Genomic DNA, 57,671 nt, shown 5'->3' with positions numbered 1-57,671 from the left:
ACCGCATCTCTGGATTTCTCAAGCTGTGAAGTAAAGATCGGAATTGCGATCGCTACCAGTACACCGATGATTGCAACTACAATCAGCAGCTCGGCAAGTGTGAAGCCCTTGCGTTCTCTCATTTTCTTTAACATAATCATTTCCTCCTCTTCTCCTCCCGAAGCTTTGCTCCGATTAATAATGAACCCTTTCATGACCGATACTGTACTCTCGGAAAGGCTCCGGATCCCGTCGAATTGGCTCGACAATTATCTCTATCATAAAGTTTGCCAGCTTGCAACAATTATGATTCGCATTTGCTCACGGGAAACCATTGCCTGTGTTCTTTGATATTTATATCGGCGCATTCATAATACTTATTATTGTTTTTCGAAAAAGATTTTTGATTTTTTCGTCTTTTCTCTGATCTTCCTGCTCACATCTGACATCTTATATCTTACTTATCGTGCTCACTTACATCATATCATACATTGTGAACATTGGCATATAAATTGCGATGACGATAAATCCGGCAAACAGTGAGAGAAAGACCAGAATCGTCGGCTCCAGTCTTGCCAGCGCTTTCTTGGTGGCGGTATCGGCCTCGTTCGCATAGAACTCGCCGATGACATCCAGTGTTCCCTCCAGCTCACCGGTCTCCTCGCCGATCGCGCACATCTCCACCAGTGTCGGCGGTAGATCCTCAACCTGCCGGAGACACTCGCCGAGGGGCCGCCCCTCCTCGATGCGTCCGACCACTCTCCCGATCTCTTCCTGATAGAGATAGTTGGTCATCGTCTTCGCCGTGATCGCCAGAGAACGGTTCACGGTCAGACCGGATCTTAAGAGCATCGCCATCGTATTCGCGAATTCCGCCGCGCCGCTCATCTGTGAAATTTTTCCCAGAACCGGCATTTTCAGCTGAACTTTTCCCCGGATCATGCGGCCGCGAAGACTCTTCGTGGTGTACGTTCTCCATCCGATCACCGCCGCCAATATCAGGATCAGAATCAGAATCCAATACCGGTTGCAGAATTCTGACGCCCCCATCAGTACCTGCGTGATAAGCGGAAGATCTCCGCCCAGCTCATGGAACGTGGCGGTGAGGACCGGAATGACGAACGCCATGATGATGGTAACGACGATGATCGCAATGATCAGGACGAACGTCGGATATGCCAGCGCGGATTTGACTTTTGCCACCGTCTTGTAGGCTTTCTCGTAATACTCCGCCATCTGTCCGAAGGTCTGATCGACGTTTCCGGATTCCTCTCCGGCGCGGATCGTCTCGATCAGTGTCGGCGGAAGTCCCGGACCGTGCCGCTCCAGACTGTTGGCGAGCGTCGCGCCGCTGGAGACATCTTCCGCAGACTTTATGAGGATCCGCCGAAGCTTTTTGTCCGTCGTCTGGTTTCCGATCATCTCAAGGCACATGGCCAACGGCATACCGGACTTCAGGGTGATGGAGATCTGCTGGCATACCACCGAAAGATTCTTCAGATTGATCTTGTCGCCACCCAGGTCCATGGTCAGGATATTTCCCGTTTCCCGCACGGTCTTAATCTCCAGGAGAACCGGGCAGGTCTTTTTGATCTTATACGCGGCATCGTATTCATCGATCGCTTCGACGACACCGGATGCCTGAAGACCGTCCGGCGTCAATGCTTTATATCGGTATTGTTTCATCCCTGTCTCCCTATCCAAACACTACGCGATCAATCCCAGTTTCCGCATCACATATTCCCTGTCATTGGCAGCATTCACCGCCGTCTGCGGTTCGATCTTTCCGGAAGCTGCGAGATTGATCAGGCTGTTGTCCATGGTGATGCTTCCGACATTTGCGGAGGAAAGCATACTGGAGTACATCTGCGGCGTCTTCCCCTCGCGGATCAGATTCCGGATCGCATTCGTCGCCACCATACACTCGCAGGCGAGAACCCTGCCTTTTCCTCCCTTCCGCACAAGCAGCTGCTGGGAAATGATCGCCTGGATCGTCATGGAGAGATCCATGCGGATTCGTGGCTGCTTCTCTGCCGGGAACACACCGATGATGCGGTCGACGGATTCCGGTGCGGAGTTCGTGTGAAGCGTCGCAAGCACCAGATGTCCGGTCTGCGCCGCAGTGAGTGCGGTCTCGATGGTCTCGGCGTCGCGCATCTCACCGATCAGGATGACATCCGGATCCTCCCGGAGGATCGCCCGGAGTCCGTTGGCGTAGGACTCTGTGTCATTTCCGATCTCCCGCTGGTTGATCACGCACTGATCCGGCTGATAGATATACTCGATCGGATCCTCCAGTGTGATGATGTGTTCCTGTCTCGTGTGGTTGATCCGGTCCAGGATCGCCGCCATCGTGGTGGACTTGCCGGATCCGGTCTCGCCGGTCACCAGAATGATGCCCTTCTGAATGGTCGGGAAGGTATTGACCACCGGAGGAAGTCCCAGAATTCCGAGTTCGGGGATAATATACGCAAGAATTCGGAGTGCAGCGGACACATGCCCCTGCTGCCGGAAGAGATTGACGCGGACTCTCTCCCCCCCAATCTGAAGAGCGAAGTCCTGTTCTCCTCTCACCGCCATTTTCTGGTATTCCGGTCCCGCCAGTTTCGCGGCAATCGCCTCACAGTCATTGTCTGTCAGCGCTTCCGGAATAATGTTCACTAATTTTCCATCCAGACGCCCCTTTGGCGGAATACCATACACCAGATGAATGTCCGTCATTCCGGCACGAGCGGCAGTCTGAACCAGTTTCTCGACATCAATCATACCATTATGTCCTCATTTTCTTTTGCCAAAAGACGATATGCTGTCTATATTTTTGGAATACTGTCTTCTGCTGATCTGATCCGTTTTCAGTGTTTTTCCATCCGTTTTTTTGATCCGGACAGCGCTGAGTGTATTTCATCAGATCGCCTTTTCACTGATTCGGAACTCAATCCTGAATCATGATGACCCTGCATACTTCCTCAACGGTGGTAATGCCTTCCGCGACGAGCTGGTCGGCATTCTCCAGCATCGGAACATATCCGCTGGTCCGCTGCGCAATCTCGCGGAAGGTCTGCTTGTCGTCGCCTCTGGTGATGCAGCGGCGGAGCTCGTCGTTCATGAGAAGAATCTCGAAAGCTCCGATTCTTCCCTTATATCCGGTGTGGAAGCATTTATCACAGCCGCGGCCGTGATAGTAGATCCTTGCCGGGTCTTCCTCCAGTCCCGCCATCCGGATGTCCTTCGGCTCCGGATGATACTGTTCCCGGCAGTCCGGGCAGACACGGCTGAGAAGTCTCTGGGAGATGATACCGCGAAGTCCGGCGCTGATCAGGTACGGCTCCACGCCCATATCCTTTAATCGGTCGATGGCGCTGACCGCATCCTCGGTATGAATGGTCGTGATAACCAGATGTCCCGTGATGGCCGCACGCATCGCGATCTGTGCGGTCTCACCGTCACGGATCTCACCGACGCAGATAATGTCCGGATCCTGTCGGAGAATCGCGCGGAGTCCGCTGGCAAAGGTAAGGCCGACCTTCTCATTGATCTGAACCTGCGTTGCTCCCGGAATGTTGTACTCCACCGGGTCCTCCAGTGTGACGAGGTTGGTGTTCTCATTCAAAAGCTCTTTGATCAGGGTGAACATGGTGGAGGTCTTTCCGGAACCGGTGGGTCCCACCATCATGATAACGCCGCTGGTGTGCGCGATCAGACGGTCCACCTTCTCATTGTCCCTCTCGCGGATCATACCGATTCCGCTTCGGGTCAGCATCCGGTCATCCTTGCCCAGAATTCGGATAACGATCTTTTCTCCGTAGATCGTCGGCAGCGTGTTCACACGCATGTCGATGTCTTTTCCGCCGATCTTCATCTGAATACGGCCGTCCTGCGGGATCCTTCGCTCGACGATATCCATCTTTGCCATAACCTTCAGTCGGGATACGACCGAATCTTTCAGGTCCGGCGGAATGCTCAGAATTTTGTGAAGTCTTCCGTCGATACGCATTCGGATGATCATATCGCTTCTGGTCGGCTCGATATGGATATCGGAGCAGTTTTCCACGATGGCGCGCTCCATGATGGAGTTTACCAGACGGATGGTCGGGCCTTCCTGCTCGATCGGTGTGCTGTCTTCCGCGGCGGACACTTCGTCGCCGGTGAATCCGGCCTCCGCGCGCATCGCCGCCATCGCCTCGGCGGCATTGACATTTTCGTACAGAACGTTGATCGCATGAATAACCGCCTGACGGTTCGCGATCATCGGAACGATGTTCTTTCTTGAGGTGTCTTTCGCCTGCTCGACCGCCATGAAGTTCAGCGGGTCAGACATGGCAAGAAACAGTGTGTCTTTGACAATACGGACCGGAACGATCTCCGCCGCCTTCGCCAATGCCTTCGGAATGTACTGGGACATTCCCGGATCAATCTCGGTCTTGGTCAGGTCGATGAAGTCGATACCGAGCTGCTGTTTGAGGGCGTCGATCAGCTGATATTCGGTGATGAATCCCTCTTTGATCAGTACGGTTCCGAGTCGTTCCCGGTCTCTCTTCTGAATCTGCAGCGCCTGCGCAAGCTGTGCTTCGGTCAGCACGCCGGCAGTGATCAGCATATCTCCCAATCGAATAATCTTCATAGATTCCCTCTGTCCTTTACGATGCCGTTAATCCAGATTCATATGCTCGACTTCCTCGCGGCGTGTCACCAGCTCATTGACGATATTTTCCGTCTTTGCCTTGGTACTGCCTTTCTCAACCGCCAGTCCGTCGGTTGTCCACGCGTTGTACATGGTCTCGTAGAAGGTCACGGTGAAGGTGCACTTTACCGCGCCCGCCGCCAGATCCTGCTCCTTTTCGCCGTCGATGGTGATATCCCGGATGAGACACCGGTATTTGCAGTGATAGAGCCGTTCCAGCATTCTTCTGGCATCCGCGTAGCTGTTTGCGGTAAATGTTGCCGTTATCGTCCGGCGAACCGCATCATCCACTGCCACCGCCTGTTCAAAACCGAAATTGAAGGAGGATGCATCGGCAAAAATGTCATTCAGCTCGATAATCTCATTCTTGAGGTTGTTATAACTCTCCACGGTACTCTCAGTGTCTTCTTTGCCCTTCTGGATCGCCTCTTTCATCTGCTGCATATGCTTATTCTTTGCAGAATACAGCTGATATTCTTCCTGAAGATTCTCCAGATTATAGTCCGTCCGGGCGTTGTCGAGCGAGCGGTACACCGTCTCATAGTAGAGAAGTCCGGCCAGGATCAGGGCCAGAAGAAAGAGGAGTGCTTTTTCTTTTCGGGTAAATACTCTGTTCAGAATCATCCTGCCGCCCCCTCTCCTTCAGCGGCGCTCTGCGCCTGTTCCGGTACTGCCGGTGTATCCGCATTCTCCGGTGCGGCTGCCGCACCGTTTTCAGACATCTGCGTCTCCGGCGTTCCGTCAGCGGACACCGCGCCTTCTCCCGTCACAGTGACCGGAGCCGCGTCCGTCTCTGCAGTGTCTTCCTTCTGCCGGATATCGACTCCCCGTTCCGCCGCTTCCTGTTCTCTTTCGGCCCGAAGGTCCTCAACTGTCTTCGGCGTGCGGAAATGGATGATCATCTGCGTGGTGACGTCGCCGGCACCGCTCTGCATCATCGGATCCGTTTTTTTCTCCTGCGTTGCGGCATTGGATACACTCACATACTCCACGATATCCTGCCGTTCCAGGTTCTGAACCACTTCGGAGACATTGGCCAGCTTCAGGGTGTTGATTGTGAGAACCGCATCGTTCCCGGAAATCTTGATCTCAATCAGCGCCTCTTTCGGCCGAAGCTCGTTCTCGATCACGTCGAGAATCGCCATGCGGTCCTGCTCGGCCGTCTCCTCCTCGTTCAGATAACCGTTGCCGTACCGGCTGTACTCCGCGCGGACGCGCTCATAATCCGTCGTTGCCTCCCGCATGCGGCTGATTTCGCCGACGCGCTGGTTATAAGCGCTTTCCAGACGGTTGATCTCATTGATATCCTCGTAAATGACGAATTTCGTAAACAGTGCAAGCGCCGTCATAAATGCGGCAAAACACAGAATGGAGATCACATTCTGTCGCTTCCGGTTTTCGACAATATAGAGATTGATGGATGTTTTTTCCGGATACCGTCCGCCCTTTCCCAATTCACGTAAGGGCTTTCGCAGCTTCGTATTCTCTTTTTTCTTTGCCACGTCTCTCACTCCCTTACTCGATAACTGCACCGTATGCCTGCGGGCCCATGATCAGTTCCGGAATCGCCTCGGAACCGTCGATCATCTCAGTGATCGGCCGGACCGGAAGTCCGGTCATCTCGCGAATCCGTTCGTAGAGGTCGTCCATGTTCAGGCCTTTCCCGAAATAGTGCAGGCACTCGATGGTGTTGTTCGGATTGTTGTAGTTATAGAAGTTCATGGTACGCATGACTTCCGTCGCAACGGCGTCCAGACGGTCCTGCACGGATTTTGTCTGCATGATGCCGTCCTGATTCTGTTCCAGAATCAGCCGTGCGATGTGCGGGTCCAGCCCCTGCTCCGACACGATCATATCCAGCAGTTCTTTTGCGCCCCCGACCAGCGTTCGGGTGATCTCGTAGGTGCCGCCTGAGTAAAAATGGATTCTCGTGCCGCCGTGTCCAAGGTCCAGAACGGCAAAGTCCTTCGGCGCATCCTTCTTCTCCGGCAGCGGTTCGGCAGCCGGCTCCGGCTTATCCTCCTCCGGCTCAGAACCGGTGCCGGCCATGACACCTTTCCCAGCGTCTGTCCCGTCCGGACTCAGCGCCGATATCGTCTTCTCCGCCTCGGCGGGATCCGTGTAATACGTGAAAGGATTAAATCCCTGATATTCACGGGTTTCCGTGCTTCCGTCCGCAGTCCCGGATGCCGCCGCGGCCACCGGACCTGCGAATACGGACGAATCGATGCCCCGTCCGAAATCCGACTTTTCTTTTTCCGCAGCCTGTACCGGTTCCGCCGGCGCGTCGTCCAAAACCCGGATCGGAAGCGGTTTCTGATTCAGCACGTTCTGCACCGCCAGAACATCCGGCACAAGTTTTACCAGTTTCAGTCCCGCCCGGTGCATCATGTCCCGGTACTGCGCGATCTTCTGTTTGGAGATGGCGCAGATGGTCAGCTCCATCGTCCTTTCTCCCATCGCGCGGACCGCATAGTCATAGACATATTCCGACGCCTCTCCGGTGACATAGTCATGAAACTCATACGGAAGATTCACCATGAGCTGAGATACGGTCATCTTCGGAAGCCGCACTCTCCGGATATAATAACTTTTCTCCGGAAGCGCCACTGCGCACTTTCTGCAGCGAATACCGTTTTCCCGCAGCGCCTCACGGATAAAGTCGCCGGCCGCCGTGAACGCGCGGATCTGACTGTTGACCACCATGTTATCCGGAACCGGCACGCTGATGCATCGTTCGATCGCAGTGCCGTTCACGACAACAATCTTCATGTTGTAATTACCGATGTCAAAACCCAACATCTTCTTTGCCATACGCAACCCCTTTTATAAAGCCGAACCCGCCGCCGGTTCTAGTGCCTGGCGTCTTCTGTCCGCTGTTCTTACCGCATTCTTTCCCCCCAGTCATCCATCCCGGTCCGCTGACAGGTATTGATGAAGACTTTCCGCTCACCGGCTCACATCCAACAGTCCGGGAAAGTCTTTCCGTTTACCGGACCGCATCCTATACCCCGAGAAGGCTCAGATACCACCGGATCACCGGATCACCGAAGAGGAATGTGATCATAAATGCCGCCGAGATCGACGGCCCGAACGGAATCCTCTCCTGCCGCATCAAAAACGCGAAGATCAGTCCGATAAAACAGGACACCATCACACACAGGAGTCCTCCCGCCGCGCCGAGATACAATCCCGCAGCAAAAAACAGTTTGATGTCACCGCCGCCGAGACTCTCCTTCCCGGTCACCCGGTCAAAGATCAGCGAAATGATCAGCATCGCTCCGCCGACCGCTATTCCCGAAACAGTTCCGAGGAGATACCCTTTTCCGATCAGTGCGCCGAAGTTCTCCGTCACGTTCTCCATGGCACTCATGGCTGTCATCGCCTGCTCCCGGAGGATCATGGGAAGCGTAACCGCCCAGAGCGCCAGAATTGCCAGAATAAACCGGTCCGGAATCAGGTAGGATTCCAGATCGACCAGTGACAGTACAAAGAGAAAACAAAAGAGCAGCACCGCCCGCGCCGTCTCCATCGTCAGTCCGAACCGCAACACACAGAGGACGAATCCCGCACCGCTCAGAATCTCCGCGATCACATACCGCGGGGAGATCTTCCCGTTGCAGTACCGGCATTTTCCATGGAGGAGAAACCAGCTGAACACCGGGATGAGGTCCAGGACACCCAGCGGATGTCCGCACGCCGGACAGTGACTCCGGCCGTGAAGAATACTCTCATGGTGAACGATCCGCCACGCCCAGCAGTTGAAAAAGCTCCCGAAGGCGCTCCCGGCGAAAAATGCCACGATCAGAATATAAGCCGCTAGAAACGGCATCCCCGCAATCTCCTGGAAACTCAATTTTCCCCTTCTTTCCTTGCTGAACCGGTCTTTTCAAAACAGCGTTTTTGTGTCATAGGGAAATCCGGAGAAATCCCTTATGATACAAGATAGACAGCCTCACAGGAATTGTCCTATTTGTCAGCTGTCTATCCTTAATTTCTTATATTAAATTATATCATCTTCATGTTGTACTTACAACATTTCCATCAATCCGGAATTTATTTTCATCTTTGCGGAATCGGCTTCTTTTCGGGCTTTTTTTGCAAATAATGTTTTTTATTATTTGAACTCTCTGCCCTGCCGCGAATCCGATTTCATTTAGCCGGAAGATTATGGATTCCGACGGCTGTATGCTCACAGGCTGATACTGCCGTAAAGCAGAATTCATCCGACCGGAAGATTATTTCTCGTGGTGCGCAACCGCCGCTTTTACCAGGCCCCGGAATAACGGATGAGCCTTGTTCGGTCTGGATTTCAGTTCCGGATGTGCCTGAGTCCCGATAAAGAACGGATGCTCCGGGATCTCCACCATCTCGACGATGCGGTTGTCCGGAGAAAGGCCGGACAGGCGCATGCCTGCTTTGCGGAGCGGCTCGCGGTAATCGTTGTTGAACTCATAGCGGTGTCTGTGTCTCTCGGAGATCTCTCTTGTTCCGTAGAGTTCTTCCGCCAGAGATCCCTCTTCCAGAACGCAGGGATACGCGCCGAGGCGAAGGGTTCCGCCGATATTTTCCACATCTTTCTGCTCCGGCAGAAGATCGATCACCGGATGCATGGTCTCCGGCGCAAGTTCGGAAGAGTTCGCGTCGTCATATCCGAGCACGTGTCTTGAAAACTCGATGACCGCCATCTGCATGCCGAGGCAGATGCCGAGATACGGGATGCGGTTTTCACGCGCGTATTTCACACAGGCGATCATGCCCTCGGTTCCGCGGTTTCCAAAGCCTCCCGGAACGAGAATGCCGTCGACGCCCTCCAGGAGTTTTTCCGTGCCTTCCCGCTCCACAACCTCGGTGTCGATCCATCGGATCTTCACGTCGGCGCGGTTTGCAAAGCCGCCGTGCTTCAGGGCCTCAACCACGCTGAGGTAGGCATCGTGAAGCTCGGTGTATTTTCCGCAGATTGCGATCTCCGCGCTGTGTTCCGGATGATTGAGGGCATCCACCATCGCCTTCCAGTCGCACAGATCCGGCTTCGGGCAGTCAAGTTTCAGGCTCTCACAGACCACATCCGCCAGATGCTCATCCTCCATCATCAGCGGCACTTCGTACAGGGAACCGCAGTCCAGGTTCTCGATGACATGGCTCACCGGAACATTGCAGAAGAGTGCGATCTTGTCTTTGATGTGCTGTCCCAGCGGGTAATCGGTACGGCATACCAGAATGTCCGGACGGATTCCCATGCGCATCAGCTCCCGGACACTCATCTGCGTCGGCTTGGTCTTGAGTTCCTGAGACGCTTTCAGATACGGCACCAGCGTAACGTGAATCATGATGGCATTCTCGTGGCCGACATCAAACTGGAACTGACGGATCGCCTCGAAGAACGGGGTGGACTCGATATCTCCGGCGGTTCCGCCGATCTCAATGATGGCGATGCGGTCCTCATCCGGGTTCTCCGGGCGGTAGAAACGGGATTTGATCTCATTGGTGATGTGCGGGATGACCTGAACGGTGCCGCCGCCGTAATCTCCATGGCGCTCTTTGTTCAGAACGGACCAGTAGATCTTTCCGCTGGTCACGTTGGAGTTGCGGTTCAGGCTCTCATCAATAAAACGCTCATAATGACCGAGGTCCAGATCCGTCTCCGTACCGTCGTCGGTGACAAAGACCTCTCCGTGCTGCGTCGGGTTCATGGTTCCCGGATCCACGTTGATGTACGGATCAAACTTCTGCATGGTTACTTTATAGCCGCGCGCTTTCAGCAGTCTTCCGAGAGACGCTGCGGTGATTCCTTTTCCGAGTCCCGATACGACACCGCCCGATACAAATACATACTTTACCATTTTTCTTTCTCCTCTCTTTCTCTTCCCTGTCTTCCTGATGTTTCATTCCCTTTCGGCAGATCACCTGACGGAGATCCCGCCCCGGTCCGCCAAAACGTTTTTTGCCGTTTTCTTCGATCCCCTCTGTCACGCAAAACACAACGCCGGAACCGCTCTGGTCCCGACGCATGAAACACATACACTATTACGGACGGACTCCGTCTGTGCGGAAATCCGCCGTATCTCTGCCGGTCCGGCATATTTTTGCCCCGGCATGTTCCATTCCGATCAATAAATGGTGGATTTAACGGAAATACTCGCAGAACTTCTTCATGGCTTCCTCGGTTGCCTCTCTCGTGGAAAATGCGGTCAGCCGGAAGAAATTCTTTCCGGCCGGGCCGAAGCCCGCGCCCGGAGTTCCGACGATACCGAGTTCATTCAGCAGCACGCGGAAGAACTCCCAGGATTCCATGCCGTTCGGGCACTTGAACCATACATAGGGCGAGTTTTTTCCGCCGGTATAGAAGATTCCGAGTTTGTCCATGGTGTCGGTCATGATTTTCGCGTTCCCGCGGTAGTAATCAATATTCTCCTTTACTTCCTTCTCACCTTCCGGAGTAAACACCGCAGCCGCGCCGCGCTGAACGATGTATGCGGTTCCGTTAAACTTGGTGCACTGGCGGCGAAGCCACATCTTGTTGAGGCTTCTCCCGTCGCGGACAAGATCCAGCGGAACAACGGTGTATCCGCAGCGGGTTCCGGTGAAACCGGCAGTCTTCGAGAAAGAGCAGATCTCAATTGCACAGGTCTTCGCGCCCTCGATCTCGAAAATGCTGTGCGGCATATCGCCGGTCACGAAGCACTCATACGCCGCGTCGAACAGGATTACGCTTCCGTGCGCATTTGCGTAATCCACCCATACCTTCAGCTGTGAATGATCGTAGACCGCACCGGTCGGGTTGTTCGGGGAGCACAGATAAATGATGTCCGGAACCTCGTCCGTCTTTATGTCTTCCGGCATCGGAAGGAAGCCGTTTGCCTCATTTGCTTCCGCAAAGATCACGCGGCGGCCGTCCATCGTGTTGGTGTCCACGTACACCGGATAAACCGGATCCGGGACAAGCACGAGGTTATCCTCCGCAAAGATATTCAGAATATTGCCGCAGTCGCTCTTGGCACCGTCTGAGATGAAGATCTCGTCCGGATCAAGGGTAACGCCGTAATCTGCATAGTACTTCCGGATGGAATCCTTGAGGAAATCATATCCCTGCTCCGGGCCGTATCCGTGAAATGTCTCCGTTTTTCCCTGCTCTGCTGCCGCATCCTGCATCGCTTTCACCACGGTTTTCGCGAGCGGTCTCGTCACATCGCCGATGCCCATGCGGATGACCTTGCGGTCCGGATTCGCCTTCTGGAATTCCGCGACCAGACGCGCCACCTCCGCAAACAGATAACTCTCGCTGACATTTCCAAAATTACTGTTGATCTTTGCTGCCATGATATCTGACCTTTCTGTAAACGGTTTACCTTGTTTCCTTTTTCTGTTTCCTTTTCTGTTGTCTTTTTCGGATTCCGCTTCCGATCGTTTACGGGAAATGATCCAGTCTGCGGATCAGATCCTGCGCCGCCTCGCGCTTGGTGATGCACGAATCCATCGCCAGTTTTTCGATGTACCGGTGCGCCTCTTCTTCCGTCATATGCTTTTTCTCGACGAGAACGCATTTCGCGCGGCTGACAATCCGGAGATCATCGAGTTTCCGGCGCAGGAGCGCGTTTTCATTTTCCAGTTTCCGCACTTTCTGCTGGGAGGAGAGAAGAACGCCGATCGTCTGAGCGATGGCCTGCCGCGTCGTCGGGCGGGCCAGAACGAAAATGCCGGCGGAAGCGGCACGGTACTGTACCTGATCATAGACATCCGCCTTCACCAGAAGGAGAATGCCGATGTTCCGCGACTGCGCAAGCTCGATCGCCTCCCGGATACCGGGGGAATCGGTGAGCGGCGAGTAGATCATCAGCAGATCCACCGGCTCACGCTGAATTTTCTGCAGCGCCAGCGTCATGGATGTCACGGTATACACATGGCCGATCTCTGCCGGCAATGCGGACCGCATCGTCGTCTGAATCGCCGGCGTGGGTGCCGCGATCAGGACCGTTCCCTGGCCCTTCCCTGCCATGTGTACCTCCCTTCCGACCGTCATTGGTCTGGTTGTTTCCTTTCTTCGCCTTACGGGCTCATTTCCGCGCCCGCCGGTGCTTTACGGCCGTATTGCCTCCGCCGTATCACCGGCTTCTTTCGCAGTAGAGCCGCAGAATATTCTCCGGAAGAACATTCTTTACAAATATACTGTCTGCCGCGTAGCGGATCGCCTCTTCGAGCTTGCTCGGAAGCTTTTTCATCGTCTCCGTCAGCCGCGGATCCGCCGTGTAAAGGTTCTGATCCACCGGATCCGGCGGCGTCAGATGATGCTTTACGCCGTCGATGCCGGCATAGATCAGCATCGCGTACGCCAGATACGGATTGGCGGTCGGATCGGGTGAGCGAAGTTCAAACCGTCTTCCCTCCGTTCCCTTTACCGCCGGAATACGGATCAGCTGCGAGCGGTTCTGCTCGGACCAGCTCACAAAGCCCGGGGCTTTCATATTGCCGAGTCTCCGGTAGGAGCCTTGCGTCGGATTCAGGAACAGGGTGATCTCACGGATGTGCTCCATGATGCCCGCCATGAATTCCATATTCAGCTTCCGCACTTCCTCGTCGTCCGGCTCGGACTCATCGTCTTTCATCACGGAAATGTTCAGATGCATGCCGTTTCCCGGCTCGTCATCGATGGGCTTCGGCGAGAAATCTGCCCACATGCCGTTGGACTCGGCAATGCTCTTAACCACCCATTTGAACGTCAGGTTATTGTCGGCCGCGGTCAGCGCATCGCTGTAGCGGAAGTCGATCTCATTCTGGCCCGGTCCCTGCTCGTGATGGGAGGCCTCCGGCCGGATGCCCATATCGATCAGGGAAAAACAGATGTCCCGACGGATGTTTGCGCCGCGGTCAAGGGGCTCGCTGTCCATGTAAGACGCATGATCCTGCGGAATTCTGGTGGGTTCTCCGTTTTCGTCGAGACGGAAGAGATAGAATTCCACCTCCGCGCCGAAATTGACCCGGATTCCGGCCTGATGTGCCGCAACGATGGCCTGCTTCAGAATCTGTCGGGTGTCGTCGCCGTAGATCTTGCCGCTCGGGTAACGGACATCGCAGAACATTCTCGCGACCTTTCCCTCGATCGGCCGCCACGGAACAATGGTCAGCGTGTCCGGATCCGGATCCAGGAACAGATCGCTGCGGATCCCGTCATCAAACCCCGCGATCGCCGAAGCGTCGAAGGAAATTCCGCCGCGGAACGCCCTCTCCAGTTCATCCGGCATGATTGCGATATTCTTCTGTACGCCGAACGCATCGATGTACATCAGTTTGATGAATTGGATATTCTCTTCTTCAATAAAATTCTTTACATCCTGCGTCGATTTCATGTGTTCTCCTTTCGTCGAAGGATTGTATATCAAAGTCTGCCTGCGGACTTTGCGCGCCGCCGCTGGTCACCGCAAGGTGACATGTTTCCATTCAGCGGCGTGCGCTTTATTGCGAAGCTCAGAATACAGGGTAACGCATCTCCACTAAACTCGGCTTCGCCTCGTTAAGGGTCGATGCGTGGCTCGCACTAAGCTCGAAAATACCTCGCTAAGTGCTCTGCACAAAAATGAGGCGTCCACTCCCACACCCGGAAGAAGCTCCCGAGCGCGAAGTGAACGCCTTTGCTCAACTGCTGTATTCAATTCGAATCTGTAATTTCAAGCACCTTCGAAACGACATAATTTTTTTCATGTACCATTTATAGCAAGTCTGGTTTCGCAAGTCAACATTTTTCCAAGAATTCCCTATGGGAAATCCGCTTATGAAAACAGGCGTTATTTATGCATATTTTCCAATTTGCCGGTCAAACTGCCCGCAAACATATATACTTCGGAAGATATGTCACCGCGCACTTCTTTCCCCAAAAGATAATTTTCAAAATTCTCTTGACATCCAAAAAAGATGTGGCTACAATGTGCAACATAAAAATTACATCCGCGATACGATGGGACTTGCGGGGTGGCTTTTTCCATCCGGATATCATAAGACTTCAATGACAGAGGGCAATGGCGCCGATCAGAACTGATCGTGTCACTGCCCTCTTTTTTTGGTGGAGCACTTCGCGACGCATATTTCACTTGGCAGCTATGCTGCTTAGTGAAATAGCGTGCTGAGGCTGGTGTTTTCGAGCTTAGTGGATTTGCTTTCCGTCTGATATCCGTCATCGCGAACGTGGAACCAATAAGGAGGAAATCATATGTGTTCAATCATGGGTTACTGCGACAAACGCGCTTCCTATGAAGTCATGAAGAAGGCGCTTGCAAAAACGAAATCCCGCGGTCCGGACGATACCCGGATCGCGCAGACCGGCAATGGCTGGATCGGCTTCAACCGCCTGGCGATCATGGATCTGTCCGACGCCGGCATGCAGCCCTTCGAGCGAAATGGGAGCTTTGCCGTCTGCAATGGTGAGATCTATGATTTCCGTCCTTTAAAAAAGGATCTGGAACGTGACGGTTATACATTTTCCAGCGGAAGCGACTGTGAAATTCTTCTTCCGATGTGGGAGAAATACGGCACCGAAATGTTCCGCAAGCTGGACGCCGAATACGCGATGCTTCTCTACGATGCCAAAACCGGCGACTGGATTGCCGCCAGAGACCCGATCGGCATCCGGCCGCTCTACTACGGATACGATCAGGGTGGAGTCATTCTCTTCGCTTCCGAACCGAAGAACCTCATCGGAATCTGTGACAGGATCTTCCCGTTCCCGCCGGGCCACTACTATAAAGGCGGCAAGTTCACCTGCTACCTCGATCTGTGTGCGGTGACTTCCTACAACCCGGCTGATGTGGAAGAAGTGTGCGGGCAGATCCACGATCTGCTGATCTCCGGCGTTCGGAAACGCCTCGACGCCGACGCGCCGCTCGGTTTCCTTCTGAGCGGCGGTCTGGACTCCTCTCTGGTCTGCGGAATCTCCGCCAAACTCATGCCGGGCAAGAAACTCCGCACCTGGTCCATCGGCATGGACAAAGACGCCATTGACCTGAAATACGCCCGTGAAGTTGCCGACTATATCCAGTCCGAGCACCACGAGGTCATCATCAGCAAAGACGATGTCATCCATGCTCTGGAGCCGGTCATCGCCGCCCTCGGCACCTACGACATCACCACGATCCGCGCTTCCATCGGCATGTATCTGGTATGCAAAGCGATCCACGAAGACAGCGATGTCCGCGTTCTTCTGACCGGAGAAATCTCCGATGAGCTCTTCGGCTACAAATACACTGATTTTGCACCGGATCCGGAAAGCTTCCAGCAGGAAGCGGAAAAACGCATCCGTGAGATTCATCAGTACGATGTTCTCCGCGCAGACCGCTGCATCGCGGTCAACAGCATTGAGGCCCGCGTTCCCTTCGGCGACCTGGATTTCGTGGATTACGTCATGAAGATCGATCCGGCAAAGAAGATGAACACCTACGGCATCGGCAAATACCTTCTGCGCCACGCATTTGAGAAGGACGGGCTGATCCCGCACGACATTCTGATGAGAGAAAAGGCTGCATTTTCCGACGCCGTCGGTCACTCGCTCCGGGATGATCTGATGGAGTATGCCGAGTCCTTCTACACCGACGAGGAGTTCAGGACCCGCTGCGGGAAATACGAGTTCGCGACGCCATTTACCAAAGAATCCCTGTTATACCGGGAGATCTTCGAGAAATACTATCCGGGTCAGGCAACCCTCGTAAAAGATTTCTGGATGCCGAACCGCAGCTGGAAGGGCTGTGATGTCACCGATCCGTCCGCGAGAGTTCTCTCCAACTACGGCAAGTCCGGCGAATAAGCCGTTCCTGTAAAGTCATTCTCAAAGTCCGCAAGCGGATCCCGGCCCCGGCTGCCCCATCCCTTTGAAGTACCGGTCATATCGGGATCCCTGCAAAAAAAAAGAAAGGAGTTCCATTATGGAAATGTCAAAAGAGGTCAAAGTCTCCGTTCCGGAGATCTACGGAAGTCTGGTCTTCGGCGACCGTGTCATGAAAGAACGTCTCCCGAAGGAAACCTATAAGGCACTTCATCAGGCCATTGAGGAAGGACGAAGCCTCGATCTGAATGTTGCAAACACCGTTGCGGCAATCATGAAGAACTGGGCGATCGAGCACGGCGCGACACATTTCACACACTGGTTCCAGCCGATGACCGGATTCACGGCAGAGAAGCATGACAGCTTTATCAGCCCGATGCCGAACGGCACAGCCCTGATGGAATTCTCCGGAAAAGAACTGGTAAAAGGCGAGCCGGACGCATCCAGCTTCCCGAGCGGCGGCATCCGCGCCACCTTTGAGGCAAGAGGTTACACCGCATGGGACCCGAGTTCACCGGCCTTCGTCAAAGACGGCACCCTCTACATCCCCACCGCATTCTGCGCTTACGGCGGTCAGGCCCTCGACAAGAAAACTCCGCTCCTCAAGTCCATGGAAGTGCTGAACAGGGAAGCGGTTCGCATGCTTCATCTTCTCGGCCTGCCGGAAGTTAAGCGCGTTGACGTCTCCCTCGGCTCCGAGCAGGAGTATTTTCTGGTAGACAAGACTCTCTACAAGCAGAGAAAGGATCTCCTCTTCACCGGAAGGACCCTCCTCGGCGCAGCCGCTCCGAAGGGGCAGGAGATGGAGGATCACTACTTCGGTGTCCTGAAGCCGAGAATTGCGGCATTTATGCATGATCTCGACACCGAGCTCTGGAAGCTGGGTGTTCCGGCCAAGACCAAGCACAACGAGGTTGCGCCGGCACAGTACGAGCTTGCACCGATTTTCGAGAACATCAACATTGCCGTCGATCACAACCAGCTCGTCATGGAAATCATGAAGAAGGTTGCCGACCGCCACGATTTTGCCTGCCTGCTGCACGAGAAGCCCTTTGAGCGCATCAACGGTTCCGGAAAGCACAACAACTGGTCCATGTGCACCGATACCGGCATCAATCTTCTCGATCCGGGCGATACCCCGATGGAAAACCTTGCATTTCTGGTATTCCTGACCGCCACCATCGCTGCGGTTGACAAGTATGCGGACGCGCTGCGCTGTGCGGTTGCCACTGCCGGAAACGATCACCGGCTGGGCGCCAATGAAGCACCGCCGGCTGTCATTTCCATCTTCGTCGGCACTGAGCTTGAGCACGTTCTCACGTCGCTGATCAACGGAACTCCGCTGGAGAGCGCAGAGAACTCCGTCATGAAGTTCGGCGCACACGTTCTGCCGGCGTTCCACAAGGACAACACTGACCGCAACCGAACATCTCCGTTTGCCTTCACCGGCAACAAGTTCGAGTTCCGTATGCCGGGCAGCGCGCTGTCCTGTGCGGATCCCAACATTGTCCTGAACACCGCGGTAGCAGAGATGCTCTCCGAAATGAATGCGAAGCTCATGGACGTGGAGCCGGAAGACATCGAAGACACGGTTCGCCCGCTCTTAAAGAACATGCTCATGGAGCATCAGCGCATCATCTTCAACGGAAACGGTTACACCGACGAGTGGCTTGAAGAAGCGAAAAAGCGCGGTCTGCCGAACCTTCCGTCCGTACCGGACGCAATGCCGTCCCTGATCTCCGAAAAGAACCTTGCGCTTTTCACAAAGCACAGGATCTTTACCGCAGAAGAGCTGAACGCACGCTATGCGATTCGTCTGGAGAACTATTCCAAGACCATCCATATCGAAGCGCTTACGCTGCAGGATATGGTCCGCAAAGACTTTACGCCGGCACTCTTCCGCTATATGTGCACTCTGGAGACCGAAATTCTCCAGAAGCGCGCAGTCCTTCCGGATCTTCCGTCCACGCTGGAAGAGCACATTCTCCAGCATATGTCTTCGGTTGCAGAAGCCATCGGCATCCGGATCGAGAAGATGGAAGACGATCTCCGCAAGGCGGAATCCATCGGGGATGCGCTCTCCTGCGCACGCTTCTATCACGACGTTGTGCTCGCAGATATGGATGCGCTCCGCGAGGAGGTCGATATCGCCGAGGCGGATATCCCGGATTCCGAGCTTCCTTATCCGACATATGCAAAACTGCTGTCGTCCGCGATCTGATCGGATCGTGGTTCCTGCCACCGACTGCAGTCCGCGGTTCAACCGCAGTTGCCGCCGGTCTGAATGACCATTTGCTTTTCACTTAACTTTATCAGGCCAGCCGGCATGCTCATATTGAGCCTGCCGGCCATCGGAAAAGCCGGTTCGGAATCCCCTTCAAATTCCCATAACCGGTAATCATTGGCCTGACAGCACCCCGTCAGGCCGATTTTTCTGTGTGTTATGAAAATTGATATCACACAAAGAAAAGACCGGTGTGTATCGCTCCCTCCTTTGCGCTGCACACCGGTCTTTTTTTGTTACTTCAGTGCGGCAATCACCGCCTCAATATATTCATCCGTCGATGCCGTTCCATGAAGATCACCGGTCAGATGTTTTCCTTCTGTGAGAACATCATCCACCGCCCTGCGGATCTTCGCAGCACATTCATTTTCACCGAGATACTCCAGCATCAGGCAGGCCGACCAGAGAAATGCCGTCGGATTGGCAAGATGCTTTCCCGCGATATCCGGCGCGCTGCCGTGTACCGCCTCAAACATGGCGTAATCATCGCCGATATTGCTGGACGGAACAAGTCCCAGGCCGCCGATCAGTCCGCTGCAGAGATCGGAGAGAATATCGCCGAACAGATTCTCCATGACCATGACATCGAACTTTGTCGGATCGATCACCAGCTGCATACAGGTCGCATCGACGATCTTGTCATCCGCTTCAATCTGCGGATACTCTTTTGCAATCTCACGGAACTCGGAGAGAATCATTCCCTCCGTCATCTTCAGAATGTTTGCCTTATGAACACAGGTTACTTTCCTGCGGTTGTTCTTCACCGCATAATCAAAAGCCGCACGGATGATTCTTCGCGTCGCTTTTCTGGTGGTCAGACGGATCGCTTCCGCGGTATCCTCATCCACCATATTTTCCTTTCCGATGTACATTCCCTCCGTATTTTCACGGAAAATAACCACGTCGACATTTTCAAAACGGGTCTTTACCGCGCTGTTGGAGCGAACCGGACGGATATTCGCGTAAAGATCATACTTCGTTCGCAGAGTTACGTTCAAAGAGCGGAAACCGAAGCCGACCGGCGTGGTGATCGGAGCTTTGAGAAGCACTCTGTTTTTTTCAAACGACGCATATGCTTCGTCCGGAATCAGTTTGCCGTTCGTCTCCCACTCTTTCTGTCCGACATTGAACATCTCGTACTCCAGCGGTGCTCCCGCTGCTTCCAGCACCTTCAGAACGCTGTCTGTGATCTCCGGGCCGATGCCGTCCCCCCGAAATACGGTAATTGTCTTTTTCATCTCTGATATCTCCTTTTCTGAATATCTCCTTCTGATATCTCCTGTGCCGCCGCGGGATTCGCCATTGCGCCGGCCTGATTTTTTTATGCAACCTTCACGGAGCTTTCAATGGTAACATTCGGGGGACAGAATCAGCTCCCGTCCCCGTATGTGTTTCGTATGTTTTTGTTATTCTGCTGTTTTTTTTCGTGGTGTCCGCGGATTGCAGGCAGTCGGCTGTTGTCTTCTTTTACAGCATCATTGCAACGACAAAGTTATATGCTGCGCAGACGAGCACGCTGACCGGAACACCGACCAGAAGCAGACGGCTGAACAGGGTATTGCGCTCTTCTTCATTGCCAAGCGATCCAAGAATCAGAGAACCGCCGGAAGAGAACGGGCTGATCGCACTGGACTGGGCGCCCAGAACGGTGCAGGCAAACAGCACCGCGCCGCTGAGGCCGGTTGCCGCAGACAATCCCGGAATCAGCGGGAACAGCGCCGGTGCAACAACACCCGTAGTGGAACTGAAGAAACTCATAAATGCGCCGACAAAACTGAATGCGATCGGGATAAACGGCTTCGGAACGTTGGAGCCGATCCATGCGGACAGCAATTCAATGGTACCCGCTTTTACCGCAACGGCAATCAGCATTCCCGCTCCCGCAATCATGATGATGGTGTTCCACGGAATCTTTGCAATCGCTTCTTTCTGCGGTGCAATCTTCATGAGAAGCGCAATCACCGCAAAGATAATTGCAACCAGACCGACATCAACCTTGCCGCTGATGTATTTGATAGAGGCATTGGCCGGCATCAGAATCTGCAGAAGCGGGAAGATCAGAACGATGGCCATCATGCTGAGCATGAGGGTCAATGTAGTCTTCTGTACAGCATTGAACGGTTCCGGTTTCTTAAAAGTTACGCCTTTTCCGATGTTCCGGTTGGCTTTCACAAAAAAGCGGTAGCCGGAGATCAGAATCAGAGAAAATACAACCGCAAACAGGAAAATCTGCATTTCCATTCCAAAGGTATCGATTGCCGCGCCGTTCTCCTTCTCGTACGCAGTCTCCGCAAGGCCGCGGAATACAACACCAAGATTGGATGTCGGGAAGTTTCCTCCGGCAAGCGCACCGCAGTTGATCGCAGCCGCACCGGTCAGCTTGTCCATTTTGGACTCCTCACAGATCATCATGGTGATCGGTGCAAGAAAGGCGAGAACCGTAAAGTAAGTCGCACCCATGATGGACAGGATTACCGCAACGGCAAACAGCGCATACGGAAGAAGTCCCGGAAAACGCCGACATGAATATAAAAGGGACGAGGACATTTTTTCAAGTGTCCCGTTGATCGCTGCAAAGTTGTAGAACAGCGAAACCGATAAAATAACAAACATGGTGTTGGTCGGCCAGAAAGCAATGACCTCCTTCGGCTTGAGGCCGAGAACAAAACATCCGATGATATAGGCAAATACCATGCAGAAAAGACCTGTGTTGATACCGGTCTTATACCCGAGAATGATCGCGACTGCGATCGCCAGAATAATAATTGCGCTTAGCATAAATCCCCCATTTATCTATAATCGCGTTATTGTTGTCACATAAATGAATCCATCACTCTTCTATCCCCAGAAGACGATACGGAATGGTTTTTGTCATGTAGTATACCTGCTCTTCCGGAATTCCGTGATCCACCAGATACTGCATATACTCAGCCAGCGCCAGCTCCCAGTGCGGGTTCTCCGTCTGACCGCCGTCCGTATCAACCATGACATTCTTATATCCGACCTCCCTGATGATCTCAAGGTTGTCCGCCAGATTGCTCTTGTACTTTCCACCGCCCATATTCTGCGCGTAGCACCGCTCCAGGATGACATCGTAATCCTTTACCAGTCTTACCTGATCCTCGATGCTCATGTTCACAACCCACCATTCCGGATGAGTGATGACAATCTTCTTTACGCCGGCATCTCTGGCTGCCTCGGTTATCACGATCGCTTCCTCCGGAGAGACATGCGCAGTTCCGAGAACCGCATCGTAATCACGGATCAGATGGAAAATGTCCTTCAGCTCCGGTACCGCTTTTCCGTCGCGAACCAGCTCAATCCCCTGCGCCGGATCCTGCCCCATCGCCTTCATGTGCTGCTTTGCGGACTGTGTCGGAAGCCAGATTTCCTTCGCGCCGAGCTTCAGCCCTTTCTCCACCGCTTCCGCATTCAGGCCGCCGATCACTTTGTTCATAACGACGCCGCCGTACATGGTGAAACCGGTATGATCACCGTACTTGCTCTTCACGTACTCATTTGTAAGATAGGCCCGGTTTACCGTAAAACCGAGATGAGACTTAATGATGATCGCGCGGGCGCCTACTCGGACCGCGGCATCCGCCAGTTCAAAATCCGTATATGCCCGGATTCTGAGATCGGGATTTGTGTGGACATGCATGTCACACACGCCCTTCAGTGAGATTTCTCCCATACCGTACTCCTTTTTTTTGACCTTGTTGTCACGTTATATCTCGATTATATTCATCCGAAGCTATCGGTGAATCCTAAAATATGCTATATTATGTATCGGAAAAACCGATGGCTATAAAACCCGTTTTTTCGCTCTCCACAACCGGAACGTCACGCGGGCGCCGGCAGCATTCGCCCACAATCTGCTCCCGTCCCCTGAAACGAAAGGATCCCATGGAATTAAAAGACATGAACTATCTTCTGGCCATCGCCGAAGAACAGAGCATCTCCAAAGCCGCGGTACGGCTTTATATGGCCCAGTCCAGTCTGAGCCAGTTTCTCACAACCTGCGAAAATGAGATCGGCTTCCGTCTGTTTGTCCGGACCGCCAATGGCGTCCGGCCCACCGCACAGGGCCAGCTCATGATCGATTATGCCCGAAAGACACTCTCCGAATACCACCTGCTCCGCGATGAAATGCAGGATATTGCCGATCTGAAACGCGGCAGCGTCATCATGGGCATCTCCTCTTTCCGCGGATCCTATCTGGTTCCACCGGTCCTGAACGCGTTTCATCTGGAATATCCCGATATTCACGTAAAAATCGTGGAGGAAAATTCCATCGTTCTGGAGCAGCTTCTCCTGAAGGGTGCGATCGATCTGGCGATGATCGTTCTGCCGGCGGAAAACTCCCGGATTCATGCGGAATTTCTGATCAAGGACGAAATCTGTCTGATTACGTCCTCAACGCATCCGGTCATGGAATTCGCCCATCCCACAGACAAGCCGGACCGGACCGAGATTCCGAAGACAATACGGATTGAAGATACCGTTCCCTTTGAGTTTGCCCTGAACAGTTACGATACCATTCTCGGCCGGGAATCCAGCAAACTGTTCAACCGGCACGGCATCGTCCCAAACGCGTACAACGACTCGCTCTCTGCCCTTTTTTCCGCCTCCATCGGCGCATCGGGAAGATCCCTGGCCTTCACGTATTACACCTCGCGGCATTATTTTCACAACGCAGAGTTTCTGGCGATCGACGATGAGTTTTTATCCATCGATCTCGGAATCGCCCTGCCCCCCGGTCGTTACCACTCGAAAGCGGCGCAGGCACTCCGCAATGTCTTTTTCCGGATTCTGCAGAATTAGGTTTCGGTGTCGACGCTTTGTTTCGGCCCCGCGCTTTGTTTCGGCCCCGGTTCTTCATTTCGGTTCCGGTGCTTTCCCGATGTTTCTTTACATTTCGGTAGCTTACGCTATGATATGAATATAGACTCAAGTTTACGATCCCGAAGGAGAGAATGATGAAAAAAAGAGTATTCACGATTGCCGCAGTGCTCGCAATGACGTTCGGAACCGCGATCACATCGTTTGCCGGATCCTGGCAGGAAAACGGATACGGCCGCTGGTATCAGAACGAGGACGGATCCTATCCGGCCGGTCAATGGAAAGAAATCAACCGGCAATGGTACTACTTCGATAACAACGGATATATGGTTCACGATCGCTGGATCGGAAACTACTACCTTGGTTTTGACGGCGCCATGCTCACCGACGCCACCACGCCGGACGGCTACCGTGTCGGAGCCGACGGAGCGTGGATTCCGGATTCCGTCCGGCCGGCAGACCCCAATGACAGAAAATATTCTGCCTATGTCTATGCAAGAGAAATGTTTTCTCAGGAGTCCAGCTGGATCACCCCGCGGGCCCTGAGGAACTCGCTTACCTATCAGGGATTTTCCTCTGAAGAAACGGATTACGCAATGGATGCGAGCAGCATAGACTGGACCTTACAGTGCGTAAAGCGTATCCAGGCCTATCGTGCGACTTCATGGACGGATGAAGTTATGAAACCATATCTGAAAGAAGATGGTTTCACCGACGCACAGATCGATGCCGCTTTCGCGGAGCTTGGCTGACGTAACGGGACGAAACACGCTTCATGAGTTTCGCCCGTTATCGCAGTATTTGCCAGGTTCTCGTGCAAGCACAAGCTTTGGCTGTAAATAAACCCGCCGGGAAGCGCATTCGCGCTGCCCGGCGGGTTTTCTGTCTTTTTTTGGTCTTTTGCAACGATTCAGCACTCCGGAAGTGTTCCCGGGATCAAGGATGGAATTGGTCTCTCCGCAAAATACTTTTCCGCCGGCTCCGCCAGCTCCAGAAGCCGCCGTATCTTCTCGTTCACCGGCCCGACTTCCGTCCCGGCATCAATGACCCGCTGGCACTTCGACGCAATAACCAGCGCTTTCTCCACCGTATCTTCTGTGAGTGGTGAAAACGCCTTCTCTGTGATCACTTCCGCTGCCAGGTGTTTTGCCACCGGATAATCCATGTCATTCGTCGTGAGAATCCCCGCCGCAAACGGAATTCCGTCCCTCTGAAGCTTCCGGTAGACCGGAATGCCCCGTCCGCCGTTGGAGATCACAAACACCCGCGGCTCACCGGTGGGTGCTTCCATTTCCACGCTTCCGTAGACGGGATCGAAATGCCCCCGTTCCACATGAAAGAGTTCCCGGATCTTCTGCTCCCGGAAAACCTCCTCCGGCGTGCCGTAGGCGGTTTCATGGCCTGCATCAATGCACAGGATGTGATCCGCCGTCTTCTCCGCAAGATCAATCTCATGAAGGGACATGATCACAGTGATTCTTCGTTCTCTTGAGAGTTTCCGAAGAATTCCGAGAAGATGCAGTTTATAGCGGATATCCAAAAAGGATGTGGGTTCATCCAGAACGATGATCTCCGGTTCCTGACATAAGGCTCTCGCAAGCAGGATCCGCTGACGCTGTCCGTCACTCACCTTCGCGAAAAGCCGGTCCTGAATATCTTCCGCTTCCACAAGCCGGAGCGCTTCATCCACTTTTTTCTCATCTTCCGGAGAAAGGATCCCAAGCCGTCCGGTATAGGGATAGCGTCCCGCCGACGCCACATCACGGCAGGTCATGGACTCCGCCTGTATGCGGTCGGTCAGGACCACCGCCATCTTCTTTGCCAATTCAGCGGATGAGATCTGGGAAATGTCCTCTCCATCCAGAAGGATCCGACCGGAAACAGCCGGAAGCTGTCGAATCACAGTCTTCAGAATCGTGGACTTTCCGGCGCCGTTCGGGCCGATCAGCGCCACGATCTCACCCTTAAGAATTCCAAGTTTCATCGCACTCACGACCGGCTTTCCATGATACCCCACCGTAAGATTCTGAAATTCCAAATATAGCTTTTCCTTCATAGCGATTCCATTTCTTTCTGACTTCTCGCAGTCACAATAAGAATCATAGAACAAAGTCCGCAAAACAGGAGGCATAGTTCGTTTATGACTCCACCAAACGGATCACCATTATTGCGAAATAGTGCAGCCCGGCATTTTTTTCCGATATTCCTCCACCTGTTCCGGTGTAACACTGGTACCGGATAAATACAGTCTCTCAAGATTTTTCAGCGCTGCCAAAGAGGAAATATCCGTAATTCCCGGGTTATCGGAAATGTCCAGATATTTCAGATGTTCCAGAGAAGCAACCGGGCTGACATCGCAAAGTGAAACATTGCTCAGCGTTAGGTTTTCCAATTCCGTCATTCCCGAAAGATCCAACTGACCATCCGGTATCACGCATCCCGATATACTGAGTAGTTTCAATCCTGTCAACTGATTCAGCGGGCGAAAATCGGCATCTTCCACAGGACCTTCGATCGTAAGACCTCTCAATTTTTTCAATCGCGTCAGAAACTCCATATTTCCTATCTGATTTCCCGAAAGCGACAATACCTGGATCTTGCTGTTCTCCAGCTGAGACAGATCCCGCGTCGGATTATTCTGAAGCTCGAGTCTTGAAATACTCTTCATTTTCAAAACCGGGCTGAGATCCTCAATAAGATTGTTTTCTACGCTCAAATCAATCAAGTCATCCATATCTTTCAGTTCTTCAAGACTTGACAGGTTGCAATCTGAAGCGCGTAGTGTCTCGATCTTCGTATCTGCCAGCAAAGACCAGTCTGTAATTCCTTTATACCCATCCAGACTCAGAAATTGAAGATTTGGGAACCACACCAGATCCGACAGATTCTGAATACGGAAAACCTTCTCTTCTTCTGATTGCTCCTGATCCGCCAACTGACGACAATCCAGTTTCTCGACCATCTCCGCGTCTACATCCGTAACCGGCTGATCCCCGACAATTCCAAGACTTCTCTTCACCAGCGTTTCCAGTGCCTTGTCCTGAAACAGAATTTCAACCGGTTCACTGTCGATCCGGTAATCTATCTTCAAAGTCTCGGATGGAATGCCGTTTCTGACACTGTACACGGACAGGGTACTTTCTCCTCTCGGAAGAAGGATCGGACGATGATACCTTTTTGCCTGCTCCACATTTTTCCCATCTGCCGTTTCCAGATCGTAATATATTTCGTCCGTGCTGTTGCCGGATAGTGCGACACGGATCCGTTCCGAATACGTTCCCGACTCATGATCTGCCGTCGGCGCCTCAGGCACATATTCATGTTCAAACCATGTCTGGTTGTTTTCCCGTGCAAGATCGAGCAGAGTTCTTCCGTACATCACATCGCCTGAACGCTCGCAAAGATCGGCAAATGTTTCATACACCTCTCTTTCATCCGGCGCCAGCATCATCGTCAACGACAGTGTATCTACCGCAGCTTCAAAATCCGCCCGCTCAGTCTGAACCTTGGCCAGACCGACTCTCGCCTTTATGTTTCTTGGATACTGTCTTAATATTTCGCAGTATTGTTCGGATGCCCCCGCCAAATCTCCCTGTTCCAAGAGCCGCTCCGCTTCCGCGCCCCTTTCCTTTGAGTTCTCCGTATGGGAGCTTTTGAGTCGTTCGGCAATGCCGCATGATGACATTCCTATCGCTGTACACAACAATCCGCCCGCTGCGAGAATCTTTATCCTGCTTATTCTTTTCATGACTTATCTGCGTCCTCTGTTTCTTCTGTTTCAGCCGCTTCCGTTTCCGCCGTTTCCGTTCCGTCTTCCGCCGTCAGATCGTATGCCCCGGCATCGAGCGCGCGGCCTCCTGCTGTTTCCGTTGCATTGGGATCCATCAAAACAACCTGTTTTTGTTTTCCCCTCTGCTCCACGCGCACTCGATACTGCTCTGTCACAGATTCCTGAAACATATGCTCAACTGTCATGTCGTCCAGAATTTCCTGCTGCCGGATTGTCTTCTCCTGTTCCCGTTCCCGTTCGATCTGGCCGCGGCTGATTCGATACCAGGCAAAAAGAGCGGCTACCATGCCGAACACGGTCACGATCATAAACACAAATACATTCAATGTGTACTCCGCGCTGGGGTAGTAGCTTGGCATCTCGAGTAGATGCATCGGATCCTGATTGGAAACGATCAGCAGGATGACAGCCGTGCCAAGCAGAGCAGCTGCCGTCAAAAGCCCGGATAAGATTCTGTTTTTTCTTTCCATGTTCTCCCCCATCACTCCAGAGATCCGCTATGCTGGTGAAAATAATCCGCATAGCTTTCCCGTCTCTTTCCGGCGGCATCCGGTTGCGGCAATCCGATTCGATACTCATCCATATCGTACACCGGTTGATCTCTCATTTCGACTTTCACCGGATGTTTCTTATCCGTCTCCGAATCAGGATCCACCTTATAGGAGAGGGTATATTGATTGTCCAGCCTCAGTTGAATGGCCCGATACACTCGATCAAGTTCCCTCGTCTTTGTCGCGGAAGCATAGGAACCTCCGGTAATCTGATCCGATATGATGGTCAGAAGACTCTCATCGGCGCCCTTCATTCCTATCGTATAAATCCGGATTCCAGACGCTTTCGCCCGTCTGGCTGCTTCTTCCGCAGCCAGACTCTTCTCGTCCACGCCGTCCGAAAGCAGGATCATGACTTTCTGCTCCGCAGAAGCGTCAATCGCCCGGATCCCCGCATCGATTCCCGCGCAGATGTTCGTTCCGCCTTTTGCCTGAACCCCCATAACTTTTGCAATGAGCCCGCTTTTATTCGTCGTAGGTTCCATCTCAACCGTTCCGTTCGATTCAAAGGTGACAAATGACAACTCATTATCCTCTCCCGAATTCCGGGCAAACTGCGATATCGCTTTTTTCGCACTTCCGAGTCTTTCGCCTTCCATTGAACCGGATACATCCAGCACAATGCAGATCGATGCTTTTCCGCTTCCGTCTTTCCGCTCCAGCGTATAATCCGTAACCTTCTGTCCGGAATCCGTTACAAGGATCATATCGGATTTCAGATCCTCCGGTCGCATATAGGCCAGGTCCACCGTGATATCCGGATAATCGGAGGTGCGGATCTTTAAAATGTCAATTCCCGTATACAATTCCCTCAGGTATCTTTTCAAGATCAGATCAAAATTCTCATCTTCCAGTGTAATATTCTGGGTGAGAGCGCTGATCAGATATTTCACATTTCTGTCAAACGTTTTCTCGGAATCCTGACCTGTCAAAACATGATGGAATACATCGGAAAGCTGCGCAAATTCCGGTCCCAGCCATCGTTTTTCCCTGATATCTTTCCCACGAAAAATTTCATCTAAATATTCCCGGGCATGATCTTCCTCCCCTGCAGCCGCCTCTAATCGCGCCAATTGGAGATAGTAGCCGTATTTTCCATCCTCATCCGGCCGGATGGCCTTCAGATAGTTGATGGCCCGTCTGACATAGATATGATCAAACTCGGATGTTGCCATCTCATACTCCGCCATCTTTTTTTGATATGCCTGTACCGCCGGATCCTCACTTTTCTTCTGCCCGTCGTTATTTTCTGCTTCAAGGTCAGCATTTTCCGGAATCTGCCTTTTCAGTTCCTCCAACTCAACCTGAAATTCCAAAAGACGATTCAGCTGTGCATCCAGTTCTTCATCGGATTTGTCATAATTGTGCGCATCCATCTGCTTCGAAAACAGTTCTGACACCAGGATCTGCGCTTTCATATCTCCCTGCGCCGCCATATCCGCCGCAACCTGATATGCCCCGCCGACGCTTCCCTGCTGGAGTTTCGTGTAAATCTCCTGATATTCCGGTTCTACCACAAACGATCGGACCTCTTCCTTCACAGAGTTTTCATCCGACTCCTCTTCCCCCGTGCTTTTCGCATCTGCTTTCAGTTCTTTCTGAATCTCCGCCACCCTGGTATGACTTCGATTTGTCTGATCCCCGACTGCGGAGTATACCGTAAATCCTGCCAAAGCGGAAATGACCGCGATCATAACGGCATCATACGGTCGGAGTGTCAGTTTTCTTTTCTTGCTGACTGTCAGAATCCCAACTGCAATCACCGTTGTTATCAGGAGTATGATAAAAATTGTCATCATTTTTCCTCCATGAGATCGGTCTGATTCATATCAAACAACCGTTTCTCCAGCTTTCCGTAATTCTCAATGCTGTTGCCCCCAGCCATCAGAACCTCCAAATACGGCATGCTGTCCGTTACAGAAATGTCAGTCAGCCGGTTTCCGGCCATCCAGAGTTCCTTCAAGTCTGTCATCGCTTCAAGCGCGGACACATCACTCACCTCATTGTCCGAAAAATCCAGATATGTCAGTCCGGTCAGGCTTCCCAAAGGCGAAAGGTCTGTAATATGATTTCCCCAAATTCCCAAAGAAGTCAGTGTCTGAAGTCCCGAAACGGCATGAATATCCGTCAGATCGTTCCATCCAAGATTGAGCTGCTCCAGTCCGGTCAGCCCGGCGATCGGCGTGATATCGGTCAGATGATTTTTCATCAGCGATAAGTTCTTCAATCCGGAGAGCGAAGAAATCGCAGTCAGATCCGGATGATCCTGGTATGCGATACAGAGTGTCGTAAGGTTTGTGCAATACCGCAGACTGGAATAATCCCGAATATCCCCCTGATAATCATCCGCCCTCATCGTTTCGCCGGTCTTTCGGATTTCCCATTCCGAAAAACGGTACTGACGAAGGGAATCTTTCTTTTCATATGCGTCCGGACCAATGATGTATAATTCCCGAATTCCCGCCAGATCTGCTGTCATCAGCGGTCCGTTTTCCCGGCCGGACGCATTGCGCAGAATCATTTCAAGATCAGGATCGTTTACCGAAACCGGTTCATTCGGCGCGGTAATAGTGTAGTCCAGCGAGAGCGGCTCGCTCTGGTATCCATAAACATTGAAAGCCACCGCATTGATGTGGGTTTCCGGCTGTGTGATCAGGATCCCGTCCTCATATATTTTACTTTTGCTGGTCGCCTTTTTTCCGTCTGTCGTATAATACACGATCGCGTTTTCCGGAATATCCAGCGTCAAGACCTGATAGGCGTCATAATTGCCGGATGGAAGATTTGCCACGGGGCTCTCCACGTCTGTTTGAGATAACATCTGACGAATCCTGTCATCGCGCGTCGAATCCGCTTTCTCCGCCAGAAGTTTTTTGGCTTCCTCCCGTTTCCCATTCTGAATATATGCCTGTGCCAGACTCAGGATCGTATCCGCATCATCCGGTTTCAGTTCCAGAGCCTTTTCATACATGGCTTCCGCCTTCCTGAAATTGTCTGTTCCCTCGTATGTTCTGGCCAGTCCGCTCACCGCCTCCGGATTCTGTTCATCCATTGCGATCGCATTCTCATAGCAGACCATCGCTTCCCGATAATCATCGTTCTCCAGATATTTTTGACCTTCTCCCAAATAATCACTGATCGTTTTTTCTGCCGGCTTTGCGTTCATCCGCGCAATGCCAAGAAAAATATTCATGATATTCCCACTCCAAAGTACCGCACCGGCAATCGTAAAGCCAAGCGCCAGTTGAGAAACGATTTTTCTCTTCATCCTTTTCTCTCCCGTCCAATATGCATTTTCTTCATATCATTTCGAAGAAAGAATTGTTTCCACTCTCTCCTGAAGTTCCCGGATATCCTCTTCATTTATGTATCTCCCCTGAAGTTCCTTCAAACGAGTCCATACTTCTTTTAATCTCTGATGTATTTCCGTATTCTCCGGATTTGCTTCCGCACTCTGCAGATACAGCCTCGTCAGATGTTTCCATCCATACGTTTCATCCGGATACCGCTGTGTCATTGCGAGCAACATATCCTCTGCAGCCTTCGTATCCCCCAACTGAAGATAGATCGCAGTACAGTTCTTATACGCAGTCCGACTGTCGAAACCGAAACCGATCGCTCTCTGATAGTCATCAAGTGCTAAGCGATAGTATTGTTCTCTGATCTCCGCATTCGGCAAAGCAAGTCCATACTGATACGCGGCAGTACCCTTCTTTTCAAAAAACTCCGGGTATCTCCCATCTGAAAATGCTGCGTCTCCGATACAGAGAAGCGCCCGCTCTCTATCGTACCATCCCGGATCATTTAATACAACGGCCTGATGCCGCAGATACTCTGAAGCCTGACGATAAGCCGCCAAAAGAATCATTTCATCTCTGGTCTCCGCGGTCAGCGCTTTCAGCGATTCCGTCAGTCTCTCATAATCATTGCTGCGAATGGATTCCATGACAGGAATGTAACGTCTCAGTTCGGCCACATATGCTCCATCACTCCCACTGAGATATTCAGATGCGGCATCAAGCTGATCGTCGTTGATCAGCGCAATGACATAATCCCGCAGATAGTCTTCATTCTGTGGGTCATGTTCTATCGCGTTCCGGAAATACTCCAACGATTTCTCATCATTCTGCATACCATCATAAACCTGTCCCAACAGATAATTCACTCTGCTGTCACTCAGCGCATTCGGAAACCGTTCCAGGATCTCCTCCGCAACATAGGTCAGACAGTTTTCGTACTCGCCAAATCGGTATTTCGCCGCCGCAACTCCAAGATACCCTTCAAGAACATTGTTTTTTATTTGAATTGCTTTCTGAAATCCCTGTTCCGCATTGCTCAGATCTCCTCTGTCCGCACTCTGAAATGCGCTTTCCATGATCGTTTGATACTGCTCTGTCACCTGTCGGTCATGCCAGAACATACCACCGGCAATCCCTCCCAAAAGAGCAACGCTTCCTGCCAGAACCGAGATTCGGATCCGACGTCCCCGCTGTTTTCTTTTCTGATATCCGGCATTATACTCTTCCACATGATCGAGAGCATATAACACTTGCTGCGCGCTCTGGAATCTCTTTTCCGGCTCCTTTTTCGCGCAAAGACCGATAATCGCGCTCAAACCGTCGGAGATCTCCGGATTCTGTGATGACGTCTCCGGCAGACCATCCGGATATTGCAGCGGGTCTTCTCCCGTAGCAAGTTCGAACAGAGTGACTCCCATCGCATAAATGTCAACTCTGCAGTCTCTCTGCCCCTTCTGAGTGTACTGTTCCGGCGCCGCATAACCCTTCGTCAGATAGATGGGTGTGTTTCCCTGCCCATCCGCCTTAAGCGCGATTCCGAAATCGATCAGATGAAGATGGTTGTCATCATCCACGATGAGATTTCCCGGTTTCATGTCCCGGTAGATGATCGGCGGCGACTGACGGTGAAGATAGTCCAGGGTTCCCGCGATCTCTTTTCCCCACATCAGTATCTGACGTTCCGAAAAAGCTCCGTGCTCTCTCAGGCATTTTTTCAATTCCACTCCCTGCATGTAATCCATCACAATATAAAGGGCCATATCATCTTCTGCAATGTCAACAATCCTCGGAAGCGAAAAATAGCTTAGATTTTTTAAAATATTTGGCTCTGCAAGCAATTCAAACTGACTGTTCTTCCGCTTTTCAACGACTTTCATTGCCCACAGATTATGCAATGCGATATGTTCCACAAGATAAACGGTACTCATGCCGCCCTTTCCAATCTGTCGGACAACTTTGTATCGCCCCATCAGGATCTGATCCATTTTCCCTCCCATATCCAAACAAAAGATAAGACGCAGCCTTTCCATCTCGTCCGCGTCTTATCTTCTCATAAAATATTATTTTATTAAACCTGAAGCTGTATATCTCCTGCCACATAGGTACGGTTTCCCATGTAGATCGCCATCCCGTCTTTTTCTTCAATAACAGTGCCTGCTTCAGAGTTTCTCAGGGTAATAATCTTATCTCCGGCTTTAACTTTGATTGTTTCGCCGTCAGATGTATCAATTACTTTCCAGGAAAAATCCTGATTTTTCTCCACAAACAGTCCAAGGGAATGTTTATCTCTTTCCATAGTTTCTTTCTTGCTTCCAAACAAAAACATATCACCGTCTTTCAGCATAACCGGTTTCTTTCTTCCGCTGAATCCGGCGTCCATATGCGACCGATTAAATACCGTCCCGTTTTTTGTATTATAGTCCAAATAAAACCAGACACCATCAATCCGCTGAAATCTTCCATGCTTTCTGCTGACCATACCGGATGTCATTCGTATATCCGGCTGATTGCCGGTAGCCGGCCGGCCAACCTCCCAAACCGCTTTACTGTCCAGGTCATATTCTGTCAGATGCTGATTTTCGATCACAATCAGATAGTTTTTCTTTTTCATATTATTCATCATCCATCTCCGGCAGTTCTGTGATAAACTCTTCGATTTCCGGTATATTAAGCGTTTTCAACACTTGTCTGGCATATCTGCAGAGTGCATCCGGATCATAATAATCCGAATCGGAATCCAGCATATTATTCAGGCTTGCATCGTCCAGAATATACATGATCACGCTTTCAAATAAATTCTTTGCGCACAGGGGTTCCATGTGTGCCAGTTTCAGCATTTCGTCGATCTGATCATGATCCATGCTCAAATGCAATCCCAGTGAAATGATCTTATTTCTGGTCGGATACCATTTCTTCTGTCGAATTGCAGACACACACTGACGGAGCGACGATGACCAGTTCTGGCTTTCCGCCAGTTCAAACACGCTACCGGCAAACCCGGTATAATTTGCAATAATGTTCATCTTCACATATGCATAAAACCGGTGATACGCCGTCATGAACACCGAGGCATTGTCTTCCACAAATTGCTCCAGTTCAATTTCATTGGCAATACAGGATATCCGTTCTTCAATCCAGACCGTGTTCCCATCTTTCTCATCTTCAGCGCGGCAATCCCGAATCCGTTCCTTTATTCTGTCTAAAATAGAATTGTATTTTTTCAGGATCTCCGGTCCCCTGTAATGATTCAGAACAAAGATACATATGCTGTCCTCCAGGCTTTTTGCATATAATGCCGGATACTGTCCATATCGCTGAAGCAGCTGATCCATACGGATGCGGTCATAACCTGCAGCCATTCCGATCCGCAGAAATGTTTCCCGACTTTTGGGAATAGATCCCTTGCACCACTTATTTACGGATATTCTGCTTACCCCACACTGTTCCGCAAAACTGGATTTTGAAAGACCGGACTCGGTGAGGATCTCCCTCATCTTTTCTTCCCACTGATTCTTCTGAGATGCAATCAATGGAAAAATCCGTTCTTTTAATTCCTCCAATTCCTCACATTTCGCGATTTCATCCCGTAGAAACACGGTTTCATAATTTCTTCTTTCCATCATCCGTTACCTTTTCTGCAATGCAGCCGATCCCATTCAGGCCATCATTACGATTCTCGTGCCTATCCCCACCTGATTGTAGAGGTCTTCCACGTCCGAATTGCGAAGCGCCGTGCAGCCGCGCGTAGCGTTTACCGGCGGCCGGTTTCCGTGAATTTCCACATACGAACCCAGATTGGTGCTCCAGTTATAGGATTTGGCATCATTTGCCGCATATACTGCCTGTCTGGCTTTTTCGTCGATAATCCCGTGCGCGACGCCATAATCCGCATCAGATTTATTTGGATAGGAAATACCGAGAGCCCGCCACAAATGACCGCCAGCTTTCTTCTTGCATACATAGTATTCTCCCTCCGGAGTGTGCATGTCACCCTCCTGATGTTTTTTACCGTCTTTTTCTCCGAAGGTAGCGCAATAGTCTCTGACCTTATTTCCGTTTGTGTAGAGCTGAACTCTATGAGAATCTTTGTCAACCAAAATCATCTGCGTTCCAGCCGATTCTTCACACCATTTCTTCTCATCGATATCGGAATAAACCGGCTGTCCATACTCATCTTCGAACTGTTCCGTTGTCTCATTAAGATGAGAATCTCTGAACGGACGATACTGTACCTCTCCATTAACAATCCACTGTCCTTCCCGATTCACGGTACAGCCATCGACCTCGCCGGACTTGACCAGGTAACCGTCCTTGTCGAAATAATAGCAGGCAGCATCGCCTCTGTTCTGTCTGTCGCCAATCCAATACCAGCGATTTCTCGGATAATTACCGCGATAGTCTACAAAATACGTTCCTTTTTCATCCTGATACCAGCCCTCCGGCTGATCTGTTTCTCCTGCATACGCGGTAAGTCCGAAAAATAATGCGGCGACCAAGCCAAAACATCCTGCTGCAATTCTTTTCTTGTTCATTGATTTTCTCCTAATTCTAACAAATTTTGTCCTCCAGGCTCAAGCAGACAAGCTTGCTTGTCTATTTGAGCCGTCAATCAAAGTTTGAAAGTTTACTTTCAAACTTACTGTTCTTCTTCCAATCATGGGCTTTGCGTTTGTCTGCACAAAACTCATCGTCACGGTATTCTGGCGTCGTGAGATCACCATCAGTCTCCCCAGTTCCGTATCACTTCGATCAATCCTTCCTTGTCGATGTTGTCATATGTCCATAACGGGATATCATTCGCGTCCTCATCCTTGTCCAGGCCGGTAATCCGTTTTCGCTCCTTCCAAAATCCCTCTTCATCGGAAGGCTTACCGTTTACCGTGACTTCATACTCTTCTTCACGCCCGTCGTAATATGTCGTAATCAAATCTGTCGCATCTCCTATCTTTTGAAACCCTTCTCCACTCTTAATTTTATACCAGGTAAACCCGATAATAGCTCGATCTGAATCATCCTCATTTGGGTGTCCAAATTCAGAGTGCACCTCAATAATGCCATTATTGGTTATCCCTATCCAACAACGACTTTCGACAATTCCATCCATTTTATCGCCGTTAACAGCAATCAGATTATCGGCCTGACCGTAATGCATAAAAATTTCCGGAATACCATCTCCGTTGACATCGCACAATCCCCTAAAAAATTGGAGATCCGCACCGGCGGTTTCCTCTTCAATGTTTTGTATAAAGTTGATGATAACGTCTTTCCAGGATTCGTCGATTTTCTTTCCATCCTTCCCGACTTTTTTTCCATCCGGCGTTTTGCCACTGACCATCATTTCCCCGTCATCACCGACATAATAGGTGTCCTCGATCCAGGACCTCTTCATCATCGATCCATCGTTCCCGAAATAATATTTTTTTCCATGGATTTCCTGCCATCCGGTCAACATCCGTCCTTGATTATCCGAATAGTACGTCTTTCCACCATCGTTAATGAGTCCGGTCTTCATAACCCCCTCTTTATCAAAAAAGTACCAGTTCGTTCCGTCGGCCTGGTACCATCCCGTAACAGAAACACCATTTTCGTTGTAATAATGCTTTCCGTCGCTTTCTTCCCAAAAAGTGCGGAAATGCTGTTCTTCCGTCGGTTTTTCCGTTTCTTTTTTTTCTTCATTCTCTGATTCATAGTGAGTTTCAGACATCGTCTCATGGACATTTTTTTCTGCACTATGATCAGAACCACATCCCGAGCCGAACGCTATCGTCATTAACGTCATTGCCACGATCGTCTTTTGAAACATTTTCGTTTTTTTCATCTTTTCCTTCCGTCCCCTTCTCACTGACAATTCTGTGATTTTTTTCCCCTGTCTCTTTTCATGACCGGAATCTCTCTTCATCCCCATGATACCGATCCATGGACTTCTCTTTTTCAGGCAAAGTTTTCATCTTTTAAAAGAGCGCAAAAAGATCCGCAATCCACCGGCAACTCTGGAAGAGTGTTCGGATAGATTGCGGAGCACACAAAACTCTATCGAATCCGAATTACGGTTTCCTTGTCATCTTTTTCTGGATAAATAACACAAAAACAACGATGCCTGCGCCAAAAAGATACGGGCTGATGCCTGCCTGCTTATCTTCTTTCTCCACCTTCTGTGCGGTATCCGTGTGGAAGTTCAGCGTGTACTCGATCTCATGCGGCTTGTCCATGGCGGTGGTGTCCGCGATCACCGGGAACGGCTCGTCAAACGCCAGAATCGGGATATTGAAGATGGAATTTCCCTCGTCATTCAGCTTTTTGTACTGCTTTCCCGCAACGATCATGTAATCATAATTCGGGCTGCTGAACTGCACTGCCGCGATGGCGGTTCCGTCCTTTACGCGGATGCCGGTGGGAGAGGTGACGGATGCTCTTCCGCTTCCTCCCTCCAGCGTCACTTCCACCATATAGTCGCCGTCTTTCAGTTCGGTCTTTGCTGCCGGTGCCTCAACTTCGGCCGCTCGGGTTTCTGTTGCCGTGCTCTCCGCCGCTGCCTTCGTCTCCGCAGCCAGCGCTCCGGCCGGTGCAGCCGTACTGACAGCCGCCGCGAGAAGAACCGCCCGGATCATCATTCCATGCTTTTTCATCGTCATTTATCCCTTAATCTCATTGTTATCCTTTAAAGCTTACTCGCGCGCCCGGTTCCACCGACTCAGTGATGAAGGAGCTTCCGCCGATCACCGCGCCCTTGCCGATGACGGTCTCGCCGCCGAGAATCGACGCATTGGAGTATACGGTCACATTATCTTCCAGCGTCGGATGGCGCTTGGTTCCGTGAAGCTTATGTCCGAGTTTGGTAGACAGCGCCCCGATCGTCACACCCTGATAGAGTTTCACATGAGCGCCGATCACCGATGTCGAACCGATAACAATACCGGTTCCGTGGTCAATGCAGAAGAACTTGCCGATGGTTGCGCCCGGATGGATGTCGATTCCGGTCTCGGAATGGGCATACTCCGTCATCATGCGCGGAATCAGCGGCACTTTCAGAAGCCACAGTTCATGTGCGATGCGGTTGATGGTGATGGCCAGAAGTCCCGGATAGGAGAGAACAATGTCATCCTTGCTGTCCGCCGCCGGGTCTCCGTCAAATGTCGCCTGAAGATCGGTGTTGACATACTCGCGGATCTTCGGAAGTTTTCCGAGAAATGCGATAACGATCTCCTGCGCCTCGTCATTGACAATCTGCTCATCCTCATCCTGGTATTTCGGATCATACCGGAGCGCGATGGCAACCTGCTTGCTCAGATTATAGGAGACATCCTCGATAACCACGGTGAGCTGTCTCTCCAGATGAATACTCCGCCAGGAATGCTCACGGTAATATCCCGGATAAACCAGGCGAAGGAGCTTGTTGAGAATATCCACTACCACCACTTTATCCGGAATACTGAAGATGTCCATATTGTCGACATCACGCTTTTTCGAGTAATCCTCCAGCAGAAGTTCCACAATGTCATCAATCTTGTTACCGATTCTGTCTACAATCATAATCTGCCCTTCCTCCTTTCCATGCCGGCATGATGCCGCACGGTTCAGGCTTTTTCGTCGTTCTTGTGTGTTTTGAATCTGCTGAGATCCAGCTCCGGCATCAGCTCGTCGCTGATGATCTTCATCATGCTTTCCAGCTTCTCGAGATCTTCTTTGGAAAACCGCTCACGGCAGCGCGCCTCCAGCTTCCTGCCGTAGATCAGTCCGATATCATAGTAATCCATAAATTTGCGCGTCGGTCTGAGGAAGAATTCCCTGCGGTCGTCCGTCGACTGCACTTTTTCGATATAACCTTTCTGAATCAGGCTGTTTACCTTATAAGCGGCATTCGGTGCCGAAATGCCCATCATCGCGGCAAATTCCGCCACAGTTGGTTCTCCCAGCGCATGAATACATTCCATACTGAATGACTCCACCGTTGTCAGCGTCGCCTCTCTGTTCTCAAATCTGGAAAAGATCTTCATCAGAAAATAGATTCTGCATTTGTCATAGATTTCTACGATAATGTCAGCCAGCATTCTATCCCTCCAAATTGACCGGAAAAGGCGGTATCCGCAGTCGGAATTCAGCTCCTTCTTCCGGTTTACTCACGTCATTATATCAGTTTCATCCGTATTGCGAAAGAGAAAGTGAGCACATCCCCCGCAAAACCTGTGTTCCGGAATGTGCCCACCTGTCCCGATTGATCCATTCGTCTCCGAATCTTTCAAAAATTATTTGTAACTTAAACTTCCTGCCCCATAGTGTTCGTGAAGTCCGTAAAGAAAGCGATGAAGTGCAGTGAAGTAATTGATGAAGTACGATGAAGTCGCCTTTTTGACGCCCGTTTTTTCCGTGCGATCACTCCGAGATCGCAAAGACGATCTCCGCCTTGCAGACGGTCTTTCCGTCAACCTTCGCTTCTCCGGCGCCGATGCCGACCGGTCCGTGACGCTTGATCAGTTCGCAGCGGATCTCCAGAACATCACCCGGAACGACCTGCTTTTTAAAACGGCATTTGTTGACGCCGCCAAAGAGTGCGATCTTTCCTTTATCCTCCGGCGTTCCGAGGGCCGCAACAGCCCCGGTCTGTGCCATTGCCTCCAGAATGAGAACTCCCGGCATCACCGGGTGTCCCGGAAAATGTCCCTGGAAAAACGGCTCGTCCATCGTCACGCATTTGCGGCTGATCGCCCATTTGCCCGGTTCATAGTCCAGAACCTTGTCGATCAGAAGAAACGGCGCTCTGTGCGGCAGAATGTTCATAATCTCTGTTGTGTCGAGCGCGTTCGCATTGTCCCGCGGGACTTTCGGCATGGTCTCTTCTGCCGCCGTCTCATTGACAGCTGATGCATTTTCCTGCATATAGTTTCCTCTCTTTTGTCTTTTTCAAGACTCGTATCACACACCGGCGAAGCGCAGCGGCTTCAGCCGGGAGTTTATGGTCACATTTTCCGGAGCGCTGTTATACTCTGCGGAAGATCACCGCCGCATTGTGTCCGCCGAATCCGAGGTTATCGCTCAGAACCGCGCTGACGTCCGCATTTCTTCCCTCATTCGGAATATAATCCAGATCACAGACCGGATCCGGTGTCTTGTATCCGATGGTCGCCGGAAGGAACTGGTCCTCGATGGCCTTTACGCTGAAGACCGCCTCCACGCCTCCGGCTGCACCGAGAAGGTGGCCGGTCATGGACTTGGTGCTGGAAACCTGAAGCTTTGCGGCATAATCGCCAAACACTTCATGGATCGCCTTTGTCTCACCGGCGTCGTTCAGCTTGGTGGATGTTCCGTGGGCATTGATGTAGGTGATCTCCTCCGGTTTCATGCCGGCGTCTTCCAGCGCCAGACGCATGCAGTCTGCCGCGCCCGATCCGTCCGGAAGCGGTGCGGTAATATCATACGCATCGCAGTTTGCGCCGTATCCGACGATCTCCGCGAGAATCTTTGCGCCGCGCGCCTTTGCGTGCTCCATCTCCTCCAGAACGAGGATGCCTGCGCCTTCGCCCATGACGAAGCCGGCGCGGTCCGCATCAAACGGGATGGATGCCCTCTCCGGATCTTCCAGTGTGCAGAGTGCCTTCATGGAAGTAAAACCACCAATGGCAAGAGGAGTAATACAGCTCTCCGCGCCGCCGCAGACCATCACATCCTCGTATCCGTCGCGGATGCGGTGGAAGGCGTCACCGATGGCATTGCTTCCGCCGGCACAGGCCGTCACCGGGCAGGTGCACATTCCCTTCATGCCGAAACGGATGGCAACTCTTGCCGCCGCCATATTGGAGATGGCGGTGGGGATAAAGAACGGGCTGACACGGTCAAAGCCCTTCTCGCCGCCTTTTGTGTGCTCTTCCTCGATGGTGCCGATGCTTCCGATACCGGAGGAAATGATGACGCCGCAGCGGGCCGGATCGGTATTGGCCGGTTCGTCTCCGTCCACGCAGCGGATGCCGCTCATCTCCACCGCCTCAATCGCCGCGTAGAGACCGATCTGTGTAAATCTTGCCATATGGCGGGTCTCTCGCTTCGCGATCCGGTCGGTGGGATCAAAATTCTTCACCTCACCGGCAAGCTTCGCGGCGCTCTCCGTCGTGTCATATGCTGTGATCTTCGCAATACCGCATTTTCCCTCACGGATCGCGTTCCAGCTGTCATTCACATTATTTCCGGTCGGATTTACGGTGCCGAGTCCGACAACGGCTACTCTGCGTCTGTTCATAACTTTCCTTTCTCACATTCCTCCGTCGACACCGAGAACCTGCCCGTTGATATAGCCGGCCTTCTCCGATGCCAGAAATGCAACCGCTTCTGCGACATCCTCCGGTGTGCCGATCCGTTTGGCCGGAATACCTGCCAGAATCGCCTCTTTCTCTTTCTCCGGAAGATTGGCGGTCATGTCGGTGGCAATGTAGCCCGGTGCGACGGCGTTGGCCGTAATATTTCTGGATGCCAGTTCTTTCGCAATGCTCTTGGTCAGTCCGATCACGCCGGCCTTGCTGGCGGCATAGTTCTCCTGTCCCGCATTTCCGTGAATTCCCACAATACTGGAAAGATTGATAATACGGCCGTATTTCTGGCGCATCATCGTCCTGGTCACGGCCTTGCAGCAAAGGAAGGTTCCTCTGAGGTTGGTTCCAATGACCTGATCGAAATCCTCCGCACTCATGCGAAGCATGATGTTGTCTCTGGTAATGCCGGCATTGTTGACCAGAATATCCACGCGTCCGAATGCCTCCACGGCTTCCGCGATGAGGCGGTCCGCCTCCTCTTCTCTGGAAATGTCGGCTTTCACGGTCATGACCCGGATTCCCTCGCCGCCGGCCTCTCGGCACAGCTTTGCGGTCTCTTCCGCTGCCGCCGCATTGCCCGCAAAGTTGATGCAGACATCACAGCCTTCTTTTGCCAGTCTGACGCAGACGGCGCGGCCGATGCCGCGGCCTCCGCCCGTTACCACCGCCGCGCGGCGGATTTCCTTTGTTTCCATCGGTTTCCTCCATATATTCACAGTGACCCTCTGCTGCCTCTGCCAGCGCAAATGCACCTTTTCCCATTTCACCCCGGCTGCGCTGCCTCTGCCCGGCTCTCGTTACTCCTGTGCGTTCAGGTATGCGTTCAGCTCTTCCGCCGTCTCCAGGGCGACGGCCTTGTACTCCGCATTTCCGAGTCCCACCGCTTTCGCGGTCTTCTTGACAAATCCGGTCAGCGCCTTGCCCGGTCCGATCTCGACAAACTCCCGCGCGCCGTCTTCCATCATCTTACGCAGGGTATTCTCCATCAGAACCCCGGACTGCACCTGGCGCTCCAGAAGATCCGGGATCCGGTCTTCCGGCGCTTTCACACCGCCGAGGCAGTTGAAGTAAACCGGAATTTTCATCTCGCCGAAGGTCATGGTCCGGAAAAGAGCCGCCAGTTCATCGCCGGCCGGCTTCATGTAGGACGTGTGGAACGGACCGGAAACATTTAACGGAATCAGGCGCTTTGCACCCTTGTCCTTCGCGATCTGCCCCGCCAGATCCACCGCGGATTTCTCTCCGCCGATGACGAGCTGGCCCGGACAGTTGTAGTTGCAGATCGTGACTATGGCGTCATTTTTCTCTGCTCTCACCTGTTCCTGCGCTTTCCGGCAGCACGCATCCAGTTCCGGCACTTCCATGCCGAGAACCGCGGTCATACCGCAGTCGATGCCTTCCGCCGCCTTTGTCATGGCTTTTCCGCGGAAATTTACGGTCTTGACACAGTCTGCCGCACCGAATACCCCGGCTTCTTCCAGCGCGGAATACTCGCCAAGAGAAAGGCCCGCCGTCATATCCGGCGTCTTCCCCGCCGCGCGGAGAACCGCATTGACGGATACGGCAAATGCCGCCATCGCCGGCTGTGTATACCGGGTCTGGCTGATCACGCCATCCGGATCCTCAAAACAAATCTTTGCAAGATCGAAATCCACCGCTCCGCAGACTTCGTCAAAAGTCCTCCTGAATTCCGGAAATGTCTCATAGAGATCTTTTCCCATTCCTGCATGCTGGCTTCCCTGGCCGGCATATAAAAAAGCTGTCTTCATATCCTTCTGTTCCTCTTTATCCGTTTCGACGAATACGCCGCACTATCGGTAAACCGGTATCACATTCAGGGCTCTTCGTCGTATATTGCCTGTTCCGGAATCTCCCCGCAGGTATGCCATGATCCGCTGACTCTCCGTCCCTGAAACATCTTCAGGCGAATTCGGTTCCCTCGCAGATTGCCGCGAAAATCTCTGCCGCAGGACGGATCATTTTTACCTGTCCGCAGGTCTGACCCGCCATCAGACTTCCGTTCTTCGTATCGCCGTCGAAAACCGCTTTCCGGAGACTTCCCAGCGTGAACTTCTCCAGTTCTTCCAGTGGAGCTCCCTGTTTTTCCAGTTTCACATATTCGCGGCTCATCCGGTTTTTGATAACGCGAACCGGCGCTCCGGCGCTTCGTCCGGTCACGATGGTATCGCTTCCCTTTGCCTTGACTACCGCATTCTTGTACTCTTCATGGATCGGGCATTCCTCACTTCCGAGAAGAACGGTTCCGATCTGCGCGCCGCAGGCCCCGAGGGTGAGAACTGCCTTCATCTGACGGCTGTCCGCGATTCCGCCGGCCGCGATGACCGGAATGGATACCTCGTCAACCGTCTGCGGAAGAAGCGTCATCGTCGTCATTTCCCCGATATGTCCGCCGCTCTCACAGCCCTCCGCGATCACCGCGTCGGCGCCGAGGCTCTCCAGATGCTTCGCAAGGATTGGTGCCGCCACAACCGGAATCACGAAGACGCCCGCCGCTTTCAGCTGATCCATGTATTTTCCCGGATTTCCCGCACCGGTGGTCACAACCGGTACGTGTTCCCGGCATACCACCTCGACAAACGCATCGGCCAGAGGATGCATCAGCATGATATTTACGCCGAACGGCTTATCCGTGCGCTTTCTGCACTCCGCGATCTCCCGTTCCAGCTCCTCGGCCGACCGGAGTCCGCCGCAGGCGATCACACCGAGAGCTCCACCCTCGGAACACGCTGCCGCAAATGCTCCCGTTGCGATATTTGCCATACCTCCCTGAATCAGAGGATACTTGATTCCGAGGATCTCATTTAAATACTTCATTTTGACGCTCCTATTTTTAACTGTCCGTTTTTCTCACTTCACCGTGATCAGAACGCCGGCCCAGGTCAGCCCCGCGCCGAATCCGACCAGAAGAAGGGAATCTCCCGGTTTTACGGCATTTCCGCACATTGCCTCATCGAGGGCAAGGGCCACGGAAGCCGCTCCGGTGTTGCCGTAGTGATCCATGTTCTTAAAGAATTTCGTCTCCGGAGCTTTTAACTTCCGGATGCAGAAATCAACGATCCGCTCATTGGCCTGATGGCAGATGACCTGGTCAATGTCGTCCATCGTCCGTCCGCTCTTTGTCAGAAGGATATCCACGCACTTGGTCAGCGCGCCGGTTGCAAAGCGGAATACCGCTTTGCCGTCCATCTGAATCTTCGCCGGAACCGGTCCCGGTCCCTCGCAGGAGATCTCATCGCCGCCCCTTGCGCCGAGCATCGACGCGTACGGAACATCCTCCGCCAGTTCCACAACCGCTGCGCCCGCACCGTCTCCAAAGAGGACGCAGGTGGTACGGTCCGTGAAATCCAGCATCTTGGACAGATGCTCCGCGCCGACTACCAGCGCATAGCGCGGCCTGTCCGCCGCCTCTTCTTCGGACTGCATCGCCAGAAATCCTCTCGCGGTCTCCAGCGCATAGATAAAACCGGTGCAGGCTGCATTGACATCCAGCACCGGTATGGTCTCCGGCATATCCAGCGCCCGCTGAATCTGGCAGGCCACGTTCGGCGCGACATGATCCGGCGATGTTGTCGCACAGATCAGCGCAGAGATATCGTCCGGACCGAGACCGGAACGCTCCATCGCCTCTTTCGCCGCCTGAATGGCAAGAGTGGAGGTCGTCTCCCCCTCACCGCAGAGATACCGGGAATGGATCCCGGTTCTCGGATAGATCCAATCGTCGCTTGTATCCACGATCTTTGCGAGATCGTCATTGGTCACCGCCTTCGCCGGTCTGGCACTGCCGGTTGATATGATCCTAAGACCCTTCATATTACTGAACCATCCTGTTTCTTTCTTATTGTTCGGTTACATCGCGCGGAATTTCTTCTGGCGTTCCTCGATCAGTACCCGGGAGGAAAGTTCCTCCAGTTCTTTCAGATTCTTCTCGATTGCCTCATCCAGCGCCGCATACACCAGCAGAGGGTTTACCTGCGCGCCGCCGGCCGGTTCCGCCACGATCTCATCGGCCACGCCCGCTTCTTTCAGGTCAGCCGCCGTCATCTTCATCAGTGCGGCCGCCTCGGCATGTCTCGACGAATCCTTCCACAGAATGCTCGCAAAACCTTCCGGGCTGAGGATCGAATAGACCGCATTTTCCAGCATCAGAATCCGGTTCGCCACGCTGATCGCCAGCGCGCCGCCGGAGTTTCCCTCTCCGGTGACAACCGTGATCACCGGCACGCGAAGCCGGCTCATGGCCGCAAGGTTCCGGGCGATCGCCTCACCCTGACCGTGTTCCTCCGCATCCACGCCCGGATAAGCACCCGGGGTATCGACAAAAGTAATGATCGGGCGGCCGAATTTATCCGCCTGTTCCATCATCCGGAGAGCTTTCCGATATCCTTCCGGTTTCGGCATGCCGAAATTCCGGGAGATATTTTCCTTCATCGTGCGGCCCTTCCGGTGTCCGAGCACCGTCACCGGCCGGCCGTGGAAACGGGCGATTCCGCCGAAAATACTCTGATCATCCCCGTAGAGATGATCGCCCTTCTGCTCGAAAAAGTCCGTGAACAGCGCGTCAATGAAGTCGTCAATATGCGGTCTCGCGCCCAGACGTGCAAGGAAAACCTTGTCCTCCGGGGAAAGGTTCCGCGCCTGACTGAGCAGATAGTTTCTGCGCTCGCCGAGCTGCGCGATTCTCATATCCGTTCTTCTGCTGTTCTCCGGCTCTCTGCGGATCCGAAGCTTCTCGATCTCCGCATCAATCTCATCCGTCTGTCTCAGTATTTCCTTAATCAACTAACTACCCTCCGCGATGCATTCTCCATCGAATCGACATGCAGTTTCAGGATATCCGCCAAAGTCTGCTTCATATCCTTTCTCGGAACGATCCGGTCGACAAATCCATGCTTTTCCAGATATTCCGCGCGCTGAAAGCCCGCCGGAAGCTCTACGCCCAGTGTCTGGCGGATAACTCTCGGACCGGCAAAACCGATCAGAGCGCCTTCCTCTGCCAGCGTGATGTCTCCGAGACTGGCAAAGCTCGCCGTTACGCCGCCGGTGGTCGGGTGAGTCAGATAACTGATGTAGAGGCCGCCGGACGCCGAAAACTCGGCGATGGCCGCACTGGTCTTTGCCATCTGCATCAGGCTGTAGATGCCCTCCTGCATTCTGGCGCCGCCGCTGGCGGAAAAAATAATCAGCGGAAGATGTTCTCTGGTGGCGCGCTCGATCGCACGCGTTACCTTCTCACCGACGGTATGGCTCATGCTTCCCATAAAGAAGCGGCTGTCCAGAACCACTGCAACGGTATGAATCCCGTCGATCAGACCGTCGCCGCTGATAACCGCCTCTTTCAGGCCGGTCTTCTTCTCCGTCTCCGCCGCTTTTGCGCCGTATCCGCTGAAATGCAGCGGATCGGTCACGGTCAGATCCTGATCAAACTCACGGAAAGTGCCCTCATCAAAAATAAGTGACAGTCTGTAATAACCGCCGATCGATCGAAGCTTCCCGCAGTTCGGGCAAGCGTAGTAATGATTTCTCCATTCGACTTTCGAAAACTTCTTTCCGCAGCTTTTGCAGACAACCTGTTTCTCCTCATCGGAAAATGCGCCCTGATCCTTTACGGTATCTCTGTCCGCGCGCATCTGGAGCCGCATATCATTCAGTGTACTTTTTATTCTCTCTGTGAGTGCACTCATGAAACCGCCTTCTCTCAGCCCTTCTTCACACGGTCCAGAATGTCCTGAACGGTGTGAATGTTCTCCAGTTCCTCATCCGCGATCTTTACGCCGGTCTCGTCCTCGATTGCCATCTGAAGCTCAACAACGCTCAGGGAATCCGCCTCAAGATCCTCTCTCAGATCTGCCTCCGGTGTAACCTTGTCCTCATCACAGTCCAGTGTGTCAACGATCAGTGTCTTTAATGCCTCGAAATCCATAGTAGTATTCTCCTTTTCTTCTCTTTCGTCTTTTGACGGTTTCTTTCGTTCCTGCCGTGAAGCGGCCGCAATGTAATCTGCGGCCCTTTTCGGCCTTCCTTTTTGTCCGTCCGAGTTTACTTCACGAAATTTAGTTAAATAATTTTAGTTAAATTATTCGTATGTCATATTACTCAGAATGCTCCCCAATGTCAAGAAAAAAAGAGACCGGTGCATTCACAGGCCGGTTTGCCGCCGTCTTTTTTGCAGCACAAAGGAGACCGGACAACCGCTGTCTCGCGGCTGTCCGGTCTCCCGTCAGCTTTTATGGTTATTCTCTTATAATCTTTTATTATGAAGACACGCTTGTGCTTTCTCTGACCGTCCCGGCCATACCGGCTGATCCCGTCCGGTCATCGCATCAGAATACGATGCTGATGTTGGAATATTTCGCGTCCGACATAATGCCGGAGGTCATATCGAGGTAACGGCTGTCCCGGTTCATCAGATCATAGCTGCATACATCATAGTGATGCCATGCACCGTTCTCGTATACTGCGGACCATGCATGTCTGCTGGTGTATACGAATCTTGTCTGAAGGTGTGTCGGATTCGCAGCTGTGTAATCCACGGTTCCTGTCTCCGGATTCACCGGCACATAGGATACCATCGAATTGAAAGCGTATGCATAGGTGGCACATAAGCCGGTTCCCAATGTAAAGCAGGAAAGCGCGGACTGATATGCGCGGCCCAGAGCTTTATTGGAATTAGCGGAATAATCATATGTCATGCGGTCCGCAACCCAATCGGCACAGATCGGAATGATCCGGTCGGACGGGGTTCCCTGCGGAACAATCACTGCCATGTTCGCTGCCAGCCATTCATCGGTCTGATTCTGGATGGACTCCAGCATGTTGAGATTCTGACCGTCGATCATCACGCTTCCGTCTCCGCCGCTGTATACGGTTTCCATCGTCGTCATACCGACCGCCGGGCAGGCACTGTTGAGAACCTTCTCCGCCTGATAATAATTCTGCGCGAGATCTTTCGTCTTGTCTACATTGAAAGCGTATTTGCCATTGCAGGAAGAAACGATTCCGGCATCGAGAACACCGGCGAACGAAGAAAAGCCAATGGATAATGTCATCGAAACTGCAAGTCCGAGTCCCATGATCATCTTTGATAATCTCATTGTTTTTCCTCCTTTCCTTCGTTTTTTGATGCTGAAATCTTCTGCTTTCTTCTGTATCATGTAACAATATCGTACAATAATCCAAAAATCCAAGAAAGAAATTGCGGCCAAAAAACAGGTGTGTTCTTTCAATATTGTGTTCGTTTTATTCTCTCATAATATGAATTTGAATATCTGTTCATTTTTTGACCATATTATTAAGTTTTTTTGCTTTCCATTACCGGTTCCTCCCTTTTTTGATCATGCGCAAAGAGCTATTTTTAAAAATATGATTTTTATATTTTCTCTGCCGGCCTTTCCGTGCATTCTTTCACCGTTTTTTCTGCTGCATTCTTTCGCAGCTGAGCGCCGTATTCCGAGGTGATTCGCAACGATTGCATTTTTGATACTCTATTTCAAGGATATACGGGCTGCGATTGGCAGCATGATGACCGGACAGACGGATTCTCTTGTAAAGCAGCTGATTTGATAAAAAGACTTTTGACTGGTTAAAATGGCGAGAGGGATCTAAGAAAGGAACATTAGTATTTGTTAGGGGGAATCTCACATTAAGCAGAAAAAAGGACCACTACCATGAACAGTCCCGAATTGTTAGAACAGAAATCTAACGATTAGAGGTCAGCACATAGTAGTGGTCCTTTGTTATATATACTATTTAGAGAACTAGCTTGTCCGTCCTGAGGCGCAGTGGCTCAATTTGTGTAATACGAATACAATTCAGTAGCAGGGAGCTTTGGAGTGTTCATGATAATCTGCGCGGCTGTCTGAAGCATAGCAGCATCTTTTCCCTCGTACGACGCGATTACCCTGGAGGTAAAGTCATCCGCAGTGATATCGGTCAGTAGCCAAATGCCCTCAAGAGTGTCAAGAATACACCATTCTTCCTCTGATGATGAGAGATCAATGCCATTTGCAGCCAATGCATCATTCATCTGATCCTGATAGATGTTTCCACATGTTAAGGAGCCATCAGCAGTATAGCCCGTAAAATCACCGTGTTCGTTAACGTTTGATGTAAACGTGACGATCGTCGGATAAATACCGGCCATTGAAATCATTGGTGTTGCAGCAAAGACTCCCATTGCGGTGCATACTGCGGCCGCGAGTTTAACTTTTCCATGAATCGTTTTAAATAATTTCATTTTTCCTCCTCGAGATCTGTCAGATCTCAATTTACGTGTGCTTGGTTCTGAGAGTATGTTACCACTCTGAATTACTCTATTTTTCAGGTAATGTTATCATTATTAAAGACGCTTCTACTAGGTTGATTCCAGAAAAAGAGCGTTCCTGGATATTTTAACATGTCTTTAAAATAAAAGATAGTATTTGGTTGCATTGGCATACAATATCAATAAGCTCCATTTTAAGATTCAAGACAATCGGACCGGAACCTTTTTGACAGAAATGCCGCGAAGTGCATAATTTTTAGCAGATCAAAACCGAATCATTTCTTTCCGATCCTTCCGATTCTTTATACGGAATGTACGGATACTTTTCTGTCTTATTCTTTCAGCATCGCTGCCACACGGTCCGGGAAGTTGCCGATGATCGTTGTGACACCGGCCTCGATCATTTTACGGATATCCTCTTCCTCGTTGACGGTCCAGCAGTTGATGTCCACACCCTTCTCACGGATTTCCTTTGTCAGCTCCGGTGTGCAGTTGGTAAATCTCGGATGATAGCACTCAAAGCCGTTCTCTCTGACATACTTTCCGGCATCCAGAATCCAGCAGTCGGTCAGAAGTCCGCAGCGAATCTCCGGGCAGAGCTCCTTCATGCGCTTAACGCTGTAATGGTTGAAGGAAGAGATGATAATGCGGTCCACCATATCAAATTCCCGGATCAGGTCGTAAACTTTCTTTTCGATTCCCGGATACTCAAAGATTCCGGTCTTCAGTTCAATATTGGTAACCAGCTTTGTCGGCTTTAACAGTTCCAGATACTCGCGGAGCGTCATGATGTGCTGCGGCTCCACTTCACCGGCAAACTTATAGGAGAGATCCGCTTTCCTCAGTTCCTCCAGCGTATAGTCCTTAACAAAACCGGTCATATTCAGGCAGGTACGGTCAAGGAGTTCGTCATGAATGATAACGACTTCGCCGTCCTTTGTCAGATGCACGTCATTCTCAATGCCGTCGCATCCCGGCAGCGCAATCGCTTTCTCAAATGCAATTTTCGTGTTCTCCGGATACTTTCCGGAAAAACCTCTGTGTGCAAAGTTCTTTACCATGGTAAACTTCCTTTCTTTCCGCAGCATTCCGCCGCGGATCTTTCATCTCGCAATACCCCGATTTTATCATCATCGGGCTGCAGAAACAAGGCAAAATCCACTATTGTCCCGAAAGCTTTCCACAGTTGTTTGTGTATTTTCCACATTTAGCGTCCGAGCGCGCTCAGCAGAATCGGTGCCAGGTTCGCCATGGCGTGGCAGATAAATGCCCCGAAAAAATTCCCACTGAAGTCCATCGCTGCTGCCGCCGCAAATCCGATGAGGGCGGCATACAGCCCCTGTACCGGATCGCCGTGCACCGCGCCGAACACTGCCGCCGAGATCAACGCTGCCATTCCGAACCCCATCTTCTGACGAAGATGGCGGAACAGCCGATCCCGGAAGACCAGCTCCTCCGCAAGGGGAACCAGAATGACAATGACCAGAATTTTCGCCGCCAGCGGCGCATCCAAAAGTGCTGCGCCCCGCGCATTCCATCCGGAGGACAATGCCGCAAGCCCCGTCACCGCAAACAGCTGGTTCAGAATCTCCGCAAGGCTGAATCCGCCTCCGCCGCACATGATCATGTCGTGCGGGGACATTTTCTCCCGGTCCTTCGGTCTCCGGATCAGAAGGATCAGTGCCGTAAGGACCGCCGCCGATCCCGTCAGAATGATTCTCGGGACATCCTCCCCGCCGAAGAATGCGGATGAAACGGTCTTTCCCGCAATCTCCGCACCTTCCGTTATGATCTCAAATAAAACTACCGGCCATAACAGTCGGATCAGATATTTCATCCTGTCGTTCATCCGTCTACTCCATTCTTTTTACAGATATCCGCCAGCGGGCAAATGCCGCAGTGCGGTTTCGTTCTCGCCGTACAGACGGCTCTCCCGTGCTCGACCAGCCGGTGGCAGAACACATTGCTCTCCTCCGGCGGAATAATCTTCCACAGCGCCATCTCCACTTTTTTCGGCTCTTTCACATTTTCCACGAGGCCGATCCGGTTGGCAAGCCGGATGCAGTGGGTGTCGGTGACGATCGCCGGCTGTCCGAACACGTCTCCCATCACCAGATTCGCGCTCTTTCGTCCGACTCCCGGGAGCTTCAAAAGCTCGTCAAACCGGTCCGGCACTTTTCCTCCGTATACGTCGCGGAGCATCCTCATGCAGGCGCTGATATCCCTCGCTTTTGACCGACCGAGTCCGCACGGATGCACGATCTCTTCGATCGCATCCACATCCGCTTCCGCCAGCGCATTCACATCCGGGAATTTTTCGTAGAGTTTCTGCACCACGACATTGACCCGCGCGTCGGTACACTGTGCCGCAAGCCGGACACTCACCAGCAGTTTCCAAGCGTCATCATAGTCGAGAGTGCAGTCCGCATCCGGATATGCCGCTTTCAGCCGCTCGATCACGCCGAGCGCAAGTGTCTTCTTCTCCGTTTTTTCTGAGTTCGCATTCATGTTCGTTCCGGTCTGATCGGTCATCGCTCTCTCCTTCCGCCGGGCCAGTCATCGCCGATAATATGGTTCCTGTTTACTCCGGATCCGGTGAGTTCCTCTTTTCCGGGTCTCCCATCGTATCCCCTGCCGCATCGTCCTTCGATGCCGCCTTCTTTCCGGTTGTCTTCCGCGGTTTGCGTATTTTTCTTTTTCGCTGCAGTTTCTTTACCGATTCGATGTTTTTTTTGCTCACCATCTCCTGCGGAGATTCTGTTTCCGCAGGTGCCGCTTCCGGCGTTCCGTCAGTTCCGCCCGCAAAAACTTCTTTCTTGTATTCTTCCGGTGTCTCCGGAGCTTCCTCGCTCTCCGCGATTTTCCCGGACGCCGCGCTCTTCACTGCCGCCGCGGCCTTCGCTTCTGCCGCTTTCTCCGGAACAGTCTCCGCATCGTTCACGCTGTTCTGCTCGCGTTCCTCTTCCTCTGACGCCTCCTGTTTCACGCGGACATAGATCACCGTGAGGATTGCATTATGCGGGTTCTGTGCCGAGCGGATCTCCAGAGAATCGAATTTCTCGATAAAGGGACGGAGTTTCGCACAGCCGTAGTTTCGCGGATCGAAACCCGGAACACGTTTCGGAAGATTGTCCCCGAGTTCCGACAGATCGACCCAGCCGTCGTCTCCGGCAAAATTGTCGATGATCGAGATGACTTCTTTCTCCATCTCGTCCAGATCCGGGATATTTCCCTTCTCTTCGTTTTCTGCCGCGACGCCGGACGGAAGAATCTCATTCTCCGCGTTTTCCGCTGTCTCAGCCGTCTCCGCCAACGCCGGACCCGCGGCAGCTGTTTTCTGCACACGGCTCTTCTTCGCGTTCTGCTTCTTCTTTGCCGTATTCTTCTTGGTCTCCTGCCGGTACAGGATATCCAGGAACTTAAATGTCTCACAGGCCGCAACCAGTGCCGGCGGTGTCTTCTGCTCTCCCATGCCGACAACGGTCATTCCGGACTCACGCAGCCGCAGCACCAGCTTTGTAAAGTCGCTGTCGCTGGTCACGATGCAGAATCCGTCCACATTTCCCGAATACAGAATGTCCATCGCGTCGATGATCAGCGCGGAGTCGGAGGCATTTTTCCCGTGGGTATAATTATATTGAAAAACCGGAGTGATGGCGTATTCCTGAAGATTCTTCATCCAGTTCTTAACGCTCGGAATCTGAAAATCGCCGTAAAGCCGCTTATAGGTCACGATGCCGTAGTTGCTGGCCTCATCCAGAATCAGCTTGATATACCGCGCGGAGACATTCTCCGCATCGATCAATACCGCAATTTTCCGTTCTCTTCTCTCATCAATGATCATGTTATCCGTCCTCTGATCCCTTCTCCGCCGCCCGTTTTCCGGTCCGGCCTTTCAGGGATTTCTTTCTTGGCTTTCGGTATCCCTTTCATCATAACAGATTGACGGCCTCCTGTCACACATTCCGCCGGAGAGTCCCTCTGACGATGACGCCGGCTGCCGTGCCGGCTCTGCCGGATAAGGATGCCGTCGCAAAATGCTGTCTTTCATCACAGAAGGCGCAGCAAAAGCAAACGCCTCTGCTGCGCCATGTTCTTTTGATCATCTTAACTTACGTTTTCACGGCAGCTGCGCCGCTGTCGATGTTCCGCCGCTGACGGAACTGCATCGCGTTCAGACCTTCGCCGCTGTCGGATATAAGCACCTTAAGCCGCCGGTCCGGTTGCCCCCGTCGAAGAGGTCGCTCCGGACGGTCTGGACGAGCCGGCTGCTCCGGTCCACACGCCGTCCGCGTTGACATAATTGTTGTCCGGTGTCTTCGTGTTGGTCAGCATATGACCGTCGCCTCTGTCCATATAATACCACAGGCCGGAGGTCGGGGACTGAATCCATCCCGTCTTCATATCGCCGTTGACCGGATCGAGGTAGAACCAGAGGCCGGAGAACGGAGACTGGAACCATCCGGTTCTCATGTATCCGTTGGATCCGAAGAAATACCATTTGCCGTCGATCAGCTGCCAGTTGTTGGAGGTCCAGCTTCCGTCGGCATTCCGATACCACCAGCCGGCGTTGTCTCTTACCCAGGTCGCATAATACGTCGGACTGCCGCCGCCATTGTTCTTCTTGTTTACCGCTGCCTCCGAGCTGGAGACATAGTGGCTTCCGGACTTGCTCCACTTTCCGTGGGATGTGCCGCGCATACCGCGAACCCAGAAGCGGTAGGATGTGCTCTCAGTCATATACGGCGCAAAGTCATACTCATCCGCGGTATCTTCCACGGTCTTGATCAGCGTGTCATTGCGGTAGAGGCGGATCTCATACTCATCCGCGTCGGAAGATGCTTCCCAGGTCGCAACCGTGCGATTGCTGCTGTTATCGCTGTTGCTCTCCCACTTGAGACCGCTCACCTCCAGATCGAGATCGCTTCCCTCGCTCTCATAAGACTGATCTTCCAGTGCCGCCATGGTAACCACGATCGTGGCGGATGCCTTCTCCTTGTTGGAAACCGTAATTCCCTTGACTTCGACGCCGTTGATCGTGATATCGTCCTTGCTCAGCTTTTTCAGGGTGTAATCCTTATCCGTTCTGCGGATCTTGATCTCCACCTTCGGCTTGTCTTTTGCCTTCCAGTCGCCGGACGGCTTATTGGTCACTTTGATCGACTTGACCTCGATGAAATCCGGATCCACGTCGCCGTCCACCGCGATCTGGCTGTCAGCGTCCGATCCCTTATCTCCTTCGGAGATCGAGCATTCCAGATCAATGGTAATGCTTCCGACCTCTTCCAGATCATCATCGGTCTTTGCAAGCGATGTCATCGGCATCGCCGTCAGCATACAGGCAGCAACGAACGGAATAATCATTCCGGATAACCATTTTTTCATCTATATTACCTCTCTGTTCTCTGCAAAGATTTTTCCTGCATCCGGACAGTATGTTTACCATCCTTATTCATTATAACGCACTTTATACAAAAACATCTTAAGAAATCACAACCAATTTCCTACAAAACCGGACCGGTGCTGTCAGTCTTCTTACATTTTCTTCCGGTTCCGCGCAGCAATCCCGCCGCGAAATCCGAATAAACTTTACGCATTTTCCCTTGCGCGTTCTCTCGCTGCCTTTGTGAGATCCTTCACCACCTCACCGCCGATGATCAGACCGGCCACGGACGGGACAAATGCCGTCGATCCCGGAGCAATCTTCTTCACCGCCCGGTTCGGCTTCCCGGTCCCGGCCTTCGTTCCGCAGTCATCCGTTTTCGCGCGCCCGGAATCCATTGCATCAGAAATCGCCAGTTCACAGGAACCGCTGTTCTCCGGTATGCCGGAATTCTTCTCCCCGTCCTGTTCTCCGTCCACATCCGCCGGCATTCCCGGGATCGGCGTCAGCGGCTCCTCCTTCGAATACACGACCTTCAGCTTCCGGACTCCCCGTTTTTTCAGTTCCCTCCGCATTACGCGGGCAAGCGGATCAATGCTGGTCTCGTAGATATCCGCCACCTCGAATCTGGTCGGATCCAGCTTATTGCCGGCACCCATACAGCTGATGACCGGAACACCGCACCGCTCCGCCTCCATGATGATCGAAAGCTTTGCCGTCACAGTGTCGACGGCATCCACGACATAGGAATACTGTGAAAAATCAAATTCATCTTTGTTTTCCGGAAGATAAAACTTCTTGTATGCATTGACCCGGCAGTCCGGATTGATCGCAAGTATCCGCTCTTTCATCACAGAAACCTTGTCTTTTCCCACCGTCCGGAGCGTCGCATGAATCTGCCGGTTCAGATTCGACAGCGCTACCTCATCGCTGTCAATCAGATCGATGGCACCGACGCCGCAACGCGCGCAGGCCTCGGCGACAAAGGAACCGACGCCGCCGACGCCGAAAATTGCCACATGGGCTTTCTCCAGAAGGTCCATCGCCTCCCGTCCGAATAGCAGTCCTGTTCTGGAAAACTGATCTTTCATTTTCTTCTCCCTCTTCTGTGCTGTTTCTGTCCGTTCATTGTATCAGTTCTGTCCGCAAAGTCAAGAATGACGCCATTTTTAAAAATTCTACCTTTTTTGTTGGTTTTATCTGTTTCAGCCCGCTCACATTGACAGGGATATGATTTCATTTTATGATAACGGTGTATGAAACCATACATTATTCCTCAATTTTGAGGATAATCGCAGTGTTTTTCATCGGCATTGCAACGGATATACCTGAAAGGGGGACTTAAAGCATGAATAATCTGAAAGCGTATGTCGCCGAATTCATCGGCACACTGGTTCTGGTTGTCTTCGGCTGCGGAACCGCTGCAACCATCGGCACTTCCTCCGAAGCCGGCACCGGCTATCTTCTGACCGCGCTGGCATTCGGTCTGGTCATCGTCGCGATGGCTTATTCCATGGGCAATATTTCCGGCTGTCATATCAACCCGGCGGTTTCACTGGCAATGACCGTTGCCGGCCGCATGGATATCGTTGATTTTGCCGGATATGTCGTTGCACAGTTTCTCGGCGCAACCGTCGGAGCAGGCATTCTCGTCGCCATCGTCGGCACCGATTCCGGCCTTGCGGCAAACAGCCTCTATAACGGAAGCTTCCTCGCATCCTTCCTGATCGAACTGATCCTGACATTCGTCTTCGTTCTGGCGGTTCTCGGTGTGACCTCACGATCGGAATTTTCCGCCGTTGCCGGCCTTGTCATCGGACTTTCTCTTACGCTCGTCCATATCTTCGGCATCGCATACACAGGCACTTCGGTAAACCCGGCCAGAAGTTTCGGTCCGGCACTCTTTGCGGGCGGCGATGCGCTGAAAGCCCTGCCGTGTTTCATGATCGCACCGCTTCTCGGCGGCGCCCTGGCCGGTGTTTGCTGGCTCTTTTTGGATGACGAGCGCTGACTCCGGAATAATGCCATTGTCCCGGCATCTTTTACAATGATTTTTTAGCTTTTTCCATCTTCTTAACAGTGTTATCCCGATGGAGCGGGAAGCGGTCCTGCTCCGTCATACGAACAAAGTCCGCAAGCGGACTTCGGCTCCCCATCACCTCAGGACTGAGGGGAGCCCCGCGGACTTTGCGCGCCGCCGCTGGTCACCGTTAGGTGACAGCTTCCTTACAGCGGCGTGCGCATCCTCGCGGAGCGTTTTTGTTTCATAGGGAATTTCGGAGAAATTTCCTATGAAACGCAAACGAGGGATCGGCGGAATTCATCCCGCCAGTCCCTCTTTTATCATTTTCTTCGCAGACCGTTCTCCCGCCGTGCATACCTTACCGGAAGCAGCGTCGGTCGGAATCATACTCAAATCCGGCTCCCCGCATCATCGAGAGAAGTTCTTTCTTATTGACATCCTTTTCCGCACAGTA

Annotated in this window: 50 protein-coding genes (1 of these 50 running past the window's edge); 5 read left to right on the top strand and 45 right to left on the bottom strand. The window is 52.2% G+C overall.

What is annotated here, in order from left to right; all coding sequences use genetic code 11:
- From BMW41_RS06305 to BMW41_RS06250, 12 genes are all read right to left on the bottom strand, one after another.
- Positions 1-134: the start of a type IV pilin protein gene (locus BMW41_RS06305; RefSeq protein WP_083378811.1), read on the bottom strand. Its footprint begins 304 nt before the window's first position; the window shows 134 of its 438 coding nt (coding positions 1-134); its start codon is at positions 132-134; the stop codon falls past the left edge of the window.
- Positions 135-453: 319 nt separating this feature from the next.
- Positions 454-1,665, bottom strand: coding sequence for a type II secretion system F family protein (locus BMW41_RS06300; RefSeq protein WP_074649351.1), 1,212 nt, complete (start codon positions 1,663-1,665; stop codon positions 454-456).
- Positions 1,666-1,686: 21 nt separating this feature from the next.
- A complete protein-coding gene (locus BMW41_RS06295; protein ID WP_207646870.1) occupies positions 1,687-2,745 on the bottom strand; it encodes a type IV pilus twitching motility protein PilT in 1,059 nt (352 codons plus the stop codon).
- A gap of 166 nt (positions 2,746-2,911) precedes the next feature.
- Positions 2,912-4,600, bottom strand: coding sequence for a GspE/PulE family protein (locus tag BMW41_RS06290; protein ID WP_074649350.1), 1,689 nt, complete (start codon positions 4,598-4,600; stop codon positions 2,912-2,914).
- Between the two features lie 27 nt (positions 4,601-4,627).
- Positions 4,628-5,284, bottom strand: coding sequence for a hypothetical protein (locus tag BMW41_RS06285; protein ID WP_074649349.1), 657 nt, complete (start codon positions 5,282-5,284; stop codon positions 4,628-4,630).
- On the bottom strand, positions 5,281-6,162 hold the full coding sequence (locus BMW41_RS06280; protein WP_074649348.1) for a hypothetical protein: 882 nt from the start codon (positions 6,160-6,162) through the stop codon (positions 5,281-5,283). Before BMW41_RS06280 ends, BMW41_RS06285 begins: the two co-directional genes overlap by 4 nt.
- A 13-nt stretch (positions 6,163-6,175) precedes the next feature.
- On the bottom strand, positions 6,176-7,474 hold the full coding sequence (gene pilM, locus BMW41_RS06275; protein WP_074649347.1) for a pilus assembly protein PilM: 1,299 nt from the start codon (positions 7,472-7,474) through the stop codon (positions 6,176-6,178).
- Positions 7,475-7,664: 190 nt separating this feature from the next.
- Positions 7,665-8,492, bottom strand: a complete 828-nt coding sequence (locus BMW41_RS06270) for a prepilin peptidase (protein WP_074649357.1) — start codon at positions 8,490-8,492, stop codon at positions 7,665-7,667.
- A 406-nt stretch (positions 8,493-8,898) separates the two neighbouring features.
- Complete coding sequence (locus BMW41_RS06265; protein WP_074649346.1) at positions 8,899-10,503, bottom strand: CTP synthase; 1,605 nt, start codon at positions 10,501-10,503, stop codon at positions 8,899-8,901.
- A gap of 283 nt (positions 10,504-10,786) precedes the next feature.
- Positions 10,787-11,980 (bottom strand): LL-diaminopimelate aminotransferase, encoded by a 1,194-nt coding sequence (locus BMW41_RS06260; protein ID WP_074649345.1) that lies wholly within the window; start codon positions 11,978-11,980, stop codon positions 10,787-10,789.
- An 88-nt stretch (positions 11,981-12,068) separates the two neighbouring features.
- On the bottom strand, positions 12,069-12,656 hold the full coding sequence (locus BMW41_RS06255; protein ID WP_161767255.1) for an ANTAR domain-containing response regulator: 588 nt from the start codon (positions 12,654-12,656) through the stop codon (positions 12,069-12,071).
- 106 nt (positions 12,657-12,762) lie between these two features.
- Positions 12,763-14,004 (bottom strand): glutamine synthetase family protein, encoded by a 1,242-nt coding sequence (locus BMW41_RS06250; protein ID WP_074649344.1) that lies wholly within the window; start codon positions 14,002-14,004, stop codon positions 12,763-12,765.
- Between the two features lie 857 nt (positions 14,005-14,861).
- Between BMW41_RS06250 and asnB the strand changes: the two genes are divergently transcribed.
- Together asnB and BMW41_RS06235 are read left to right on the top strand one after the other, a co-directional pair.
- Positions 14,862-16,448, top strand: coding sequence for an asparagine synthase B (gene asnB / locus BMW41_RS06240; protein WP_074649342.1), 1,587 nt, complete (start codon positions 14,862-14,864; stop codon positions 16,446-16,448).
- 118 nt (positions 16,449-16,566) lie between these two features.
- Entirely contained in the window at positions 16,567-18,687 is a 2,121-nt protein-coding gene (locus BMW41_RS06235; protein WP_330386947.1) for a glutamine synthetase III family protein, read from the top strand.
- A 299-nt stretch (positions 18,688-18,986) separates the two neighbouring features.
- Here the strand turns inward: BMW41_RS06235 and BMW41_RS06225 are convergent, their stop codons facing one another.
- The 3 genes from BMW41_RS06225 to BMW41_RS06215 form a co-directional block, all read right to left on the bottom strand.
- Positions 18,987-19,988 (bottom strand): isocitrate/isopropylmalate dehydrogenase family protein, encoded by a 1,002-nt coding sequence (locus tag BMW41_RS06225; RefSeq protein ID WP_074649340.1) that lies wholly within the window; start codon positions 19,986-19,988, stop codon positions 18,987-18,989.
- A gap of 229 nt (positions 19,989-20,217) precedes the next feature.
- Positions 20,218-21,528, bottom strand: a complete 1,311-nt coding sequence (locus tag BMW41_RS06220; RefSeq protein WP_074649339.1) for an SLC13 family permease — start codon at positions 21,526-21,528, stop codon at positions 20,218-20,220.
- A gap of 52 nt (positions 21,529-21,580) precedes the next feature.
- Positions 21,581-22,444 (bottom strand): DUF6282 family protein, encoded by an 864-nt coding sequence (locus BMW41_RS06215; RefSeq protein WP_074649338.1) that lies wholly within the window; start codon positions 22,442-22,444, stop codon positions 21,581-21,583.
- Between the two features lie 212 nt (positions 22,445-22,656).
- Here BMW41_RS06215 and BMW41_RS06210 point away from each other — a divergent pair, with 212 nt between their 5' ends.
- Together BMW41_RS06210 and BMW41_RS14305 are read left to right on the top strand one after the other, a co-directional pair.
- Positions 22,657-23,574: a LysR family transcriptional regulator gene (locus tag BMW41_RS06210; RefSeq protein ID WP_074649337.1), complete on the top strand. Its 918-nt coding sequence runs from the start codon at positions 22,657-22,659 to the stop codon at positions 23,572-23,574.
- Between the two features lie 155 nt (positions 23,575-23,729).
- Positions 23,730-24,344 carry a hypothetical protein gene (locus tag BMW41_RS14305; protein WP_143050822.1) on the top strand — a complete coding sequence of 205 codons (615 nt, stop codon included), beginning with the start codon at positions 23,730-23,732 and terminating at the stop codon, positions 24,342-24,344.
- A 158-nt stretch (positions 24,345-24,502) separates the two neighbouring features.
- Here BMW41_RS14305 and BMW41_RS06200 read toward each other — a convergent pair whose 3' ends face one another.
- The 30 genes from BMW41_RS06200 to BMW41_RS06055 all read right to left on the bottom strand — a co-directional run bounded on the left by BMW41_RS06200 (position 24,503) and on the right by BMW41_RS06055 (position 56,285).
- Positions 24,503-25,648: an ABC transporter ATP-binding protein gene (locus tag BMW41_RS06200; protein ID WP_074649335.1), complete on the bottom strand. Its 1,146-nt coding sequence runs from the start codon at positions 25,646-25,648 to the stop codon at positions 24,503-24,505.
- Positions 25,649-25,756: 108 nt separating this feature from the next.
- Positions 25,757-27,193: a leucine-rich repeat domain-containing protein gene (locus BMW41_RS06195; protein ID WP_177171175.1), complete on the bottom strand. Its 1,437-nt coding sequence runs from the start codon at positions 27,191-27,193 to the stop codon at positions 25,757-25,759.
- 143 nt (positions 27,194-27,336) lie between these two features.
- Positions 27,337-27,852 carry a hypothetical protein gene (locus BMW41_RS06190; RefSeq protein WP_143050820.1) on the bottom strand — a complete coding sequence of 172 codons (516 nt, stop codon included), beginning with the start codon at positions 27,850-27,852 and terminating at the stop codon, positions 27,337-27,339.
- An 11-nt stretch (positions 27,853-27,863) separates the two neighbouring features.
- Positions 27,864-29,729, bottom strand: a complete 1,866-nt coding sequence (locus BMW41_RS06185) for a vWA domain-containing protein (RefSeq protein ID WP_074649332.1) — start codon at positions 29,727-29,729, stop codon at positions 27,864-27,866.
- Positions 29,729-31,201: a leucine-rich repeat domain-containing protein gene (locus BMW41_RS06180; protein WP_074649331.1), complete on the bottom strand. Its 1,473-nt coding sequence runs from the start codon at positions 31,199-31,201 to the stop codon at positions 29,729-29,731. Before BMW41_RS06180 ends, BMW41_RS06185 begins: the two co-directional genes overlap by 1 nt.
- Positions 31,202-31,237: 36 nt before the next feature.
- The gene (locus tag BMW41_RS06175) at positions 31,238-33,217 is read right to left on the bottom strand and encodes a serine/threonine-protein kinase (RefSeq protein ID WP_074649330.1); all 1,980 of its coding nucleotides are present in this window, start codon (positions 33,215-33,217) and stop codon (positions 31,238-31,240) included.
- An 83-nt stretch (positions 33,218-33,300) separates the two neighbouring features.
- Entirely contained in the window at positions 33,301-33,852 is a 552-nt protein-coding gene (locus BMW41_RS06170; RefSeq protein WP_074649329.1) for an FHA domain-containing protein, read from the bottom strand.
- Positions 33,845-34,855, bottom strand: coding sequence for a helix-turn-helix domain-containing protein (locus tag BMW41_RS06165; RefSeq protein ID WP_074649328.1), 1,011 nt, complete (start codon positions 34,853-34,855; stop codon positions 33,845-33,847). The genes BMW41_RS06170 and BMW41_RS06165 overlap by 8 nt, the downstream gene beginning before the upstream one ends.
- Before the next feature lie 33 nt (positions 34,856-34,888).
- Complete coding sequence (locus BMW41_RS06160) at positions 34,889-35,764, bottom strand: L,D-transpeptidase (protein ID WP_074649327.1); 876 nt, start codon at positions 35,762-35,764, stop codon at positions 34,889-34,891.
- A 188-nt stretch (positions 35,765-35,952) separates the two neighbouring features.
- Positions 35,953-37,137: an N-acetylmuramoyl-L-alanine amidase family protein gene (locus BMW41_RS06155; protein WP_074649326.1), complete on the bottom strand. Its 1,185-nt coding sequence runs from the start codon at positions 37,135-37,137 to the stop codon at positions 35,953-35,955.
- Between the two features lie 139 nt (positions 37,138-37,276).
- Positions 37,277-37,858: a hypothetical protein gene (locus BMW41_RS06150; protein WP_143050819.1), complete on the bottom strand. Its 582-nt coding sequence runs from the start codon at positions 37,856-37,858 to the stop codon at positions 37,277-37,279.
- Positions 37,859-37,883: 25 nt separating this feature from the next.
- Complete coding sequence (locus BMW41_RS06145) at positions 37,884-38,762, bottom strand: serine O-acetyltransferase (RefSeq protein WP_074649324.1); 879 nt, start codon at positions 38,760-38,762, stop codon at positions 37,884-37,886.
- 44 nt (positions 38,763-38,806) lie between these two features.
- Positions 38,807-39,280 carry a MarR family winged helix-turn-helix transcriptional regulator gene (locus tag BMW41_RS06140; RefSeq protein WP_074649323.1) on the bottom strand — a complete coding sequence of 158 codons (474 nt, stop codon included), beginning with the start codon at positions 39,278-39,280 and terminating at the stop codon, positions 38,807-38,809.
- A 322-nt stretch (positions 39,281-39,602) separates the two neighbouring features.
- Positions 39,603-40,058 carry a 3-hydroxyacyl-ACP dehydratase FabZ gene (fabZ, locus tag BMW41_RS06135; RefSeq protein WP_074649355.1) on the bottom strand — a complete coding sequence of 152 codons (456 nt, stop codon included), beginning with the start codon at positions 40,056-40,058 and terminating at the stop codon, positions 39,603-39,605.
- 148 nt (positions 40,059-40,206) lie between these two features.
- Positions 40,207-41,460, bottom strand: a complete 1,254-nt coding sequence (gene fabF, locus BMW41_RS06130; protein WP_074649322.1) for a beta-ketoacyl-ACP synthase II — start codon at positions 41,458-41,460, stop codon at positions 40,207-40,209.
- A 12-nt stretch (positions 41,461-41,472) separates the two neighbouring features.
- Positions 41,473-42,225: a 3-oxoacyl-[acyl-carrier-protein] reductase gene (gene fabG / locus BMW41_RS06125; protein WP_074649321.1), complete on the bottom strand. Its 753-nt coding sequence runs from the start codon at positions 42,223-42,225 to the stop codon at positions 41,473-41,475.
- Positions 42,226-42,327: 102 nt separating this feature from the next.
- On the bottom strand, positions 42,328-43,299 hold the full coding sequence (fabD, locus tag BMW41_RS06120) for an ACP S-malonyltransferase (RefSeq protein WP_074649320.1): 972 nt from the start codon (positions 43,297-43,299) through the stop codon (positions 42,328-42,330).
- A 151-nt stretch (positions 43,300-43,450) separates the two neighbouring features.
- Positions 43,451-44,365 (bottom strand): nitronate monooxygenase, encoded by a 915-nt coding sequence (locus BMW41_RS06115; RefSeq protein ID WP_074649319.1) that lies wholly within the window; start codon positions 44,363-44,365, stop codon positions 43,451-43,453.
- Between the two features lie 33 nt (positions 44,366-44,398).
- Complete coding sequence (locus tag BMW41_RS06110; RefSeq protein WP_074649318.1) at positions 44,399-45,361, bottom strand: beta-ketoacyl-ACP synthase III; 963 nt, start codon at positions 45,359-45,361, stop codon at positions 44,399-44,401.
- Between the two features lie 36 nt (positions 45,362-45,397).
- Positions 45,398-46,330 carry an acetyl-CoA carboxylase carboxyltransferase subunit alpha gene (locus BMW41_RS06105; protein WP_074649317.1) on the bottom strand — a complete coding sequence of 311 codons (933 nt, stop codon included), beginning with the start codon at positions 46,328-46,330 and terminating at the stop codon, positions 45,398-45,400.
- Positions 46,327-47,232, bottom strand: coding sequence for an acetyl-CoA carboxylase, carboxyltransferase subunit beta (accD, locus tag BMW41_RS06100; protein WP_074649316.1), 906 nt, complete (start codon positions 47,230-47,232; stop codon positions 46,327-46,329). Before accD ends, BMW41_RS06105 begins: the two co-directional genes overlap by 4 nt.
- Positions 47,233-47,246: 14 nt before the next feature.
- Positions 47,247-47,471 carry an acyl carrier protein gene (locus BMW41_RS06095; protein ID WP_031471306.1) on the bottom strand — a complete coding sequence of 75 codons (225 nt, stop codon included), beginning with the start codon at positions 47,469-47,471 and terminating at the stop codon, positions 47,247-47,249.
- Positions 47,472-47,871: 400 nt separating this feature from the next.
- Positions 47,872-48,642, bottom strand: a complete 771-nt coding sequence (locus tag BMW41_RS06090) for a transglutaminase-like domain-containing protein (protein ID WP_074649315.1) — start codon at positions 48,640-48,642, stop codon at positions 47,872-47,874.
- A gap of 692 nt (positions 48,643-49,334) precedes the next feature.
- Positions 49,335-49,784, bottom strand: a complete 450-nt coding sequence (locus BMW41_RS06085; protein ID WP_074649314.1) for a hypothetical protein — start codon at positions 49,782-49,784, stop codon at positions 49,335-49,337.
- A gap of 359 nt (positions 49,785-50,143) precedes the next feature.
- Complete coding sequence (locus tag BMW41_RS06080) at positions 50,144-50,872, bottom strand: glycerophosphodiester phosphodiesterase (protein WP_074649313.1); 729 nt, start codon at positions 50,870-50,872, stop codon at positions 50,144-50,146.
- 146 nt (positions 50,873-51,018) lie between these two features.
- Positions 51,019-51,660, bottom strand: coding sequence for a CPBP family intramembrane glutamic endopeptidase (locus BMW41_RS06075; protein WP_074649312.1), 642 nt, complete (start codon positions 51,658-51,660; stop codon positions 51,019-51,021).
- On the bottom strand, positions 51,657-52,343 hold the full coding sequence (locus BMW41_RS06070; protein WP_330386942.1) for an endonuclease III domain-containing protein: 687 nt from the start codon (positions 52,341-52,343) through the stop codon (positions 51,657-51,659). The genes BMW41_RS06075 and BMW41_RS06070 overlap by 4 nt, the downstream gene beginning before the upstream one ends.
- Before the next feature lie 49 nt (positions 52,344-52,392).
- Positions 52,393-53,655 (bottom strand): NYN domain-containing protein, encoded by a 1,263-nt coding sequence (locus BMW41_RS06065; protein WP_074649311.1) that lies wholly within the window; start codon positions 53,653-53,655, stop codon positions 52,393-52,395.
- Between the two features lie 362 nt (positions 53,656-54,017).
- Positions 54,018-55,196 (bottom strand): N-acetylmuramoyl-L-alanine amidase family protein, encoded by a 1,179-nt coding sequence (locus BMW41_RS06060; RefSeq protein ID WP_074649310.1) that lies wholly within the window; start codon positions 55,194-55,196, stop codon positions 54,018-54,020.
- Positions 55,197-55,400: 204 nt separating this feature from the next.
- Positions 55,401-56,285 carry a tRNA threonylcarbamoyladenosine dehydratase gene (locus tag BMW41_RS06055; protein WP_074649309.1) on the bottom strand — a complete coding sequence of 295 codons (885 nt, stop codon included), beginning with the start codon at positions 56,283-56,285 and terminating at the stop codon, positions 55,401-55,403.
- A gap of 257 nt (positions 56,286-56,542) precedes the next feature.
- Here BMW41_RS06055 and BMW41_RS06045 point away from each other — a divergent pair, with 257 nt between their 5' ends.
- Positions 56,543-57,205: an aquaporin gene (locus BMW41_RS06045; protein WP_330386941.1), complete on the top strand. Its 663-nt coding sequence runs from the start codon at positions 56,543-56,545 to the stop codon at positions 57,203-57,205.
- Positions 57,206-57,671: the final 466 nt, after the last annotated feature.

Source organism: [Clostridium] aminophilum, from assembly GCF_900101295.1.
GTDB lineage: Bacteria > Bacillota > Clostridia > Lachnospirales > Lachnospiraceae > Clostridium_R > Clostridium_R aminophilum_A.
Note: the sequence above shows the minus strand (reverse complement) of the source record. Positions and strands in the feature narration are given on the sequence as shown.

Coding starts and splice junctions, on each gene's coding strand:
- BMW41_RS06250 (WP_074649344.1), bottom strand. CDS start 14,004: ATGAAATCGACGCAGGATGTAAAGAATTTTATTGAAGAAGAGAATATC.
- BMW41_RS06090 (WP_074649315.1), bottom strand. CDS start 48,642: ATGAGATTATCAAAGATGATCATGGGACTCGGACTTGCAGTTTCGATG.
- BMW41_RS06095 (WP_031471306.1), bottom strand. CDS start 47,471: ATGGATTTCGAGGCATTAAAGACACTGATCGTTGACACACTGGACTGT.
- BMW41_RS06265 (WP_074649346.1), bottom strand. CDS start 10,503: ATGGTAAAGTATGTATTTGTATCGGGCGGTGTCGTATCGGGACTCGGA.
- BMW41_RS06165 (WP_074649328.1), bottom strand. CDS start 34,855: ATGATGGAAAGAAGAAATTATGAAACCGTGTTTCTACGGGATGAAATC.
- BMW41_RS06215 (WP_074649338.1), bottom strand. CDS start 22,444: ATGGGAGAAATCTCACTGAAGGGCGTGTGTGACATGCATGTCCACACA.
- BMW41_RS06080 (WP_074649313.1), bottom strand. CDS start 50,872: ATGGTAAAGAACTTTGCACACAGAGGTTTTTCCGGAAAGTATCCGGAG.
- BMW41_RS06175 (WP_074649330.1), bottom strand. CDS start 33,217: ATGGATCAGATCCTGATGGGGCGATACAAAGTTGTCCGACAGATTGGA.
- BMW41_RS06235 (WP_330386947.1), top strand. CDS start 16,567: ATGGAAATGTCAAAAGAGGTCAAAGTCTCCGTTCCGGAGATCTACGGA.
- BMW41_RS06075 (WP_074649312.1), bottom strand. CDS start 51,660: ATGAACGACAGGATGAAATATCTGATCCGACTGTTATGGCCGGTAGTT.
- BMW41_RS06150 (WP_143050819.1), bottom strand. CDS start 37,858: ATGAAAAAGCATGGAATGATGATCCGGGCGGTTCTTCTCGCGGCGGCT.
- BMW41_RS06185 (WP_074649332.1), bottom strand. CDS start 29,729: ATGACAATTTTTATCATACTCCTGATAACAACGGTGATTGCAGTTGGG.
- BMW41_RS06155 (WP_074649326.1), bottom strand. CDS start 37,137: ATGGGGATGAAGAGAGATTCCGGTCATGAAAAGAGACAGGGGAAAAAA.
- BMW41_RS14305 (WP_143050822.1), top strand. CDS start 23,730: ATGAAAAAAAGAGTATTCACGATTGCCGCAGTGCTCGCAATGACGTTC.
- BMW41_RS06290 (WP_074649350.1), bottom strand. CDS start 4,600: ATGAAGATTATTCGATTGGGAGATATGCTGATCACTGCCGGCGTGCTG.
- BMW41_RS06210 (WP_074649337.1), top strand. CDS start 22,657: ATGGAATTAAAAGACATGAACTATCTTCTGGCCATCGCCGAAGAACAG.
- BMW41_RS06300 (WP_074649351.1), bottom strand. CDS start 1,665: ATGAAACAATACCGATATAAAGCATTGACGCCGGACGGTCTTCAGGCA.
- BMW41_RS06070 (WP_330386942.1), bottom strand. CDS start 52,343: ATGACCGATCAGACCGGAACGAACATGAATGCGAACTCAGAAAAAACG.
- BMW41_RS06055 (WP_074649309.1), bottom strand. CDS start 56,285: ATGAAAGATCAGTTTTCCAGAACAGGACTGCTATTCGGACGGGAGGCG.
- BMW41_RS06160 (WP_074649327.1), bottom strand. CDS start 35,764: ATGAACAAGAAAAGAATTGCAGCAGGATGTTTTGGCTTGGTCGCCGCA.
- BMW41_RS06065 (WP_074649311.1), bottom strand. CDS start 53,655: ATGATCATTGATGAGAGAAGAGAACGGAAAATTGCGGTATTGATCGAT.
- BMW41_RS06190 (WP_143050820.1), bottom strand. CDS start 27,852: ATGGAAAGAAAAAACAGAATCTTATCCGGGCTTTTGACGGCAGCTGCT.
- BMW41_RS06140 (WP_074649323.1), bottom strand. CDS start 39,280: ATGCTGGCTGACATTATCGTAGAAATCTATGACAAATGCAGAATCTAT.
- BMW41_RS06285 (WP_074649349.1), bottom strand. CDS start 5,284: ATGATTCTGAACAGAGTATTTACCCGAAAAGAAAAAGCACTCCTCTTT.
- BMW41_RS06260 (WP_074649345.1), bottom strand. CDS start 11,980: ATGGCAGCAAAGATCAACAGTAATTTTGGAAATGTCAGCGAGAGTTAT.
- BMW41_RS06170 (WP_074649329.1), bottom strand. CDS start 33,852: ATGAATAATATGAAAAAGAAAAACTATCTGATTGTGATCGAAAATCAG.
- BMW41_RS06220 (WP_074649339.1), bottom strand. CDS start 21,528: ATGCTAAGCGCAATTATTATTCTGGCGATCGCAGTCGCGATCATTCTC.
- BMW41_RS06115 (WP_074649319.1), bottom strand. CDS start 44,365: ATGAAGTATTTAAATGAGATCCTCGGAATCAAGTATCCTCTGATTCAG.
- BMW41_RS06225 (WP_074649340.1), bottom strand. CDS start 19,988: ATGAAAAAGACAATTACCGTATTTCGGGGGGACGGCATCGGCCCGGAG.
- BMW41_RS06295 (WP_207646870.1), bottom strand. CDS start 2,745: ATGATTGATGTCGAGAAACTGGTTCAGACTGCCGCTCGTGCCGGAATG.
- fabF (WP_074649322.1), bottom strand. CDS start 41,460: ATGAACAGACGCAGAGTAGCCGTTGTCGGACTCGGCACCGTAAATCCG.
- fabZ (WP_074649355.1), bottom strand. CDS start 40,058: ATGCCGAAAGTCCCGCGGGACAATGCGAACGCGCTCGACACAACAGAG.
- accD (WP_074649316.1), bottom strand. CDS start 47,232: ATGAGTGCACTCACAGAGAGAATAAAAAGTACACTGAATGATATGCGG.
- pilM (WP_074649347.1), bottom strand. CDS start 7,474: ATGGCAAAGAAGATGTTGGGTTTTGACATCGGTAATTACAACATGAAG.
- BMW41_RS06255 (WP_161767255.1), bottom strand. CDS start 12,656: ATGGCAGGGAAGGGCCAGGGAACGGTCCTGATCGCGGCACCCACGCCG.
- BMW41_RS06110 (WP_074649318.1), bottom strand. CDS start 45,361: ATGAAGGGTCTTAGGATCATATCAACCGGCAGTGCCAGACCGGCGAAG.
- BMW41_RS06145 (WP_074649324.1), bottom strand. CDS start 38,762: ATGATTGTAGACAGAATCGGTAACAAGATTGATGACATTGTGGAACTT.
- BMW41_RS06270 (WP_074649357.1), bottom strand. CDS start 8,492: ATGCCGTTTCTAGCGGCTTATATTCTGATCGTGGCATTTTTCGCCGGG.
- BMW41_RS06200 (WP_074649335.1), bottom strand. CDS start 25,648: ATGAAGGAAAAGCTATATTTGGAATTTCAGAATCTTACGGTGGGGTAT.
- asnB (WP_074649342.1), top strand. CDS start 14,862: ATGTGTTCAATCATGGGTTACTGCGACAAACGCGCTTCCTATGAAGTC.
- BMW41_RS06180 (WP_074649331.1), bottom strand. CDS start 31,201: ATGAAGAGAAAAATCGTTTCTCAACTGGCGCTTGGCTTTACGATTGCC.
- fabD (WP_074649320.1), bottom strand. CDS start 43,299: ATGAAGACAGCTTTTTTATATGCCGGCCAGGGAAGCCAGCATGCAGGA.
- BMW41_RS06045 (WP_330386941.1), top strand. CDS start 56,543: ATGAATAATCTGAAAGCGTATGTCGCCGAATTCATCGGCACACTGGTT.
- BMW41_RS06060 (WP_074649310.1), bottom strand. CDS start 55,196: ATGAAAAAATGGTTATCCGGAATGATTATTCCGTTCGTTGCTGCCTGT.
- fabG (WP_074649321.1), bottom strand. CDS start 42,225: ATGGAAACAAAGGAAATCCGCCGCGCGGCGGTGGTAACGGGCGGAGGC.
- BMW41_RS06085 (WP_074649314.1), bottom strand. CDS start 49,784: ATGAAATTATTTAAAACGATTCATGGAAAAGTTAAACTCGCGGCCGCA.